This is a genomic window from Acidovorax sp. (assembly GCF_046339755.1).
Taxonomy (GTDB): domain Bacteria; phylum Pseudomonadota; class Gammaproteobacteria; order Burkholderiales; family Burkholderiaceae_C; genus Acidovorax.
Window position 1 is genome coordinate 1 of sequence record NZ_JBKDTZ010000313.1, and the last position, 42,891, is coordinate 42,891.

41 protein-coding genes and 1 pseudogene are annotated in these 42,891 nt (G+C 68.3%); 18 read left to right on the top strand and 24 right to left on the bottom strand.

Going from position 1 to position 42,891, the window contains the following annotated elements:
* Positions 1–314: pseudogene (locus tag ACK59X_RS27050) on the top strand (hypothetical protein); the annotation flags it as partial.
* Between the two features lie 5 nt (positions 315–319).
* On the opposite strand, the gene ACK59X_RS27055 reads toward ACK59X_RS27050, so the two are convergent.
* The 11 genes from ACK59X_RS27055 to ACK59X_RS27105 form a co-directional block, all read right to left on the bottom strand.
* Complete coding sequence (locus ACK59X_RS27055; protein WP_409961607.1) at positions 320–1,324, bottom strand: hypothetical protein; 1,005 nt, start codon at positions 1,322–1,324, stop codon at positions 320–322.
* A gap of 14 nt (positions 1,325–1,338) precedes the next feature.
* The gene (locus tag ACK59X_RS27060; RefSeq protein ID WP_409961608.1) at positions 1,339–2,016 is read right to left on the bottom strand and encodes a GntR family transcriptional regulator; all 678 of its coding nucleotides are present in this window, start codon (positions 2,014–2,016) and stop codon (positions 1,339–1,341) included.
* Positions 2,017–2,072: 56 nt separating this feature from the next.
* Positions 2,073–3,071, bottom strand: coding sequence for a TRAP transporter substrate-binding protein (locus ACK59X_RS27065; protein ID WP_409961609.1), 999 nt, complete (start codon positions 3,069–3,071; stop codon positions 2,073–2,075).
* A gap of 60 nt (positions 3,072–3,131) precedes the next feature.
* The gene (locus tag ACK59X_RS27070; RefSeq protein WP_409961610.1) at positions 3,132–4,397 is read right to left on the bottom strand and encodes a TRAP transporter large permease; all 1,266 of its coding nucleotides are present in this window, start codon (positions 4,395–4,397) and stop codon (positions 3,132–3,134) included.
* Between the two features lie 19 nt (positions 4,398–4,416).
* Positions 4,417–5,049, bottom strand: coding sequence for a TRAP transporter small permease (locus ACK59X_RS27075; RefSeq protein ID WP_409961611.1), 633 nt, complete (start codon positions 5,047–5,049; stop codon positions 4,417–4,419).
* A 125-nt stretch (positions 5,050–5,174) separates the two neighbouring features.
* Positions 5,175–6,488: an FAD-dependent oxidoreductase gene (locus tag ACK59X_RS27080; RefSeq protein WP_409961612.1), complete on the bottom strand. Its 1,314-nt coding sequence runs from the start codon at positions 6,486–6,488 to the stop codon at positions 5,175–5,177.
* Complete coding sequence (locus tag ACK59X_RS27085; RefSeq protein ID WP_409961613.1) at positions 6,485–6,748, bottom strand: (2Fe-2S)-binding protein; 264 nt, start codon at positions 6,746–6,748, stop codon at positions 6,485–6,487. The genes ACK59X_RS27080 and ACK59X_RS27085 overlap by 4 nt, the downstream gene beginning before the upstream one ends.
* Positions 6,745–7,863: an NAD(P)/FAD-dependent oxidoreductase gene (locus tag ACK59X_RS27090; protein WP_409961614.1), complete on the bottom strand. Its 1,119-nt coding sequence runs from the start codon at positions 7,861–7,863 to the stop codon at positions 6,745–6,747. Before ACK59X_RS27090 ends, ACK59X_RS27085 begins: the two co-directional genes overlap by 4 nt.
* Positions 7,864–7,868: 5 nt before the next feature.
* The gene (locus ACK59X_RS27095; protein ID WP_409961646.1) at positions 7,869–8,807 is read right to left on the bottom strand and encodes a 4-hydroxyproline epimerase; all 939 of its coding nucleotides are present in this window, start codon (positions 8,805–8,807) and stop codon (positions 7,869–7,871) included.
* 68 nt (positions 8,808–8,875) lie between these two features.
* Positions 8,876–10,015, bottom strand: coding sequence for a branched-chain amino acid ABC transporter substrate-binding protein (locus tag ACK59X_RS27100; protein WP_409961615.1), 1,140 nt, complete (start codon positions 10,013–10,015; stop codon positions 8,876–8,878).
* Between the two features lie 50 nt (positions 10,016–10,065).
* A complete protein-coding gene (locus ACK59X_RS27105) occupies positions 10,066–10,980 on the bottom strand; it encodes a dihydrodipicolinate synthase family protein (protein ID WP_409961616.1) in 915 nt (304 codons plus the stop codon).
* A gap of 483 nt (positions 10,981–11,463) precedes the next feature.
* Here ACK59X_RS27105 and alaS point away from each other — a divergent pair, with 483 nt between their 5' ends.
* Both alaS and ACK59X_RS27115 read left to right on the top strand, forming a co-directional pair.
* Positions 11,464–14,097, top strand: coding sequence for an alanine--tRNA ligase (gene alaS, locus ACK59X_RS27110; RefSeq protein ID WP_409961617.1), 2,634 nt, complete (start codon positions 11,464–11,466; stop codon positions 14,095–14,097).
* Between the two features lie 44 nt (positions 14,098–14,141).
* The gene (locus ACK59X_RS27115) at positions 14,142–15,113 is read left to right on the top strand and encodes a dienelactone hydrolase family protein (RefSeq protein ID WP_409961618.1); all 972 of its coding nucleotides are present in this window, start codon (positions 14,142–14,144) and stop codon (positions 15,111–15,113) included.
* A gap of 27 nt (positions 15,114–15,140) precedes the next feature.
* Here ACK59X_RS27115 and ACK59X_RS27120 read toward each other — a convergent pair whose 3' ends face one another.
* From ACK59X_RS27120 to ACK59X_RS27140, 5 genes are all read right to left on the bottom strand, one after another.
* Positions 15,141–16,187, bottom strand: coding sequence for a GGDEF domain-containing protein (locus ACK59X_RS27120; protein ID WP_409961619.1), 1,047 nt, complete (start codon positions 16,185–16,187; stop codon positions 15,141–15,143).
* Between the two features lie 36 nt (positions 16,188–16,223).
* Positions 16,224–17,033: a tRNA (guanosine(46)-N7)-methyltransferase TrmB gene (trmB, locus tag ACK59X_RS27125; protein ID WP_409961620.1), complete on the bottom strand. Its 810-nt coding sequence runs from the start codon at positions 17,031–17,033 to the stop codon at positions 16,224–16,226.
* Entirely contained in the window at positions 16,991–17,896 is a 906-nt protein-coding gene (gene gluQRS / locus ACK59X_RS27130) for a tRNA glutamyl-Q(34) synthetase GluQRS (protein WP_409961621.1), read from the bottom strand. The genes trmB and gluQRS overlap by 43 nt, the downstream gene beginning before the upstream one ends.
* On the bottom strand, positions 17,893–19,032 hold the full coding sequence (locus ACK59X_RS27135) for an NAD(P)/FAD-dependent oxidoreductase (protein WP_409961622.1): 1,140 nt from the start codon (positions 19,030–19,032) through the stop codon (positions 17,893–17,895). Before ACK59X_RS27135 ends, gluQRS begins: the two co-directional genes overlap by 4 nt.
* A 75-nt stretch (positions 19,033–19,107) precedes the next feature.
* Positions 19,108–20,046: a LysR family transcriptional regulator gene (locus tag ACK59X_RS27140; protein WP_409961623.1), complete on the bottom strand. Its 939-nt coding sequence runs from the start codon at positions 20,044–20,046 to the stop codon at positions 19,108–19,110.
* Positions 20,047–20,151: 105 nt separating this feature from the next.
* Here ACK59X_RS27140 and ACK59X_RS27145 point away from each other — a divergent pair, with 105 nt between their 5' ends.
* The 4 genes from ACK59X_RS27145 to ACK59X_RS27160 are packed head-to-tail and all read left to right on the top strand — an operon-like array spanning position 20,152 to position 22,885.
* Positions 20,152–20,853, top strand: coding sequence for a pirin family protein (locus ACK59X_RS27145; protein ID WP_409961624.1), 702 nt, complete (start codon positions 20,152–20,154; stop codon positions 20,851–20,853).
* Positions 20,854–20,908: 55 nt separating this feature from the next.
* Positions 20,909–21,322: a DoxX family protein gene (locus tag ACK59X_RS27150; protein WP_409961625.1), complete on the top strand. Its 414-nt coding sequence runs from the start codon at positions 20,909–20,911 to the stop codon at positions 21,320–21,322.
* Positions 21,323–21,373: 51 nt separating this feature from the next.
* A complete protein-coding gene (locus ACK59X_RS27155; RefSeq protein WP_409961626.1) occupies positions 21,374–21,928 on the top strand; it encodes a flavodoxin family protein in 555 nt (184 codons plus the stop codon).
* Between the two features lie 30 nt (positions 21,929–21,958).
* On the top strand, positions 21,959–22,885 hold the full coding sequence (locus ACK59X_RS27160) for a pirin family protein (protein WP_409961627.1): 927 nt from the start codon (positions 21,959–21,961) through the stop codon (positions 22,883–22,885).
* 12 nt (positions 22,886–22,897) lie between these two features.
* Here ACK59X_RS27160 and ACK59X_RS27165 read toward each other — a convergent pair whose 3' ends face one another.
* From ACK59X_RS27165 to ACK59X_RS27180, 4 genes are all read right to left on the bottom strand, one after another.
* Complete coding sequence (locus tag ACK59X_RS27165) at positions 22,898–23,644, bottom strand: sulfurtransferase (protein WP_409961628.1); 747 nt, start codon at positions 23,642–23,644, stop codon at positions 22,898–22,900.
* 118 nt (positions 23,645–23,762) lie between these two features.
* Positions 23,763–24,617, bottom strand: a complete 855-nt coding sequence (locus ACK59X_RS27170; protein ID WP_409961629.1) for a MinD/ParA family protein — start codon at positions 24,615–24,617, stop codon at positions 23,763–23,765.
* A 10-nt stretch (positions 24,618–24,627) separates the two neighbouring features.
* Entirely contained in the window at positions 24,628–25,395 is a 768-nt protein-coding gene (locus ACK59X_RS27175) for a GGDEF domain-containing protein (protein WP_409961630.1), read from the bottom strand.
* Positions 25,396–25,471: 76 nt separating this feature from the next.
* Positions 25,472–27,181 (bottom strand): SulP family inorganic anion transporter, encoded by a 1,710-nt coding sequence (locus tag ACK59X_RS27180; RefSeq protein WP_409961631.1) that lies wholly within the window; start codon positions 27,179–27,181, stop codon positions 25,472–25,474.
* Between the two features lie 128 nt (positions 27,182–27,309).
* Here ACK59X_RS27180 and ACK59X_RS27185 point away from each other — a divergent pair, with 128 nt between their 5' ends.
* From ACK59X_RS27185 to ACK59X_RS27195, 3 genes are all read left to right on the top strand, one after another.
* The gene (locus ACK59X_RS27185) at positions 27,310–27,768 is read left to right on the top strand and encodes a BON domain-containing protein (RefSeq protein WP_409961632.1); all 459 of its coding nucleotides are present in this window, start codon (positions 27,310–27,312) and stop codon (positions 27,766–27,768) included.
* 276 nt (positions 27,769–28,044) lie between these two features.
* Positions 28,045–29,274: a PLP-dependent transferase gene (locus ACK59X_RS27190; protein ID WP_409961633.1), complete on the top strand. Its 1,230-nt coding sequence runs from the start codon at positions 28,045–28,047 to the stop codon at positions 29,272–29,274.
* Positions 29,275–29,346: 72 nt separating this feature from the next.
* Positions 29,347–29,532: a hypothetical protein gene (locus ACK59X_RS27195; protein WP_409961634.1), complete on the top strand. Its 186-nt coding sequence runs from the start codon at positions 29,347–29,349 to the stop codon at positions 29,530–29,532.
* 66 nt (positions 29,533–29,598) lie between these two features.
* Here the strand turns inward: ACK59X_RS27195 and ACK59X_RS27200 are convergent, their stop codons facing one another.
* Positions 29,599–30,264, bottom strand: coding sequence for an arylesterase (locus tag ACK59X_RS27200; RefSeq protein WP_409961635.1), 666 nt, complete (start codon positions 30,262–30,264; stop codon positions 29,599–29,601).
* Between the two features lie 15 nt (positions 30,265–30,279).
* On the opposite strand from ACK59X_RS27200, the gene ACK59X_RS27205 reads away from it, so the two are divergent.
* The 4 genes from ACK59X_RS27205 to ACK59X_RS27220 all read left to right on the top strand — a co-directional run bounded on the left by ACK59X_RS27205 (position 30,280) and on the right by ACK59X_RS27220 (position 33,848).
* Positions 30,280–30,975 (top strand): ABC transporter ATP-binding protein, encoded by a 696-nt coding sequence (locus tag ACK59X_RS27205; protein WP_409961636.1) that lies wholly within the window; start codon positions 30,280–30,282, stop codon positions 30,973–30,975.
* 78 nt (positions 30,976–31,053) lie between these two features.
* On the top strand, positions 31,054–31,800 hold the full coding sequence (rlmB, locus tag ACK59X_RS27210; RefSeq protein WP_409961637.1) for a 23S rRNA (guanosine(2251)-2'-O)-methyltransferase RlmB: 747 nt from the start codon (positions 31,054–31,056) through the stop codon (positions 31,798–31,800).
* Between the two features lie 8 nt (positions 31,801–31,808).
* Positions 31,809–32,546: an SIR2 family NAD-dependent protein deacylase gene (locus ACK59X_RS27215; RefSeq protein ID WP_409961638.1), complete on the top strand. Its 738-nt coding sequence runs from the start codon at positions 31,809–31,811 to the stop codon at positions 32,544–32,546.
* Between the two features lie 135 nt (positions 32,547–32,681).
* A complete protein-coding gene (locus ACK59X_RS27220) occupies positions 32,682–33,848 on the top strand; it encodes an ABC transporter substrate-binding protein (protein ID WP_409961639.1) in 1,167 nt (388 codons plus the stop codon).
* Positions 33,849–33,864: 16 nt separating this feature from the next.
* On the opposite strand, the gene ACK59X_RS27225 is transcribed toward ACK59X_RS27220, so the two are convergent.
* A complete protein-coding gene (locus ACK59X_RS27225; protein WP_409961640.1) occupies positions 33,865–34,419 on the bottom strand; it encodes a hypothetical protein in 555 nt (184 codons plus the stop codon).
* A 564-nt stretch (positions 34,420–34,983) separates the two neighbouring features.
* Between ACK59X_RS27225 and ACK59X_RS27230 the strand changes: the two genes are divergently transcribed.
* From ACK59X_RS27230 to ACK59X_RS27245, 4 genes are read left to right on the top strand one after another with little or no spacing between them, the layout of a single operon-like run.
* Positions 34,984–36,843, top strand: a complete 1,860-nt coding sequence (locus ACK59X_RS27230; RefSeq protein ID WP_409961641.1) for a PAS domain S-box protein — start codon at positions 34,984–34,986, stop codon at positions 36,841–36,843.
* Positions 36,844–36,846: 3 nt separating this feature from the next.
* Positions 36,847–37,242, top strand: a complete 396-nt coding sequence (locus tag ACK59X_RS27235; protein ID WP_409961642.1) for a response regulator — start codon at positions 36,847–36,849, stop codon at positions 37,240–37,242.
* A gap of 25 nt (positions 37,243–37,267) precedes the next feature.
* Positions 37,268–40,930 (top strand): EAL domain-containing protein, encoded by a 3,663-nt coding sequence (locus ACK59X_RS27240; RefSeq protein WP_409961643.1) that lies wholly within the window; start codon positions 37,268–37,270, stop codon positions 40,928–40,930.
* A gap of 56 nt (positions 40,931–40,986) precedes the next feature.
* Positions 40,987–41,529 carry a TIGR02281 family clan AA aspartic protease gene (locus ACK59X_RS27245; RefSeq protein WP_409961644.1) on the top strand — a complete coding sequence of 181 codons (543 nt, stop codon included), beginning with the start codon at positions 40,987–40,989 and terminating at the stop codon, positions 41,527–41,529.
* A 31-nt stretch (positions 41,530–41,560) separates the two neighbouring features.
* Here ACK59X_RS27245 and mmsB read toward each other — a convergent pair whose 3' ends face one another.
* Entirely contained in the window at positions 41,561–42,448 is an 888-nt protein-coding gene (gene mmsB, locus ACK59X_RS27250; RefSeq protein WP_409961645.1) for a 3-hydroxyisobutyrate dehydrogenase, read from the bottom strand.
* 38 nt (positions 42,449–42,486) lie between these two features.
* Positions 42,487–42,879, bottom strand: a complete 393-nt coding sequence (locus ACK59X_RS27255) for a DUF488 domain-containing protein (protein WP_409961647.1) — start codon at positions 42,877–42,879, stop codon at positions 42,487–42,489.
* Between the last annotated feature and the right edge of the window lie 12 nt (positions 42,880–42,891).

Sequence of the window (42,891 nt, forward strand, 5' to 3'; positions counted from 1 at the left end):
CCCTTCGCCATGGCGGTGGACCGGATTTCGTGGCGCGGGGCGGGGATGGCACCTTCGCGGGAGCCGGCCGGCTCCTGGTGGACGGCGTGCGCGCCTGTCTGGAACGGGATGTGCGCTACAGCCGCCAGCCCGACCTGCCCGAAAGCGCCGAGCTGTCCCGGGATGCCACGGGCGAAGGCATCATGCTCGGTCCGGGCGCCCTGTTCCTGGTGGAGCCGCGTCCCACGGGGTGGCTGCGCTTCAATGTGGCTTTCTGTGCGGACGAACGGATGTGGCGCTTTCTGGAGCAGCGCATCGCGCTCGGCAGCCCGTAGGCGTCCTACGGGCTGACGCGGGCGGACAGGTGCGCCGCCATGGCCGGGCTCATGAACTGCACGGGGATCTCTGCAACCAGCGCCTCCGGATCGTCCAGCGCGAGAAAGCAGGCCTCGAACTCGCGCTGCAGGTCGAACTTGGGCGGCAGCATCAGCAGGCTCTTGGGCGCCAGCGCAAAGGCTGCCTGGCGCACGGCCGGCGTCAGCTCCCTGGCAGGGATTTTGGCAAACAGCTCGTGCACCTCGGGGCGCGGCAGGGGGCAGCCGGGTGCCAGCAGGGCCAGGTACATGGCCTCGGTGCGCAGCTCCTTGGGGATCTTGGCGATGCGGGTGTAGTCGTTCCACACCACGTCGCGCCACTCCTGCGCCGTCTGCGGCGTGGCCATGGAGGCCAGGCTGCGCCCCTGGCGCAGGCCGGCACGCACCGATTCCAGCGACAGGGGGGATTTCTTGAGCAGCTTCTTCAGCGCGGCGGGCAGGCTCTCCGGGTCGTCGGGGTTCCTGCCGTCGGACAGGTCGATGCGCAGCAGCTTGCTGCCCTTGGCCGGCTGGCCCCGCACGTCGATGCCATGGTCGTCGTTGACCAGCGCCTGGGCGATGAGCTGGCCATCCACGACCAACTGGCCATGGTTGTAGTGGCCGTACACCACTTCTTCCACGCGCAGATCGCCACCCACGCGGATGTAGGAGCCGCCACAGCTGGCCTGGCGCGCGCCGAGGGATCCGGTGACCAGCAGCAGGGGGCCGGTCTCGCCGTCGGCATTCACCAGCGCACCGCCAAGGCGCAGGTCACCCTGCACGCACAGCCCGGCAATGTCCTGCCCGGCCACGGGCAGCCCCGCAAGAGTGGCAGCGATGCCGCCCCCGTTCCAGCCCGCATTCCAGTCGAGCAGAAGGTCGCCGTCCAGCGCCAGGTCGCCTTGGTGCACCAGCACATGTTCCGTGGGCGGCAGCCAGGATGGGGCAGTGAACGCAGAGGGCAGGGTGTCGATGGTGCAGAGTGTGAACACAGGGGCCCAGGGGTCTATCGATCAATGATTCGGCGCGCGAACTGCTCCAGGTAGTCCATGAGCTGGTTGGCGCCGGCCACGGCATGGGCCTCGTCGCCGCTGGCGATGCCCTGGGCCAGGTGCATGTGGGCGCGTGCGCCCTCGGTCACGTCGCCCTCGTGCTGGTAGGCGTACCAGAAGCGGCGGCACTGCACGATGAGCGGCGCCACGGATTTGACGGCCGACTGGTTTTGGCTGGCCAGGTGCACGATCTTGTCGAGCTCGTGGTCGGCCAGCATGTAGCCGTCCAGGTGGCCGCGCTCCGCCTCGCGCACCATCTCCTCAGCGCAGCGCACGATGGCCTGGCGCTGGGGTGCGGTGGCACGGCGCGCTGCGCACGATGCGATCAACCGCTCCAGCACGCGGCGCGTCTGGATCACGTCCAGGTGGTCCGCCAGGTCGATGTTGGAGACCTGCAGCCCGCGGCGCGGCTGCTGCACGATGAGGCCGATGGACACCATGCGCAGCAGTGCCTCGCGCACCGGCGTGCGCCCGAGGCCCGTGCTCTCGGCGATCTCGGCCTCCACCACCGGGCTGCCGGGCTGCAGCTGCAGGGTGGCGATCATGGCCTCGATGGCTTCATACGCCACGTCCGCCGCGCGCCGCTTGGGGCCGGTGTCTTTGCGGGAAGAAGGGCTGCTGCTCAAGGTCATTGGGGAGTTCTGGTGGGGTGCGGCCCCTTGTGGGGCCGCCCTGGGCCGATCTTAAATCACAGCGTGGTCCCGGCCTTGCGCAGCTCCGCGATTTGCGGGGCCTTGGGCAGCCACAGCTTGTCGAACTCCTGGATGGTGGACTCGGGGTTGAAGGACGAAGCCGTCTTGAACGCGATGGAGGTGCCCTTGAACTTGTCGATCAGGCCGGCCTCGGTGGTCACGATGTCGTTGATCTGCGCATCGAGCGATTGGGCGGTGAGCTTTCTGACCAGTTCCTTGTCCTTGGCGTCCAGGCCTTGCCAGATGCGGCCCGAGACCAGCGGCGCGAAGGGCATGAACAGAGCGTTCATCTGCAACAGGGTCTTGGCCACCTTGTCGAAGCGCTGGTTCCACGAGAACTCGATGTCCGCCTCCAGCCCGTCCACCTGGCCGTTGCTCATGGCGTCGAACACCTGGGGTGTCGGGATGGGGGTGGGCGCGGCGCCCAGCATCTGGTAGAAATCTCGGTACACGGGCGTGGGGTTGATGCGCAGCTTCATGCCCTTGAGGTCGGTCGGCACGGAAATGTCCTTGGTGGACAACACCGAACGCATGCAGGTGATGCCCCAGCCCAGGCCGATGGTGCCGGTCTCGCGCGGCAGCACTTCCAGCAGCTTGGTGGCGGCCGGGTGCTTGACCAGCTTGGCCACGCTGGGCGTGGAGCGCACCAGGTAGGGTGCGTTGATGGCAGCAATGCTGGCCACGCGCGAGCCCAGTTCGGCCGCCTGGATCCAGCCCATGTCCAGCGCGCCCGACTGCAGCTGCTGCATCATGGCCGCCTCGTTGCCGAGCTGGCCCGAGTGGAACACGGTGACGCTCAGGCGGCCTTCGCTCTCCTTCTTGAGCGCCTCTCCGAACTGCAGCGCGGCGCGGTTCCACGAGTGGCCGGCCGGGGTGATCAGGCCCAGGCGGAATTCCTTGGCGCCCGCGCCCTGTGCGAACGCGAGCGGGGCAGCAACGGAGGCGGCAGCGGCCACGGCATGGCGCTGGATGAATTGGCGGCGGGTAGTGGTCATGGTGAACTCTCCTTGGTCTGGGAAGGGGGACAGGCAGGAACGGGACGGGGGAAGCGGGGCCTACTTGAGCAGCCCCAGCGAGAGGCTGGGGAACAGCGACAGCAGCACCAGCGCCACGCAGCTGATGAGGAAGAAGGGCAGCGTGACGATGAACATCTTTCCGGGCTTCGCCCCGGTCACGGCCGAGGCGACGAAGAAGCTCAGGCCCACGGGCGGCGTCATCAGCCCCAGCACCAGGTTGACCACCACCACCACGCCGAAGTGGCGCGGGTCGATGTGGTAGACCTCGGTGGCAATCGGCAGCAGGATGGGCACGGTCATGATGAGCCCGGGAATGCCGTCGATCACCGTGCCGATGACGAGCAGGATCACATTGGCCAACAGCAGGAAGGTGACCGGGTCGTGTGCCACGGTCTGTATCCACGCCGCCACCATCTGCGGCACCTTGCCGTAGATCAGCAGCCACGAGAACACGGCGGCCGCCGCCACCAGGAACAGCACGATGGCCGAGTAGATGGCCGAGCGCAGCAGCAGGGCCGGGATGGCGTTGAAGCGGAACTCCTTGGTGACGTAGCGGCCCACCAGCGCCGAGGCCAGGGCGCCCACGGCTGCCGCCTCGGTCGGGTTGGCGATGCCGCCCAGGATGGAGCCCACGATGACGATCGGGATCAAGAGCGTGGGGCTGGCCTGCACGATGGTGCGCGCGCGCTGGGCCAGCGTGCGCTTTTCGCTGCGCGGGTAGTCGTAGATGAAGCCCATGAGGGCGATCACGATGAAGAACAGCACGGTGAGCAGCACCCCGGGCAGAAGGCCGGCGATCAGCATGTCGCCCACGGCCACCTGGGCCAGCACGCTGAACACCACGAACATGACCGAGGGCGGGAGGATGGGCCCAAGCATGCCGCCGTAGACCGTGAGGCCGGCCGCGAAGGTCTTGTCGTAGCCCTGCTTTTCCATCTCGGGCACCATGACCTGCGACATGATGGCCACCTGCGCCGTGGCCGAGCCGATGATGGACGAGACCAGCATGTTGGCCAGGATGTTGACGTAGGCCAGGCCGCCCTTGACCGAGCCGATGAAGGCCATGGACAGGTCCACCAGCCGGCGCGTGATGCCGCCGCTGTTCATGATCTCGCCGATCAGGATGAACAGAGGGATGGCGATCAGTCCATAGCTGTCCACCCCGGCGAACATCTGCATGGGAAACGACTGGAACAGCACCGTGCCGCCGGTGGCGAGGATGTAGACGATGCCCGAAAGGCACAGGCACACGCCGATGGGCACGCCCACCAGCAGCGCGATGGTGAAGAAGAGGGTGGTGATCATGGTGTGGCCTCGCGGTCGCTCAGTTCACGGCATCGGCGTTGACCACGTCGAAGCCCGGGTGGGTGCGCCGCTCCGCGGCCCCCATGTCTTCGAGCAGGTTGGCCAGCGCATGCACGCTGAAGGTGGCCGAGAAGACCGGCAGGATCAGCTGCAGCACCCAGGTGGGCCAGTTCAGGGTCTGCGTGCGCTCGGTGTACAGAAAATTGAAGCTCTCGGCCGCGTACTCCTTGGCGTCAAAGCCATGGCGTGCGATGCCGACCGGGTCCATCCACTGCCAGCACATCCAGAGCATGGCTACGCCGAAAGCCGTCACGCCCAGGGTGGCCACCGACTTGGCGACCCGTGCGCCGCGCGCGCCCAACTGGTCGGTGAGCATGGTCACGGCAAAGTCCATGCGCAACCGCGTCATGACCGAGGCGCCCACGAAGGTCAGCCAGACCACCGTGTACACCGCGGCCTCGTCGACCCAGTAGAGGGGCATGCCGCTGTAGCGGGTCACCACATTGAGCAGGATCAGCAGCACCAGCAATGCCATCAAGGCGGTCAATGCATGGCGATCCATGCGCAGCAGCCAACCGGAGAAATCCAGCACCCAGCGGATGGGTGCCTTGGGACGAGAGGGCGGGGCAATTGTGCTGGGAGCGGTGGCCATGGCGTCGGGTTGTTGTGGGTGCTTGTGAACAGGAGACCGGAACTGGTGCGATAAATATCTTGCTGATATATGTAAAAGCAAAATGGATGCCGGGCTTGAGGTGCCAGCGCCCCTCAAGGGCCGCGTCAGCCCGGTGGGTCGCCAGGTGCCGCGGCGAGCGTGGCGATGCGTGCCGGCGCCAGCAGATGGCGCGGCGGCGCTGGCGTCCAGCCGAAGAGCTGCTGCGTGGCGGCCCCGCAGATGCGGCCCTGGCAGGCACCCATGCCGCAGCGCGTGTGCAGCTTGGCGTCGATCCAGCCGCTGCGCCCGGCCAGCTCGGCATGGGGCACGTCTTCGCAGCGGCAGACCAGCGTGTCCGGCCGGGCCAGTTGGTTGAGCGATGGGTTCAACGTGAACGAGCGCTGCAGCGCGTGGGCAAAACCCTCCCAGCGCTGCAGCCTGGCCTGCAGTGCATGCACCGGCGTGGCGCTGCCCGCTGCGGCATGCCCCGCGATGGCGCCCTGCGCCAGTGCACGCTCGCTGCCGCCAAAGCCTGTGCACTCCCCTGCGGCGTAGACGCCGGCAACGCTGGTGCGCATCTGTGCATCGACCCGCAGGCCCAGGCCATTGCTGAGCGCGCTGCCCAGGGCACAACCCAGCATCTGCGCAAGGTGTGTGTTGGGCACCAGGCCAAAGCCGCAGGCCAGCCGATCGCAGGCGATGGTTTCCTCGCCCGACGGCGTCTGCAGGCGCACGGACTGCACCTGGCCATCACCCTGGGCTTGGAGCACATGGCTACCTGCGCGCAGTTGCGGCTGCAGCAGCGTGAGCGCCTGCACGGCCTTGGTGGGCCAGCGCGGCAGTTGCGCAGCAAAGCCCGCCAGCGCGCGCCAGCCGGCCTGCTCGGCCACGCGCACCACCTGCGCGCCCGCCTTGGCGGCTGTGGCGGCCGCTGCCAGCAGCAGCGGGCCCGTGCCCGCGACCACGATGCGCTGGCCCTGCACCGGCAACCCGGCCTTGACCAGGGCCTGCAGGCCGCCCGCGCCTGGCACGCCCGGCAGCGTCCAGCCCGGAAAGGGCAGCAGCAGCTCGCGCGCGCCGGTGCACAGGATGAGGCGCTGGCTGCGCTGGGCCCAGCCGCGCTCGGCGTCTTCGAGCAGCAGGGAGGGGGCATCACCGGCCGTGGGCGCATCGCCCAGGCCCACCACGCGCGTGCCGCGCAGCAGGGTGATGTTGGCGTGCCGGGCTAGCGCCTCGCGGTGCTGGCGCGCCAGTGGGGGCAATTGCGCGCCGGGACCATCGCGCCAGATCTGGCCGCCGGCCTCGGGGTTGTCGTCCACCATCGTGATGGCTGCGCCACTGGGGGCTGCGGCCAGTGCCGCCGCCATGCCTGCTGGGCCTGCGCCGATGATGAGGATGTCGCAGCGCGCGGGCGCCTGGGGTGGGGTGAGAGCGTTCATGGCCTGGGAGCACCGGTATCGGTATGGACTTGCATGCCCTCGGTGCACACGGTCTGGCAGGCCAGGCGCACGCGGCCATCGATGCGCACCCGGCACTCATGGCACACGCCCATGCCGCACAGCGGGGCACGCGGCTGGCCTGTGACGGAGGTGCGCGTGCGACCGGGCGGCACCTGGGCCAGTGCAGCGGCCACACTGGTGCCAGGGGCTACCTGCAGGCGCACGCCATCGGCATGGATTTGGATGGTTGGGGCGTTCATGCCGCGAGGCTCCGGGCGAAGCGATCCGGTGAATACGGTGCCGGGTCCAGCGGCGGCGTGGCGCCCGTGATCTGCGCGGCCAGCAACCGGGCAGTGGCCGGTGCCGTGGTCACGCCCAGGCCTTCGTGGCCCACGGCCAGCCACAGGTCGCTGTGCTGCGGGTGGCGGCCGATGATCGGCAGGCCATCGGGCGTGGCAGCGCGAAAGCCGGTCCATGTGCGGAGGGCATTGAGTTCGGCCAGCCCCGGCACATACTCCAGCGCGCGCTGCAGCATGCGCGCCAGCACCGCGTTGTCGATGGCCGGGTCGGTGGTGTCGAACTGGCGCGACGAGCCGATGAGCAGTTGCCCCGTGGGCCGCGGCTGCAGGTTGAAGGCCACCGAGGTGCCGTCGCTCTGGTGCGCATTGGTGATGTAGCCCAGCTCCACCAGCTGGTGCCGCACCGTGCCCGGGTAGCGGTCGGTGATGGCCAGGTGCCCCTTCTTGGGGCGGATGGGCAGGCCCGGGCACAGCTCGATGGCATGGATGCCCGCGGCCAGCAGCACCGCGCCGCCTTCGCGCACGCTGCCATCGGCCAAGTGCACGCGCCGGCCATCGATGCGCTGCACCTGTGCCTGTTCGAGAGTGATAGGCCGGGCCGCATGCGCCAGCAGCCACTGTGCGGCATTGGGGGCATAGACCACGCTGTCGCCACCCACCTTGAGCGCGCCGTGCAGGCCGGGGCGCAGCGCCGGTTCCAGCCGCGCCAGCGTGGCGGCATCCAGCAGCTCGCAGTCGATGCCGTGCGCGCGCAGGCCCTCGGCCTTGGCTTCTGCACCGGCCATTTCCTCGGCATTGGCTGCGATCCAGAGCGTGCCGCAGTTGGAATACGCGCAGCCGGGCAGATCGGCGTTCATGCGCGGGCCCCAGTCATGCCACTGGTCCAGCGAGGCCTGGCTCAGCGCCAGCTCCGCCGCGTTGTCGTCCATCACCACCAGGTGCCCCATGCCGGCCTGCGTGGCGCCGCCCCGGCGCGCATCGAGCACCAGGACCGACAGGCCTTCGTTGGCCAGCAGGTGGGCGCAAGCGGCACCCACCATGCCGGCGCCGATGACGATCACATCCACAGCTGGCATGGGGTTCAGAGGCGGATGCCCCAGGCGAAGGGGTCGTCCTGCGCGATCAGCAGCGTGGCCTCGGCGCTCATGTGGGCGCTGCCGCGCAGCGTCGGGATGATGCGGCCCGGCGAAGCGTCGGCCTGGTAGCTGGCCTCGAAGCTGCTGCCGATGATGCTCGCCTGGCGCCACACCTGGCCGGGCGCGAGCTTGCCATCGGCCGCCAGGCAGGCCAGCTTGGCGCTGGTGCCGGTGCCGCAGGGCGAGCGGTCGTAGGCACCGCCCGGGCAGAGCACGAAGTTGCGGCTGTCGGCCACCTCGTCGTCGGCGAACAGCTCGATGTGGTCGATCTCGCCACCGTTGTCGCCGCGGATGCCCTGGTCCTTCAGGGCCTGCTGGATGGCGCAGGTGTAGTCGGTCAGCGCCTGCAGGTTGTCGCTGGCCACGCGCTGGCCGTGCCCGCTCATCAGAAAGAACCAGTTTCCGCCCCAGGCCACATCGCCCGTGACGCTGCCGATGCCCGGCACCGTGAGCGACAACCCCTGGTGCAGCCGGTAGGCCGGCACGTTGCGCACGCTGACCGAGCCATCCTCATGCAGCGTGGTGGTCACCGTGCCCACGGGTGTCTCGATGCCGTGCTCACCAGGCTGGATGCGGCCCAGGTAGGCCAGCGAGGCCACCAGGCCGATGGTGCCGTGGCCGCACATGCCCAGGTAGCCGGTGTTGTTGAAGAAGACCACGCCCGCCGCATTGGCCGGGTCCTGCGGGGTGCAGAGCAGGGCCCCCACGATCACGTCGTTGCCGCGCGGCTCCAGCACCGTGGCGGCGCGCCAGGCATCGTGCTGGCTGGCCAGCAGCGCGCGGCGCTCGGCCATGCTGCCCGTGCCCAGGTCGGGAAAGCCGCCGACCACGAGGCGCGTGGGTTCACCTCCGGTGTGGGAGTCGAGGATCTGGATGCGTTGCATGGCGGGTTTGGGGGTCATGGTCAGTCGATGGGGTTGGATGCGGGGATCGTAGCGATCCCCGCGCGGTGTCAATAGCTGGCGAGGGGGACGGGCGCTGCGTTCTTGAAGGTCAGCACGGTGATCGGCGCCTGCTTGAGGTTGCCCTTGTCGTCGTAGGCATAGGTGCCGGCCACGCCCTGGTGGCTCAACTGGCCCATTTGCGCGCCGACCTTGGCGGGGTCGGTGGACTGGGCCTTCTGCATGGCCTCGGCGATGAACATCACCTGGTCGTAGTACGAGGCCGCGTAGGCGTCGGCATCCTGCTTGAAGCGCGCCTTGTACTTGGCCTTGAAGGCCGGGCCGGCGGCCACCTTGTCGAGCATGGTGCCGCCCTGTGCGCAGACCACCGTGTCGTTGACCGCCTCGCCGCCGAGCTTGCCGACCTCGGGGCTGCACAGGGTGTCGCCGCCCAGCAGCTTGGCGGTCAGGCCCAGCTGCTTCATCTGGCGCGCCATGGGGGCGGCCTGCGGTGCATAGCCGCCGAAGAAGATGGCCTCGGGCTGCTTGCCCTTGAGGCTGGTGAGGATGGACAGAAAGTCCGTGGACTTGTCGGTGGTGAACTCCTGGCCCACCACGGTCAGGCCCTGCTTCTTGGCTTCCTTGCTGAACTGCTCGGCCACGCCCTGGCCGAAGGCGGTGCGGTCGTCGATCACCGCCACCTGCTTGACCTTGAGCTCCTTGGCCGCGTACACGGCCATGTTGGAGCCGATCTGGGTGTCGCTGGCAATGATGCGGAACAGGTTCTTGTAGCCGTTCTCGGTCACCTTGGGGTTGGTGCCCACGGTGGAGACCATGGCCCCGCCTTCGTTGTACACGCGCGAGGCCGGGATGGCCACGCCCGAGCAGTACGGGCCCATGACGAACTTCACGCCGCTGTCCACCAGCTTCTGCGCCACGCTCACCCCGGTGCGGGCATCGCACTGGTCGTCCTCGGACACCAGCTCGAACTTGAGGGTCTTGCCCCCCACCACGATCTTCTTGGCATTGAGTTCCTCGACGGCCAGGCGCACGCCGTTCTCATTGTCCTTGCCCGCGAACGCATTGGGGCCGGACAGCGGGCCGCTGTGGCCGATCTTGACGACCTGCTCCTGCGCGGATGCCGGTGCAACGAGCAGCGCGGCAGCCGCTAGCGCCACGGGGGCCATGAATCCAGACGATGTACGTGCCATGGGAAGCCTTTGCATGAAGAAGAAAGTGGAAGGGGCGGGTCAACCGGGGCTCAGGCGACCGACTGGTATTCGGTGGGGCGCGTCTCCAGCGCCTTCCTGACGATGCGCTCGACGAAGGCGCGCTCCTCGCCGATCAGAGGCAGGCGCGGGCGGCGCATGTGCTCGGTGCCCACGCCCACCAGCACGTCGATGAGCTTGAGGTTCTGCACCAGCTTGGTGGATACATCCAAGTGCAGCATGGGGGTCATCCACTGGTAGAGCTTGAGCGCTTCGGCAAAGCGGCCGGCCTTCATCAGGTCGTACAGCGCCACGGTCTCGCGCGGGAAGGCGCAGCCCACGCCGGCCAGCAGGCCGTCGCAGCCCAGCGCCAGGCCTTCGTAGGCCAGGTCGTCCACCCCGAGGAAGAGCTGGTAGCGGTCGCCCACGGTGTTGCGCAGGTCGGTGATGCGGCGGATGTTGTCCGTGCTCTCCTTGATGGCGGCGATCCACTCGCAGTCGGCCAGCTCCAGCATGTGCTCGGGCTTCAGGTCCACGCGGTAGGCCACGGGGTTGTTGTAGACCATGAGGGGCTTCTGCGCCACCTTGGCCATGGCGCGCACATTGGCCATGGCTTCGCGCGCATCGGCCACGTAGATCACCGAGGGCATGACCATGTAGCCGGCCACGCCCAGCTTGTTGCCGCCGTCGATGTAGCGCAGCGCCTCGCGGGTGCTGGTTTCCGACACATTGGCCAGCACGGGGATGCGGCCGTCGGCGGCTTCGAGCGCGATCTTGGCGACCTGCAGCTTTTCTTCCAGCGACAGCGTGCTGGCCTCGCCCAGCGAGCCGCAGGTCACCAGGCCATGGATGCCGTTGCGGATCTGGAAGTCGATGTGGCGCGCCGTGCCTTCGGCATCGATGCTCTCGTCGGCGTGGAACTTGGTGGTGACGGCAGGGAAGATGCCTTGCCAGCGGGGATTGGTCATGGGGGGCTCCTTAAAGAGGGGGAAGAACGGAAAAAAGGGGGGGAAGGTGCTGGGAGAGGGGGTGCTTGGCTTAGTCGTCTATTTAAATATATTAATAAAATATTTAAAATATCTTGTCAGGGTATTTAGCAGCTTGCGTGCCAGCCAAGTTTGCGCTTGGAGGTGCAAAAAGGCCTTAAAACACGGGAAGCCCGGGGGCGTGCGCCCCATTGCGGGGCAACCGGCACCATGCTGAAGCGCTGCGAGATGGAGCGGGGTGTGCCGTTGCAGGGGCGGCGGATCCAGGCCCGATTGCCGGGGGCGAAATGCCGCCGCAAGCTGCGCTGGCGCGCCCGCGCGACAGTGGCGTGCGGTGTCTCTGGGCCCGGCGGGCCGTTACACCCCGCGGTCTCGATAGAATCGTGGGTTCTCCCCATAAACCGGGTGGCCGCGCCGCGTGCGCGAGGCCCCTCACTGACCCAGGCCTGTTGCCCTTTTTCGCACATGACCAACCACACCACGCCATCGTTCTCGGTTGCCGACATCCGCAAGTCCTTCCTGGACTTCTTTGCCTCCAAGGGCCACACCATCGTGGCCTCGAGCTCGCTGGTGCCCGGCAACGACCCCACGTTGATGTTCACCAACTCGGGCATGGTGCAGTTCAAGGACGTGTTCCTGGGCACGGACAAGCGCCCCTACAACCGCGCGGTGTCGGTGCAGGCCTGCCTGCGCGCCGGCGGCAAGCACAACGACCTGGAGAACGTGGGCTACACCGCGCGCCACCACACCTTCTTCGAGATGCTGGGCAACTGGAGCTTCGGCGACTACTTCAAGCGCGAGTCGCTCAAGTGGGCCTGGGAGCTGCTGACCACCGTCTACAAGCTGCCGCCTGAACGCCTGCTGGCCACTGTGTACCAGGAGGACGACGAGGCCTACGACATCTGGACCAAGGAAATCGGCCTGCCGCCCGAGCGCGTGATCCGCATCGGCGACAACAAGGGCGGCCGCTACAAGTCCGACAACTTCTGGATGATGGCCGACACCGGCCCCTGCGGCCCCTGCAGCGAGATCTTCTACGACCACGGCGACCACATCCCCGGCGGCCCCCCAGGCAGCCCCGATGAAGACGGCGACCGCTTCATCGAGATCTGGAACAACGTGTTCATGCAGTTCGACATGGCCGAGGACGGTTCGGTCACGCCGCTGCCCGCCCCTTGCGTGGATACCGGCATGGGCCTGGAGCGCCTGGCCGCCATCCTGCAGCACGTGCACAGCAACTACGAGATCGACCTGTTCGACGCGCTGATCAAGGCTGCCGGGCGCGAGACCGGCGTGGCCGACCTCAACAACAAGAGCCTGCGCGTGATCGCCGACCACATCCGCGCCACCGCCTTCCTGGTGAGCGACGGCGTGATCCCCAGCAACGACGGCCGCGGCTACGTGCAGCGCCGCATCGTGCGCCGCGCCATCCGCCACGGCTACAAGCTGGGCAAGAAGACCCCGTTCTTCCACAAGCTGGTGGCCGAACTGGTGCGCGTGATGGGCGATGCCTACCCCAAGCTGCGCGAGCAGGAGCAGCGCATCACCGAGGTGCTCAAGGCCGAGGAAGAACGCTTCTTCGAGACCCTGGCCAACGGCATGGAAATCCTCGATTCGGCGCTGGCCGGTGGCGCCAAGGTGCTGCCCGGCGACGTGGCCTTCAAGCTGCACGACACCTATGGCTTCCCGCTGGACCTGACCAACGACGTGTGCCGCGAGCGCGATGTCGAAGTGGACGAGGCCGGCTTCAAGGTCGCCATGGAAAAGCAGAAGGCCCAGGCCCGCGCTGCCGGCAAGTTCAAGATGGACAAGGCCCTGGACTACACCGGCGAGGTGAACCGCTTCACGGGCTACGAGCAACTGGCCGAAACCGCCAAGATCACCGCCATCTATGTGGACGGCACCAGCACCGCTGCCCTCAAGGCCGGCCAGGATGGCGTGGTGGTGCTCGACACCACCCCCTTCTATGCCGAAAGCGGCGGCCAGGTGGGCGACCAGGGTGTCATCACCAGCGGCTCGGCCCGCTTTGCGGTGGGCGACACGCTCAAGGTCAAGGCCGACGTGTATGGCCACCACGGCACCCTGGAAGAGGGCACGCTGAACGTGGGCGACACCGTGCAGGCCGAGGTCAACACGGCCCTGCGCGCCGCCACGGTGCGCAACCACTCGGCCACCCACCTGATGCACAAGGCCCTGCGCGAAGTGCTGGGCAGCCACGTGCAGCAAAAGGGCAGCCTGGTGAACGCCGAGCGCACGCGCTTCGACTTTGCCCACAACGCCCCCGTGACCGACGCCCAGGTGCGCGAGATCGAACGCCTGGTGAACGAAGAAGTGCTGGCCAACGTGCCCACCCAGGCCCGCGTGATGGACATTGAGTCGGCCCAGAAGACCGGCGCCATGATGCTTTTTGGCGAGAAGTACGGCGTGACCGTGCGCGTGCTCGACATCGGCACCAGCCGCGAGCTGTGCGGTGGCACGCATGTGCAGCGCACGGGCGACATCGGCCTGTTCAAGGTGGTGGCCGAAGGTGGCGTGGCCGCCGGCGTGCGCCGCATCGAGGCGGTGACCGGCACCAACGCGCTGGCCTACCTGCAGCAGCTCGAAGACACCGTGACCCAGGCGGCCGGCAGCTTCAAGACCCCGGTGGCCGAACTCAACAGCCGCATCGGCCAGACCCTGGACAGCGTCAAGGCTCTGGAAAAGGAAATCGCCGCGCTCAAGGGCAAGCTGGCATCGAGCCAGGGCGACGAGCTGGTGAACCAGGCCGTGGACATCAACGGCATCAAGGTGCTGGCAGCGGCCTTGCCCGGTGCCGATGCCAAGACCCTGCGCGACACCATGGACAAGCTCAAGGACAAGCTCAAGACCGCTGCCATCGTGCTGGCCGCCGTGGACGGCGACAAGGTGCAGATCGCTGCCGGCGTCACGGCCGACAGCGTGGGCAAGGTCAAGGCCGGCGAGCTGGTCAACTTCGTGGCCCAGCAGGTCGGCGGCAAGGGCGGCGGCAAGCCCGACATGGCCATGGCCGGCGGCACCAACGCAGCTGGCGTGCCGGCTGCGCTGGCCAGCGTCGAAGCCTGGGTGCGCGAACGCGCCTGAGGCCACGGGCCCGGGCCAGGCACGGAGGAAAGCAGGCACATCGGATGGGCCGTACCGTGCTGACCACCATTGCAGCATCGCACGCCTGGCGTGCGGGCGCATGGGGGCTTCTGGGCCTTTTGTGGCTGGCGTCGGCGCGGGCGCAAGTGCCAGCGCAGGCACCGATGCAGGTGCCGGACGCTGTCGAGCGCGTGCAGTTCGAGGTGCCTGCCGGTGATTCAGGCAGCAAGGTGACCCTGCAGGCCTGGTGGTACCGCCCACCGGCTGCGCTGGCCCCGGCAACGGGCAAGGACGGCGCCAAGCCCCTTTTACCTGCCGTGCTGCTGCTGCACGGCTGCGGCGGCATGCTCAACCGGCGCGGCCAGCCGGCCGAACGCATGCGCGAGTATGCAACCCTGCTCAACGAGCAGGGCTGGCATGCGCTGGCGGTGGATTCACTGACACCGCGCGGCGAAAAAGAGCTGTGCACCCAGCGCATCGGCACGCGCAAGATCAACCAGAACGACCGGCGGCGCGATGCCCTGGCCGCCCTGCAGTGGCTCGCTGCCCAGCCGGGCGTGGATGGGCAGCGTCTGGCGCTGCTGGGCTGGTCGCACGGCGGCAGTGCCGTGCTGGCCGCGAGCAACCTGCGCCATGCCGACGTGGCCGCCGCCAAGGTGCTGCCGCGCCTCTCGGTGGCCTTCTACCCGGGCTGTGGCTCCGACCTGCGCGGTGGCTACCGGCCGGCAACCGACACGCTGATGCTGGTGGGCAAGGCGGACGACTGGACTCCCGCCGCACCGTGCCAGGCCTTGGCCGCACGGCGTGGCGATACCCCGGGCAGCCGCGAGGTGCGGGTCGTGGCCTATGAGGGCGCCTACCACGGCTTCGATGGCACCGTGCCCCTGCGCCTGCGCACCGATGTGCCCAACGGGGTCTACCCTGGGCAGGGCGTGCATGTGGGCGGCCACCCGGTGGCGCGCGAGCAATCGCGCAAGGAGCTGCTGGCGGCGCTGAACAAGGCGTTTGGCCGCTGAAGGCCGGCCGCAGGCCAGCCTTCAGGGTCAGAACAATTCGACGTCGTCGTTGGCAACCTTGGCCGCCAGGTGCCCGCCGGCCACCAGGTCTTCGTAGAAACAGACCTGGTTGCGGCCATGCTCCTTGGCATAGTAGAGCGCCTGGTCGGCCTGACCCAGGATCTCGACCGGTGAGCCGCGCGCGGTGCCGACGAAGCCCAGGCTCACCGTCACCCGGCCCACCTGCGGAAAGTCGTACTCCTGCACGGTCTCGCGGACGCGGTTGAACACCTTGTGCGCACGCGCCAGCGTGATGTTGCGCAGCAGCACCACGAACTCTTCGCCGCCGAAGCGGAAGATCCGGTCGTGCGAGCGGAACGAGCTGCGCAGGATGTTGGCGATCAGGATCAGCACCTCGTCGCCATAAAGGTGGCCAAAGCGGTCGTTGACCAGCTTGAAGTGGTCGATGTCCACCACGGCCAGCCAGTTCTGCGCGGGCTCGCTTTCGGCGGCCACTTCTTCATTGACCAGTGCTTCCGCGCTCTGGGGGCGGTTGCTGCTCAGGCCGCTGGCGGCATTGCGCGAGAACTGCTCATCGAAGGTCTTGCGGTTGAACAGGCCGGTCAGCGCGTCGCGCTCGCTGTAGTCCAGCAGGTTCTGGTAGTTCTGGTAGACCAGAAACACGCCCTTGATCACCTCGAGCTTGTGGGCCGAGAAGGGGCGCGACTGCGTGATCTCCAGGCAGGTGCTGACCTTTTCGTGCATCCACACAGGCAGCCAGAGCGTGTGGCGCCCGGGCCGGTGCGCCAGGGCGCTGTCGCCCTGGCTCTTCACGCACTCGCACAGCTCGGGGTACTGCTCCAGCAGCTCGCGCCGCGCGTCGGCAGCGGCCTCGGAATCGGTGGACACCAGCTGCCCTTCCTCTACCCAGGTGCGCGGGCGCACGTGTGCCACGCCCTTGTCGGTGAACAGCTCCAGCGCCCGGACCGCCTTGATGCCGCTGAGCTTTTGCAGGGTGGAGAGCACCGACACCTCCAGCCGCAGATGGTCGCGGTGGCCGGTCATTTCAACCAGGTGTTGCAGGATGGGCTTCATAGGCGGGGTGGTGGCGGTCCGGTGGGTGGGGCGGCGCTAGGAGCGCCGCACGAACACGAGGTCCCAGACGCCATGCCCGAGGCGCAGTCCGCGCTTCTCGAACTTGGTCAGCGGGCGGTAGTCCGGCTGCGGCGCAAAACCGCTGGCGCTGTTGGCCAGCAGGGGCTCGGCGCCCAGCACTTCCAGCATCTGCTGGGCGTAGGGGTCCCAGTCGGTGGCGCAGTGCAGGTAGCCGCCGGGCTTGAGCCGGGCGGCGAGCTTGGCCACCAGCGGCGGCTGGATCAGCCGGCGCTTGTTGTGTTTGGTCTTGTGCCAGGGGTCGGGAAAGAAGATGTGCACGCCATCGAGGCTGGCCAGTGCCAGCATGTGGTCGATGACTTCCACGGCATCGTGCTGCAGGATGCGGATGTTGCCGATCTCCTGCTCGCCGATGCGCTTGAGCAGGGCGCCCACGCCGGGCTCGTGCACTTCGCAGCACAGAAAATTGTCGTCAGGGCGCACGCGCGCGATGTGGGCCGTGGCTTCGCCCATGCCGAAGCCGATCTCCAGGATCAGCGGGGCGGTGCGGCCAAAGGCGGCGGGTGCGTCGAGCGCGGCGGAGGTGTAGGGCAGCACGAAGCGCGGGCCCAGGTCCTCGAAGGCCTTGGCCTGGCCCGTGGTGGTGCGGCCGGCACGGCGCACGAAGCTCTTGATGGTCTTGGGGTGGGTCACACCGGCGGGAACGGCGCCGTCGCCGGGTTGCCGCGGCGCCTTGGCCGCGGGGGCCGCGTTGTCAGCGGCAGGGGAAATGGATGGCAGTTCGGTCACGATGGGCCATTGTAGTTTCTGAACCACGCTGCAGCCCATTGCGCCAGCGCATCCCCGGTGCAAGTGTTGTGCGGATGTGCCAGTGCCGGCAGCCCCAGGGCCCGTGCAGCCTGCTCCAGTGCCCGCAGGGGGTTGCCGAGGTCCAGGGCCTGGGCGCCATTCTGCTTGGACAGCTTCTCGCCGTTCTCACCGCGGACCAGAGGGGTATGCAGGTACTGCGGCGTGGGCACGCCGAGCGCGCGCTGCAGCAGGATCTGGCGCGGCGTGTTGTCGGCTAGGTCTTCGCCGCGCACGATGTGGGTGATGCCCTGGGCGGCGTCATCGACCACCACGGCCAGCTGGTAGGCCCACAGGCCATCGGCGCGGCGCAGCACGAAGTCGCCGATGTCGCTGGCCACATCCTGCTGCTGGGCGCCCAGGCGCCGGTCGGTCCAGTCCGTCGGCGGCAGGCCCGCCGGCACGCGAAAGCGCCAGGAGCGGCCGGTGCGCCCGTGCAGGCCATTGCGGCAGGTGCCGGGATAGGGCAGGGCGGCATGGCGCTCGCGCGCATGGCCGAGCGCCAGCTGGGCCTCCTCGATGTCCTTGCGCGAGCAGGCGCAGGGGTAGGCATGGCCTTGCGCGATCAGGCGCTCCAGCGCCTGCTGGTAGGCGGCGCCGCGCGCGGACTGCCACAGCGGCGGTTCGTCGGGCACCAGCCCGCAGGCGGCCAGCTGCCGCAGGATGAACGCGTCCGCGCCCGGGATGCAGCGCGGGGTGTCCACATCTTCGATGCGCACCAGCCAGCGGCCGCCCGCGGCACGGGCATCGAGCCAGCTGGCCAGGGCGGCGACGAGCGAGCCGGCGTGCAGCGGCCCGGTGGGAGAGGGCGCGAACCGTCCAGTGTAGGCCGCGCTTGGCGTCATGCCACGGCCAGGGCCAGCTCCAGCCCGGACACGAAGGCATCTTCCAGGCGGTGGCCCAGGCACCAGTCGCCACAGGCGCCCAGGCCCAGCTGCGCGTCCCACAGGTGGCTGCGGCCCAGGGGGTGCGTTGTCTGTGCGTAGCGCCAGCGGCGCGTGTCGGCATGGGCCGGCTCGGCGCGGATGCCGGTCACCTCGGCAAAGGCCTTGATCAGCTTGGCCTGCACGCGTTCGGCATCGTCTTCGAGGTGCTCGGCCGACCAGGCCGGGCTGGCCTGCACGGTCCAGCGCTCCACGCTGGGGCGGCCGGGCTTGGAGGATTCGCGCGCCAGCCAGGCAATGCGGTGGTGCGTGCTGCGTGCGGCATTCCACTGCGGGCCCAGCGTGGTCAGGCCCGGGCGCACGGCCTGCGGGTAGGCCAGCATCAGGGTCCAGCACGGGGCGATGGCCACGCTGGACAGGGCCTCGGACAGGCTGCTGTCGATGGCCGAGGTGGACAGCAGGGCCTGCGCCGGTGTGGCGGGCTGGGCCAGCAGCACGGCGTCGAAGCCGGCGTACACATGCTGGCCGCCGTCGGGGCCTTCGGTGCGCAGTTGCCAGCCGCTGGTGTTCAGGGCGTCGTGCTCGATGCGCGTGACGCGGGTGTGGGTGATCAGCCGGCCGGCCTGGGCCAGCGGCTCGGCCCAGGCCGCGACCAGCGATTGCATGCCGGGGCTGGCGACCCAGTGGGCCTCGCGCGTGGGCAGGCCGGCGGCGGTCACGCGGCCGGCGGCGTCCAGCACGCGCACGGAATTGGCGCTCCAGCGCTTGCACAGGCCGGGCACGGTGTCGATGGCGCGTGCAAAGCGCGCATCGCGCACGGTGAAGTACTGCACGCCGGCATCGAAGCCGCCGAAGGGCGAGTCGATGGTGGTCGTGCGTCCGCCCGCGGCGGAGGATTTTTCGAAGACGGTGACCTGGTGGCCGACCTGCACCAGGGTGCGGGCGCAGGCAATGCCGGCCATGCCGGCACCGATGATGGCGAAATGGCGGGGGGCCTTGGCGCTACCGGCCGTTGCGCGTGGTGAGGCCGGTGCCGCAGCCGTTGCAGCTGCAGGGCGTCGGGGCCGTTTGGCAGGGCGGGAAACAGGTTTGCTCATGGGAGGCCTTTCGGGAACGGTTGGCTGAAAAACTCCGACATGGACCACTCTACACGCGTGGCGTGGTGCCGCGCATCAGAAATGATGGTGGTTTTCCAGCAGAGCGCGCCGCGTGGCGGGGCTTTGCAGCTGGTTCAGCCACCACTGCAGCGCGCGGCCCGGCGCGGTGAAACCCGGGCCGCCCCAGGCATAGTTCACGCGCACCAGGCGTTCAGGCCGGGCCACCTTGCGTGCCACCAGGCGCCCGGCCTCCAGGTAGGGCCGCACCATGGGCTCGGGCAGAAAGCCGCCACCCAGGCCGCGCAACTGGGCGCGGATCTTGGCCTGCATGGTGTCCACCGTGAACACGTCCTGCCCGCCCAGCAGGCCCATGGTGGCGCCGCCGCGCAGGGCCGAGTCGGCCACGGCGACGGCGCGGTGCTGCAGCAAGGTGGCATCGGTGATCGGCTCGGGCTCCTTGGCCAGGGGGTGGTGCGGCGCCACCACGAAGATGAACAGCATGTCGCCCAGCGGCGCCTGCTGCAGCCCGGCCACGCTGGAGCCGGCAATCGTGACGCCGATGGCCAGGTCCGCCCGGCCCGAGGTCAGGGCCTCCAGCGTGCCGGTCATGATGCCGTCGCGCAGCTTCAGGCGCGTGGGCGGCGCCATGGCGTAGAACGCATCCACCAGCTCCATCATGGTGTGCGGTGAAATCGCGCCATCGACCGACAGCGTGAGCTGCGGCTCCCAGCCCGTGGCCACGCGGCGCACGCGGTGCGAGACGGCGTCGATCTCCTGCAGCAGGCGCGCGCCCTCGCGCAGCAGTTCGGCGCCCGCTTCGGTGGGGCGTGCCTGGCGCGCGCTGCGGTCGAACAGCAGCACGTCCAGCGCATCCTCGATCTGGCGCACGCGGTAGGTCAGGGCGCTGGGCACCAGGCCGAGCTGGCGCGCTGCGGCGGCAAAGCTGCCGGCCTCGGCGATCACCTGCAGCATGGCCAGGCTGTCGGGGGTCAGCACATCGCGTGGGTTTTGCATGGTGGCACCATGGTAATTCAATTTTTTTGAATCATGCCATCAATATGCCAGCCCCTGGCGCGCAGGGCGCAGGCCTACAGTCGAGTCTTGAAAGGGGCACACACCATGCTGACTGTTCGCAAATCCCAAGACCGAGGCCACGCCGACCATGGCTGGCTGCAGTCCTACCACAGCTTCTCGTTCGCGGGCTACCACGACCCCGAGCACATGGGCTTCGGCAACCTGCGTGTCATCAATGAGGACCGTATCGCACCGGGCATGGGCTTCGGCACCCATGGCCACCGCGACATGGAGATCATCAGCTACGTGCTGTCGGGCGAACTGGCCCACAAGGACAGCATGGGCAACATCAAGGGCATTCCGCCCGGCGACGTGCAGCGCATGAGCGCCGGCACCGGCGTGCAGCACAGCGAGTTCAACCACGCCCAGGGCCAGACCACGCATTTCCTGCAGATCTGGCTGCTGCCCGATGTGCAGGGCATTGCTCCGGGCTACGAACAAAAGACCTTTACCGATGCCGAAAAGCGCGGCACGCTGCGGCGTGTGGCATCGCCCGATGGTGCCGAGGGCTCCGTCAAGGTGAACGCCGACGCCACGCTCTATGCGGGCCTGTTCGACGGGGCCGAGTCGGCGCACCTGGCGCTCGACCCCGCACGCAAGGCCTATGTGCACCTGGTGCGCGGCAGCCTCAAGGCCAATGGCCAGGCGCTGTCGGCCGGGGATGCCGCGCTGATCGAGCGGGAGACGGCCCTGGCGCTGAGCGATGGTCAGGACGCCGAAGTGCTGGTGTTCGATCTGGCCCCTTGACCCCCTGCCACCGTCCATTCACCATCATTTCCACCCGTCACTGAAAGAGTCCACCATGTTCAATTCCCTGCAAAACCCACTGGCCCTGGCCTCGCGCCTGCTGCTGGCCGCCCTGTTCCTGCCCGCCGGCATCGGCAAGCTCACCGGCTTTGCCGGCACCGTGGGCTACATCAGCTCCGTGGGCCTGCCCATGCCCACCGTGGCGGCCGCCATTGCCGCTGCCGTGGAGGTGCTGGGCAGCCTGGCGCTGATCTTCGGCTTCGGCACGCGCTTTGCCGCCCTGGCGCTGGCGGTCTTCACGCTGGTGGCGAGCTTCTTCTTCCACGCCTACTGGTCGCTGCCGGCCGACAAACAGATGATGCAGCAGCTGATGTTCTTCAAGAACGTGGGCGTCGTGGGCGGCCTGCTGGCCCTGGCGGCCTTCGGTGCCGGCGGCTGGAGCCTGGACGCGCGCCGGTCTTCCCGCTGAGGTCACCATCCTGCGGCATGATGGCGGTTTCAGTTTGCAAGGAATCACCGCATGCCGCTGATCGCTGTCGTCTACCACTCGGGTTATGGCCATACCCAGCGCATGGCCCAGGCCGTGGCCCATGGCGCGGGGGCCGAGCTGATCGCCATCGATGCGGATGGCAACCTGCCCGAAGGCGGCTGGGAGGCCCTGGCCGCCGCCGCTGCCATCATCTTCGGCTCCCCTACCTCCCGGGCCGGGCCGCGCTGGCAGGTCACGCGCTTGGCCGACGCCTCGTCCAAGCCCTGGTTCAGCCAGGCCTGGAAGGACAAGCTCTTCGCCGGCTTCACCAACAGCGCGGCGACCAATGGCGACAAGCAGGTCACGCTCGACTACCTGTTCCATCTGGCCATGCAGCATGGTGGCCTGTGGGTGGGGGCGGGCGTGCTGCCTTCCAACTCCAAGGCCGCCACGCGCAATGACGTGAACTGGCTCGGTGCCTACAGCGGCGCCATGGCGCAGTCGCCATCGGATGCATCGGCCGGCGAGATGGCGCCGGGAGACCTGGACACCGGGCGCTTTCTCGGCCAGCGCGTGGCCGGGTTGGCATCCCGATTCAAGGATTGACGAATTACACGCACGCAGGAGCTTCCCACGATGACCTCAGATACCTCTCCCGAAACCGGCCGCAACAGCAGTGTGCTGCGCCTGTCCGGCCACCCCAAGGACCTGGGCGGCGGCTTCACTGTACGGCGCCTGCTGCCGGCCGTGCAGTGCCGCTCGGTCGGGCCTTTCATCTTCTTCGACCATTTCGGCCCGGTGACCGTGGAGCCGGGGGCCGCGCACGATGTGCGCCCCCATCCCCACATCGGCCTGGCGACGGTGACCTACCTGTTCTCCGGCGCCATCATGCACCGCGACAGCCTGGGCTACGTGCAGCAGATCGAGCCCGGCGCCATCAACTGGATGACGGCCGGCAACGGCATCGTGCACTCCGAGCGCCGGCCCGAGTCGCTGGCGGACCAGCCTTATGTCAACCATGGCATCCAGCTGTGGGCGGCACTGCCGGTGGCGGCCGAGGAGGTCGATGCCTCCTTCGTGCACACGCCGGCCGCTGCCATTCCCGAGGTGCGGGTGGGCGATGCGGTGGTGCGTGTGCTCATCGGCACGGCCTTTGGCCAGACCTCGCCGGTGGCCACCTATGCGCCCACCTTGTACCTGGACGTGCAACTGCCCGCCGGTGGCGTGCTGGAGCTGCCGGCCCTGGCGCCGGAAATGGCGCTGTACCCGGTGGACGCCGAGTTGCTGCTCGATGGCGAGCCGCTGCCAGACCACACCCTGGCGGTGCTGCCCGCAGGGGCGGCAGCGCCCGTGCGGCTGCAGGCAGGCGACCGTGCGGTGCGCCTGATGGTCATCGGCGGCGATGCGCTCGACGGCCCGCGCCACATGTGGTGGAACTTCGTCTCCAGCCGCAAGGAGCGCATCGTCCAGGCGGCAGGCGATTGGGAGGCCGGGCGCATGAAGGTGGTGCCCGGCGAGACCGAGTTCATCCCCTTGCCGGAGCACCGCTTCCGCGCGGACTGAGCAAAGGGCCGGTCAGGCCTTTTCTGGCGTGTCGGTCGACAGGTCGGCTGCCAGCACCCGGCGCTCGTCGAAGACGAAGCAGCCGCCGTGGTAGTGGGCTCCATCGGTTTCCTCGAAGTACTTGAGGATGCCGCCTTCGAGCTGGTAGACGTGATTGAGCCCTTCCTCGCGCATGAGGATGGCCGCCTTCTCGCAGCGGATGCCGCCGGTGCAAAAGCTCACCACCGTCTTGTCCGCCAGTTCGGCCTTGTGGGCGCGCAGGGCGGGCGGAAACTCGGTGAACTTGTCGATGCGCCAGTCGATGGCCTTGTCGAAGGTGCCCTCGTCCACCTCGAAGGCATTGCGGGTGTCGAGCGTGACCACCTCGCGACCTTCGTCGTCATGGCCCTGGGCCAGCCAGCGGTGCAGCGTGGCTGGCGTGACGGCCGGAGCCCGGCCGGCACTGGGCTGGATGGTGGGGTGGTCCATGCGGATGATCTCGCGCTTGACCTTGACCAGCATCTTGCGAAACGGCACCGTGTTCGACCAGCTTTCCTTGGGCGCCAGGTCGGCAAAGCGCGCGTCGGTGCGCATGGCGTCGACAAAACCGCGCACGGCCTCGGCCGTGCCCGCCAGGAAGAAGTTGATGCCTTCCCCGGCCAGCAGGATGGTGCCCTTGAGTTGTGCCGCCATGGCACGCTCGTGCAGCAGGTCGCGCAGCGCCTGCGTATCGGGCAGGGGCACGAACTTGTAGCAGGAGATATTGAGGACGTCGTTCACGGCGATGGCCAGGGGTTCACACGCAATAGGGAAGGGGGATCGGTCCGCCAGGCACCGTTCTCCTGGCGGGCGCGCACCAATGGTCGCGCGGTGGCGCGGCGGTTGCCCGCCGCACCGTTCAGACCGTGGGTACCAGCAGCGTGGTCTCGATCTTGTTGGCCAGCTGGGCAATGGCCAGCGACGCCGGGCAGCCCGGCGTGTTGAGCAGCAGCAGCTGGCGGCGCATCACGGCCTCGCGCACGGACGGGTCGGCCGGAATGTCGCCCATGTGGATCAGCCGCACGCCGCGGCCGGTCTCGGTGCTGACGAAGCGGTCCAGCACCTGCTGCAGCTGGCCGGCAATGGCCCGGCCGTCGCCCGGGCGGGCCGCCTGGTTGATCACCATGCGCACATGCTGGCGCTTTTGCTGCATGGCCAGCACCTTGATGGCGGCGTAGGCGTCGGTCAGCGAGGTCGGTTCGGGCGTGGCCACGATCAGCACCTCGGAGGCCAGCGAGATCGAGAACAGCACCACGTCGGAAATACCGGCGCCGGTGTCCAGCAGGATCACGTCGTAATTGGGCGCCAGTGCCTGGATCACGTTCAGGAACTGGTTGCGCACCTCGGGCGTGAGGCGCGAATACTCCACCATGCCCGAGCCGGCCAGCAGCACCGAGAAGCCGCCAGGCGCCTGGATCACGGCGTCTTCGAGCAGCGCCTTGCCGGTGAACACATCGTGCAGGGTGATCTTGGGGTGCAGGTTGAGCACCACGTCCAGGTTGGCCAGGCCCAGGTCGGCGTCGAGCACCAGCACGCGCTGGCCGCGCCGCGTGAGCGCCGCTGCGAGGTTGGCCGAGACGAAGGTCTTACCCACGCCGCCCTTGCCGCTGGTGATGGCGATGATGCGCGCACCGGTGGCCGCCGCGCCGGGTGGGCGGCCGGGCGAGGGTGGGGCGTCGGACGAGGTGGGTGGGGGGGACAGCGCGTCGCTCATCTTCTAACTTTCAGTTGGCGCTGCCTGTTGGGTCCAGCGGGGGCAGGTCGCCCCAGCCCGAGGGCGTGTACAAGGGGCCGAACAACAGGCTCTTTTCTTCGGCACTGACGGTACTGTCGGGTTGCTCTTCGATGCTCACCCGGTTGCGGCCCGACGACTTGGCCTGGTAGAGCTGGTGGTCGGCGCGGTCGGTCCACAGCAGGGTGGTCGAGCGGATCCACTGCAGGGCGAAGGCCCCGCCGATGCTGACCGTGACATTGAGCTCCACGGAGGGCGAAATCCTGACGGGCGTATTGGCCACGGCGCGGCGGATGCGTTCTGCCACCACCTTGCCAAACGCCGCCTGGCAGGCCGGCAGCACCACGGCGAACTCTTCACCGCCATAGCGCGCCAGGGTGTCCATGGGGCGCACGCAGGCGCTCAGGGTGCGTGCCACCGACTGCAGCACCACGTCACCTGCCAGGTGGCCATGGGTGTCGTTGACCGCCTTGAAATGGTCGATGTCCAGCATCAGCAGCAGGGCGGCTTCGCCCGAGCGCGTCACGCGGTCGATCTCGCGCTCGAGCACGGCCCGAAAATGCCGACGGTTGGCCAGCCCGGTGAGGGGGTCCTTGAGCGAAAGCTCGCACAGGCCGTCGATCAGGCCCTGGAGGTAGCGGGACGGCGCTTCGCGTTGCAGCGAAGCTTCGCTGCCCGAAGCCTGCGCCACGAGCGCGTGGGCGATGTCCAGGCGCAGATCGCGCAGGTCTACGAGATGGGAGGCCGCAGAGTCAGACACAAATGGATTAGGCAGAGTTCATTGAGTGTAGCAGCGGATAGGGATTTTAGATGGTTATCGATAGTGCGTAAGGGTTTCATCCCGCCTGGAGGCTAGCCCCCTGGGCCAGCGGCTCGGCGGGGATCTGCTGCAGTGCCAGCAGAGCCTCCGCATCGGTGCGGTACATGCGCAGGCCGGGGCCGTCCTCCAGCAGGCCGGCGCGGCGCAGCACCTGCTCCACGGGCAGCTTCATGCCGCTCACATGCAGCGTGCCGCCGCGGGCCTGCATCGCGGCCCGCAGCGCGGCGAAGGTTTCCACGCCGGTGATGTCGATGCGGTTGATGGGCAGGGCCATGAGGCACAGCTCCGTGATCTCCGGGTGGGAGACCAAGTGGTCGGTCACGTAGCGGTCCAGCGCGCTGGCCGAGCCGAAATCCAGTTCCGCGTCCATGCGCAGCGCCAGCAGGCGGGGCGCCAGCGGCGGCAGCTGCCACAGGTGGCGGTCGCGCAGGCTGCCGTCGGGATGCAGGCCCACCTCGATGATGCGCGGGTGCAGGCGCTGGTACAGAAAGTGGCTCAGGTTCATCACCAGCCCGACCAGCACGCCCCAGTACATGCGCGGCGCGGTGGCCAGGGTCAGCGCAAAGGTCACGCCGGCCATCATGGCCTCGACGCGCGAGATGCGCCACAGGCGCAGCAGGGTGGCGGGCTTGATGAGGCTGGTCACGGCCGTGATCACCACGGCGGCCAGCACCGATTGCGGCACATGGTAGAGCGCCGGCGTGAGCCACAGCAGGACCACCAGCACCAGGGCGATGGCGAACACCGTCGCCCAGCCCGTGCGCGCTCCGGCATACAGGTTGATGGCCGAGCGCGAGAACGAGGCGCTGGTGGCAAAGCTGCCGCACAGCCCGCTGCTGATCTTGGCCAGGCCCTGGCCGATCAGGTCCTGGTTCTCGTTCCAGCGCTCGCCCGAGCGCTGGCTCTCCACCTTGGCGCTGGAGGCGGTTTCGAGAAAGCTCACCAGCGTGACCACCAGCACCGGCATCACCAGGGCGGAAAACTGCGACCAGGACAGCAGGCCGGGCCAGTACAGCGAGGGCAGCCCCTCGGGCAGGGTGCCCACCACGTTGCCGCCGCCGTCGGCATAGCCGAGCGCCCAGCTCAGCGCCCCGGCCGCGCCCACGACCACGATGGCGGCCGGAAAGTTCGGGCGCCAGCGCCGGGCCAGCACCAGCAGCGCCAGGCTGCCCACGCCGAAGGCCGCAGCCACCAGGTCGAAATGCCCCAGCGACGGGGTGGCCCACAGGGCGCCGAGGTCCGAGCGCAGGCCCGTGAAGGCGCGCAGCTGCGAGGCTAGGATCAGCAGGGCGGCGGCCTGGGTGAAGCCGCTGAGCACCGGCGAGGTCACCAGGTTCAGCAGCCAGCCGAAGCGTGCCACCCCCATCACCAGCTGCAGCAGGCCCGACAGCAGGGCCATCCAGGCCGCCAGGGCCACCCACTGCGCGCTGCCCGGCTCGGCCAGCCCGGTCAGGGAGGCGCCGATCAACAGGCTGGTGAGCGCAGTGGGACCCACGCCCAGCCGGGTGGAGGAACTGAACAGCACCGCCACCAGGGCCGGAATCAGGGAGGCATAGATGCCGGTGACCAGCGGCATGCCGGCCAGCGCGGCATAGGCCACGCCCTGGGGCACCAGCATCAGCCCCACGGTCATGCCGGCGGAAAACTCGCCCTTGAGCAGGTGGCGGTCGGGGCGGGGCCAGGCGAGGAAAGGAAACCAGCGGGACAGTGCGTGCATGGAAGGCATGGCCCCGATTGTCGCCCGCTCCGCAGGCCTGCCTTGCGTCCTACAGCCACTTCGGAGCTCTCCGACCCGTTGTGCGAGCTCCGCCGCCTAAAGTACCAACCATGTTCCCAACCGCAAGGAGTTTTTCCATGAACACCGCACAGACTGCACAGCGTTCCACCCACCGCATCGCCAGCGTGCTGGCCGTCAGCGCCCTGGCGCTGGGCTTGGCTGCTTGCAGCAAGACCGAAGACGCCACCGTGGGCCAGCGCTTGGATTCGGCCGTGGGCCGCACCGAGCAGGCCGCCACCGACGCCCGCATCAAGGCCGAGGCCGCCATGCAGAGCGCTGGCAACAAGATGGAGCAAGGCTCGCAGACCGCGATGGAAAAGATCGATGACGCGACCATCACCGCCCAGGTGTCCGCCGGCCTGGCCAAGGACCCTGACCTGAGCGCCATCAAGATCAACGTGGACACCGTGAACGGTTCCGTGACGCTCAACGGCCCGGCCACCACCCCGGCTGCCAAGGAGCGTGCAGAAACGATTGCCAGCGCCGTCAAGGGCGTGACCTCGGTCAACAACCAGTTGACCGTGACACCGAGCTAAGGTACGGCCGCACCGGTTGGCGCCCAGTCCCCAAGCTTCCTGGGGATGGCACGCGCACTGATCCGGGATGGACGTTGGATGCCGGTTGGCAGCAAAGCAGTGCTGCCGTCACATTGCGAGGACCGGCCATCCGACAACCGCCCGTACAGGTGATGCGTGGGACGCAAGCCTTCCGTGGCCAGGCCCTGGCCTTTGCCTGCCTCTTCAGTGGGGCCACCGCAAAGGAGTCGCGCCGCGCAAGGGCATGCCCTTGTGCGGCGCGCTACCATTGGCCGCATGCACGATTCCGCTTCCGACATCGCTTCCCGCCTGGTCCACCACGATTACATCCCACCCCCAGGCTTTGAGGCCCCGCAGACGCCGGTCTACAAGGCCTCGACCGTGATCTTCCCCAACGTGGCCGCCATGCGCAGCCGCGAGTGGAAGGACAAGAGCGGCTACACCTACGGCCTGCACGGCACGCCCACCACCTTCATCCTCGAAGAACGCCTGTGCGCCCTGGAAGGCGGCCTGCAATGCCTGCTGGTTCCGAGCGGGCTGGCGGCCATCGCCAATGTGGCGCTGGCCCTGCTCAAGCCCGGCGATGAATTGCTGATCCCCGACAACGTCTATGGCCCAAGCAAGGACCTGATCCACGGCGAGCTGCGCCGCTTCGGCATCACGCACGCGGTCTACGACCCGCTCGATCCGGCCGATCTGGCGGCTCGCATCACGCCCGCCACGCGCCTGGTGTGGCTCGAAGCCGCCGGCTCGGTCACGATGGAGTTCCCCGACCTGTGCGAGCAGGTGCGCATCTGCCGCGCGCGCGGTGTGACCACGGCGCTGGACAACACCTGGGGTGCGGGCCTGGCTTTTGCGCCGTTCGACCTGCTGGGGGATGGCACCCTGGGCGTGGATATTTCCGCGCATGCGCTCACCAAGTACCCCAGCGGCGGCGGTGATGTGCTCATGGGCAGCATCGTCACGCGTGATGAGGCCCTGCACATGAAGCTCAAGCTCACCCACATGCGCCTGGGTCTGGGCGTGGGCGGCAACGATGCCGAGGCGGTGCTGCGCTCGCTGCCCAGCATCGCCCTGCGCTACCGGGCGCACGACCAGGCCGCGCGCAGCCTGGCGCTGTGGCTGCAGCAGCAGCCGGCCATTGCCCAGGTGCTGCACCCGGCGCTGCCGGAATCGCCCGGCCACCTGCATTGGAAGACGCTGTGCGGCGCAGCCTATAGCGGCGCAGGCGGCGCGGCGGGCCTTTTCAGCGTGATGATCGACGCGCGCCACACCCAGGACCAGGTCGACGCCTTCTGCGACGGGTTGCGCCTGTTCAAGCTGGGCTACAGCTGGGGCGGGCCCATGAGCCTGGTCGTGCCCTACGACCTGGCGCGCATGCGTGGCCGGCCCACGGCGCACCTGAAGTCCGGCACGCTGGTGCGCTTTTCCATCGGCCTGGAGGCGGTGGAAGATCTGCGCCAGGATTTGCTGCAGTCCCTTCAGCGGGCCTTTGCCGCCGCTTGACGGTCGCGGGGGTATGTCGGCAAACGCAGGCCTAGCTGTTACAGTGGGTCTCCACTTCAGGAAGCAAACACCTTGGCAACACCCAACTACGGATACGAAAAACGCCAGCGCGAGCTCGCCAAAAAACAGAAGAAAGAAGAGAAGCTGCGTGCCAAATCCCAGCGCAGGCCGGACGACCCGCAGGGTGACCAGCCCGCAGGCGAAAGCGGCGATGGAGCCCAGGGCACTGACCAGCCCTCGGGCGCGCAAGGCGGCTGATCCCCTGGCCTGCGCGTTCTGGGCTGCCGCAGCGCACCCGTTGCAGGCAGGCCCGCAGAGCGGCGCTCAGCGCAGCAGCTTCTTCAGCTCTGGCCACACATTGGCCAGCATCTGCGGGTGCGCCTCTGCGCGCGGATGGATGCGGTCGGCCTGGAACAGGCGGGTAGGGTCCGGGCCATCGGCCACGCCCTTGAGGAAAAACGGCACCACGGCCACCTTTTTGGCCTGGGCCACGGTGGTGAACAGGCCGGCAAACCGGTTCGCGTAGTCGGTGCCATAGTTGGGCGGCACCTGCATGCCCACCAGCAAGACCTTGGCCCCGGCCTTCTGTGCCGCATCGGTCATGGCGACCAGATTCTCTTCGGTATTCTTCAGCGGCAGGCCGCGCAGCGCGTCGTTCCCACCGAGCTCGATCACCACCACGGCCGGCTTGTGCTGGGTGAGCAGGGCGGCCAGGCGCGAGCGCCCGCCCGAAGTGGTCTCGCCGCTCACACTGGCATTGACCACGCGGCGCTCGATCTTTTCCTCCTGCAGCCGCTTTTCCAGCAGGGCCACCCAGCCGGCGCCGCGCGCCAGGCCGTACTCGGCGCTCAGCGAGTCGCCCAGCACCAGGATGGCTGGCGCGGAAGCTGCTGGTGCCTGGGCCCAGGCGGCGGGCGCGCAAATCCCTGCCAAACCCAGGATGCCTGCCGAGAGGATAAAGTGGCGCCGATACTGCAGATCTCGAATCAAAGCGAAGAACCTTTCATGTCCGAAACTTCCCCATCGCCCGTGACCCCCATTATTGCCGTCGAACACGTCTTCAAGTCGGTCACGGATTCGACCGGTACGCTGGACATTCTGCGGGATATCGATTTCCGCCTGGCGCCAAGGGAAACAGCGGCCATCGTGGGCGTCTCGGGCTCGGGCAAGAGCACGCTCTTGTCCATCATCGCAGGGCTCGACACGCCGACGCGCGGCACGGTGCGCCTGGACGGCCAGGACCTCTTTGCCATCGACGAGGACGAGCGCGCCGCGCTGCGTGCGCAGAAGGTCGGCTTCGTGTTCCAGAGCTTCCAGCTCATGGGCAACCTCACCGCGCTGGAGAACGTGATGCTGCCGTTGGAGCTGGCCAACCGGCGCGATGCGCGCAAGGCCGCCGCCGACATGCTGGCGCGCGTGGGCCTGGGCCAGCGCCTTGGCCACTACCCCAAGGTGCTGTCGGGCGGTGAGCAGCAGCGCGTGGCCCTGGCACGGGCCTTCGTCGTGCACCCGGCCGTGCTGCTGGCCGACGAGCCCACGGGCAGCCTGGACTTTGCGACCGGCGAGACCATCATGCAGCTCATGTTCGAGCTCAACCGCGAGCAGGGCACCACGCTGGTTCTCGTCACCCACGACCGCGGCATCGCCGCGCGCTGCGAGCGGCGCATCACCATCGATGCGGGCCAGGTCAAGGAAGATTGACCCCCGGAGGGCCGTTTGGCCGGCGGGGCGCCACCGATGGCCGGCAGGGGACATGGTCGTCCAGCCGATAATCGGGGCATGTCCTCCCCCAAAGTCCTTTTCGGCTTCCATGCCGTGGGCGTGCGCCTGAAGACGGCGCCGCAGTCCATCATCGAGATCTACTACGAAGCCACGCGGCGCGATGCGCGCATGCGCCAATTCCTGGACCGCGCGCGCGAAGCCGGTGCCCGCCTGATCGAGGCCGACAGCGTGCGCATCGCCAAGCTGGCCGGCAGCCATGGCCACCAGGGCGTGGCGGCGCGGGTGGAACCCGTGGCCCAGGTCACCTCGCTCGACGAACTGCTGGAGAACCTGGAAGCGGCTGGCGTCGAGAACCCGCTGCTGCTGGTGCTTGACGGCGTGACCGACCCGCACAATCTGGGTGCCTGCCTGCGCGTCGCCGACGGCGCGGGCGCGCACGCTGTCATCGCCCCCAAGGACCACGACGTGGGAATCAACGCCACCGTGGCAAAGGTGGCAAGCGGTGCGGCCGAGACCATGCCGTACTTCATGGTCACCAACCTGGCACGCACCCTGGGCGAGCTCAAGGAACGCAACATCTGGTGCATCGGCACCAGTGACGACGCGACCAAGACCGTCTACCAGGTGGATCTGAAAGGCCCCGTGGCCCTGGTGCTGGGCGCCGAGGGCGATGGCATGCGCCAGCTCACGCGCAAGACCTGCGACGAGCTGGTCAGCATCCCCATGAAAGGGGCGGTGGAAAGCCTCAACGTTTCGGTGGCCAGCGGCGTCTGCCTCTACGAGGCCCTGCGCCAGAGGACCTGAGCCCCGCCATGCAGGAAGACCGCCTGGACACCGTGCGCACCTGGGTGCGCGAGGCGCGCCACATCGCCGTGCTCACCGGCGCCGGCGTCAGCGCCGAATCGGGTGTGCCCACCTTCCGCGATGCGCAGACCGGCTACTGGGCCCAGTTCCGCGCCGAAGACATGGCCACCGAGGCAGGTTTTCGTGCCCACCCGGAGCGGGTGTGGGACTGGTACCAGCACCGGCGCCAGCTCATGGACGGTGTGCAGCCCAATGCCGGGCATCTGGCGCTGGCTGCCTTCCAGGCCGCCCACCCGGACCGGCTCACGCTGATCACCCAGAACGTGGACGGCCTGCACCAGCGCGCGGGCAGCACGGGTGTGCTGTGCCTGCATGGCGACCTGTTTGCAAACCGCTGGCTCGACACGCCACGCAACTGCTGCCATATCGACGATGCGGTGGCCGGCAGGCCCCCGACCTGCGAGCGCTGCGGCAACCAGGTGCGCCCCGGCGTGGTCTGGTTTGGCGAAATGCTGCCCTTGGCTGTGTTCGAGGCTGCGGAGCGGGCGGCGAATGCGTGCGATCTGATGCTGGTGGTCGGCACGGCAGGGGCCGTCTACCCGGCTGCGGGCCTGGCCCACCTGGCCCGCTCTGCCGGGGCCCGGGTGGCGGTGCTCAACCCGAACCCGAGCGAGCTCGACGGCACCGCCGATGCCGTGCTGCGCGGCACCTCGGCCGCCTTGCTGCCGCAGCTCCTGGGCGCCTGATCGCTCCCGGCGCGTTTTAGGAGCATGCCCCAAAATTGTGCGCTTTGCGCGACAGCTTGTCGCACACCGGACAAGTGGCGGCCTCTGGTCCCTGTAGCCTGCGCCACTTTGCAAATCTCCGGGCACCTTCACACCATGAGCCGTCGTCACTTTCTCTTGCGCGCCACCCAGATGGCTGCGGCCACCAGCCTGCCCGCGTGGGCTTCGTCGGCCATGGCGGCCGAAGAGGCCCTGTCTTCCAAGCACATCAACCTGGGCTGCTCCATCGCCCTGACCGGCCCCCTGGGCCAGGCCGGTATCGAGCAGGTGGCCGGCATGAAGGCCGCGTTTGCCGAAGTGAACCAGGCCGGCGGCGTGCATGGCCGCGAGATCCGCATGGACGCCAAGGACGATGCCTATGTCGCCGCCCGCACGCTGCAGAACGTGACGCAGATGCTCGATGCGCAGTCCGTCTTCGCGCTGATCTCGCCCCTGGGCACGGCCAACACCGCCGCCATCCTGCCGCTGATCGAAGGCAAGGGCATCCCCACCGTGGGGCCCATCACGGGCGCGCCCTCGCTGCGTTCGCCCGAGCAGCGCAACGTGTTCTTCGTGCGCCCGAGCTACCGTGACGAAACCCAGCGCCTGGTCAAGCAGGTGGTGGAGATGGGCCTCAAGCGCATTTCCGTGGTCTACCTGGACAACCCCTTCGGCAAGGAAGTGCTGAAAGACATGTCGCGCGCCCTCGACGAGATCAAGGTCGAGCGTGCTGGCGAATTCGCCTTGGCTGTGGACGGCAAGAACGGTGCCGAGCTGGCCGACAAGGTGGCTGCAGAGCGCCCGGGCGCCGTGCTGCTGGCCACCACCGGTACGGCCAACACGGCCTTCGTGCTGCCCTTTCGCGCCAAGGCGGCCGGCGTGCCGCTGGCCGGCCTGTCGGTCACGGTGATCTCGTCGGAACTGCCCAAGCTGGCCGCCGCCACGCGCGGCATGGCCCTGGTGCAGGTGTTCCCCGACGCCAATTCGCAGAAGTCGGTGGTGGTGCGGAAGTTCCAGAGCACCATGAAGGCCACGAGCGGCAAGCCCGAGTTCATGAACAGCGGCAGTGCCCTGGAAGGCTGGGTCAATGCCCAGATCATGATCGAGGGCCTGAAGAACGCCGGCAAGGACCTCACGCGCGACCGGCTGCGCACCGGCCTGGCCGGCATCCGCTCGCTGTCTTTCGGCGACTTCAACGTGGGCTTTGGCGGCAAGGCCCCGTATGTGGGCTCGGACTCGATCTACCTGGCCATCTACGCCGAGAACGCACGCCGCCTGAGCTGAGCGGGTACTGCGCAGGCTACTTTCCATTCGGCGAGGCGGCCAGGGCCTTCAACGTGGCCCATGCTTCGGTGAGCCGCGCGGAATTGCTGCATGCATCGACGAAGTAGCGGCCCGAGGCATCGCTGGATACGAACAGCAGATAGCGCTCTGCGGTGTCCATGGGGAGTCGGGCGCTGGTTTTCTGTCTGTGCAAGGCAAACGCTGCGGGCGCCCGCCCGCGCAGGGTGCGCTGCACCCGCACGGCGTAGCGGGTGGCCGCGACGCTGCCGGGGTCCGAGGCGTCTTCGTACAGGTCCTGGGCCTTCACCACCCGGGCGTGCACCACCGCCATGGCCTCACGGCTTCCTGCACCGCCGTGGGTACGCGCCCGTCCATGCACACAGCGTGGCGCAGAGGGGCTTGGGGACCACGGGTTGGCGCCCTCCTGGGCCACCACCAGCCAGTGCGCGGGCCAGCCCGGGATCGGGTTGTCGGGGTTGCGCGACCAGGCATAGCCGTCTTGCTGCGCCCAGAGCTTGTGCAGCGGCGGCACACTCACCGGGTTGCCACCCGCGTTGATGGTCAGGCCCACAGGGCCTACCGACGCATGCCAGGTCTCTCCCCAGGGGCGGGCTGGGGCTGCAGGCGGCCCCAAGGCGCGAGCAGGGGGCGCAGGCGGTCGAATGGCAGCAAGATGGTCATTCCGAATGGATGTGGGACCTGCCGGGCGTTGGCGAGCAGGCGCTCAAAGGCTTCGGCCTGCGCCGCCGTCGGCCCCGCTTTGGAGTCGTGCACGCGCAGGGCAAATCCCTCGCCCAGGTGGGCCATGGCGATTTTCGCCTCCCAGACCTTGGACTGGCCTCCGGTGGACAGGGAAAGGCGCCGCCTGCAGCTGGCGTGTGAACAGGCGCATGGGGACCTCCGTACTGGATGGGGATGGGCGCCAATGTAGCCGCACTGGCAAGGACGCTGGAAGGCCCGTTCCCGCAGTACCGGAAAGGGCTACTGGCCGTGCCGCCGGGGCATGCCGCCGGCCCTGGCCGGGACATATGGGGCTTGGCGTTTGTCTGGTGCATGCCTAAGATGCTCGACAGGGGAGGCGGGAGCCGGGCGGGCGTGTGAGCGACGGCGATGCCCCACCACGACGAGGGGCGGTATGGCATCTGATTTTTCCGGGGCCCACTGGGAGCAGAACCCCGACGCGCTGCTGGTCATCGCGCCGGACGGCACTGTGCTGCACTGGAACCCCGCGGCCGAAGCCACCTTCGGCTACACCGAGGCTGAGGCCCGGGGTCGCCGCCTCACGCAATTGATCGTGCCGCCGGACCAGGTGCAGGATGAGGAGTCCATCTGTGCCAAGGCCCTGCAGCAGGGGCTGGCCGTGCACGAGTCGGTGCGCCAGCGCAAGGATGGTTCGCTGGTCCATGTGAATGTTTCCACCCGGGCGGTGTTCGGCACCGATGGCCGGCTGCGCTACTTCCTGTCGAGCAAGAAGGACGTCACCCAGCTCAAGGTGCTGCGCGATGCCAAGCTGGTCGAGGCGCGCTTTCGTGACCTGCTCGAGTCCACACCCGATGCCATCGTGATGGTGAACGCCACCGGGCGCATCGTGCTCGTGAACTCCCAGGCCGAAAGGGTGTTCGGCTACCCCCGGGGCCAGTTGCTGGGGCAGGCCATCGAGGTGCTATTGCCGCAGCGCTACCGCAGTGCCCACCTGGGGCACCGCAGCGGCTTCTTCGTCCAGCCGCGCACCCGCACCATGGGGGCGGGCCTGGAACTGTACGGTGTGCGCAGCGATGGCAGCGAGTTTCCGGTGGAAATCAGCCTCAGTCCGCTGGAAACGGAAGAGGGCACCATGGTGATGAGCGCCATCCGCGACATCACCGCGCGCAAGAAGGCCGACCAGAAGTTCCGCGACCTGCTCGAGTCGGCGCCCGATGCGATGGTGATCGTGGACGGGAATGGGCGCATCGTGCTGGTCAACTCCCAGGCGGTGAAGCTGTTCGGTTGGGCGCGCGAGGAACTGCTGGGCCAGCAGATCGAGCTCCTGGTGCCCGTGCGCCACCGTGGCCAGCATCCGCAGCACCGCGGCGGCTTCTTCACCGAGCCGCGCACCCGCTCCATGGGCGCGGGCCTGGACCTGTACGGGCTGCGCAAGGATGGCACGGAGTTTCCGGTCGAGATCAGCCTGAGCCCGCTGGAGACCGAGGAGGGCCTGTTCGTCTCCAGCGCCATCCGTGACGTGACCGAGCGCAAGCGCTTCGAGCAGGCGCTGCGCGACAAGAACCTTGAGCTGGAGAACGCCGCGCTTGTGAAGGACCGCTTCCTGGCCAGCATGTCGCACGAGCTGCGCACGCCGCTCAATGCCATCATCGGCTTCACGGGCACCCTGCTCATGCGCCTGCCGGGCCCCCTCAACACCGAGCAGGAAAAGCAGCTGCGCATAGTGCAGACCGGTGCGCGCCACCTGCTGTCGCTGATCAATGACCTGCTGGACGTTGCCAAGCTGGGCGACGGCAAGCACAGCCTGCAGCTGGAGACGACCGATTGCCGTTCAGTGGTGGAGGAGGTGGCTGCCACCCTGGGCCCCGATGCGCAGCGCAAGGGCCTGGCCTTCGTGGTGAGCATGCCCGGGCAGGCGGTGCTGGCGCACACCGACAGGCGTGCGCTGACTCAGGTGGCAATCAACCTGGTGGGCAATGCCATCAAGTTCACGGACCGAGGGCGTGTGCTGGTGCAGCTCGATGCCCCGGACCCGGCGAGCCCGCGGCTGAGCCTGCGCGTGCAGGACACGGGTCCCGGCATCCCGCTTGCGGACCAGGCACGGCTGTTCGAGCCGTTCTCCCGGGTGGAAGGCGCAGAGCGGCGCCAGGAGGGCTCGGGCCTGGGCCTGCACCTGAGCCGCAGGCTCGCACAGGCACTGGGCGGCGACATCATCCTGCACAGCCAGCCGGGCGAGGGCAGCACCTTCATCCTTGATCTGCCGGGGGCGCTGCCCTCCGGAATGGAGAGTTGACCCATGGTCGCCCGCATTCTGGTCATCGAAGACGACGAAGCCAGCCGCATGCTGGTGACCTACCTGCTGGAGGCCGATGGCTACCATGTCTACAGTGCGCCCGATGGCCGCGCAGGCGTGCGCGCCGCGCTGGAGCACGGGCCCGACCTGATCCTGTCGGATCTGCAGATGCCGGTCATGGACGGTTATGAGGTGGCCCGGCTGCTGCATGCCGACCCCGCCTGGCGCAGGGCCCCGCTGGTCGCCGTGACCGCCTTTTCCATGCCCGGCGACCGGGAGAAGGCGCTGGAGGTCGGCTTCCAGGACCATATCTCCAAACCCATCGACCCGGAGCGCTTCGTGCGCCAGGTCGAGGCCTATCTCGCGCCGGCATCGCGGGCGGTACGCCCGCCGCGGTGATCAACAAGCAAGGAGGGCGGCAGCCATGGCAAAGATCCTAGTCGTGGACGACCAGGCCCCCAACCGGGCCCTGATCGTCACCCGCGTCCGCCACAGTGGCCATGAGGCCCAGGAGGCCGTGGACGGTGCGGATGCGCTGGAGCTGGTGCGCGCCGAGCGGCCGGCGCTGGTGATCTCGGACATCCTCATGCCGACCATGGATGGCTACGAGTTCGTGCGCCAGCTGCGGGCCGACCCCGCACTGGCGGCCACCCGCGTCATCTTCTACAGCGCCCACTACCAGGGGGAGGAGGCGCGCAACCTGGCTCTGGCCGGAGGCGTCTCGGAGGTGCTGGTCAAGCCCTGCGAGCCGCAGGACATTCTGCGCGCCATCGAGCGCACGCTGGCCCAGGCGGCGCAAGGCTCCGATGGCGCGAACCACGTGGCTGAGCCGGCCTTCCGCTCCCAGCACCTGCGCCTGGTGACCGACAAGCTGCGCGGCAACGTGGTCGAGCTGGAGGCCACCAACCGCCGCCTGGCCGCGCTCACCGAGCTCAACCTGCAGCTGGCCTCCGAGCGCGATCCAGCCAGGCTGCTCAACAAGGTCTGCACCGGCGCCCGCGAACTCATCGGTGCGCAATACGCCGTGCTGTGCGCCGTGCGCAAGCCGGGCCACACCTCGCTGGTGTGCACCAGCGGCATCGATCCGGTGCTGGCACGTTCGCTGCCGGCGCCCGATGCTTCATCGGGCCTGCTCGGGCGGCTGCAGATGGAGCGACGCTCGCAGCGGCTGCTCAACCCGGGCGGTGATCCCACCATGGCGGGCCTGCCGTCGGGCTACCCACCGCTGTACTGCGCGCTGGAGGCGCCGGTCGCCTCGCTGGCATCGTCCTACGGCTGGATCTGCCTGGCCAACAAGGAGGGGGCCGACCACTTCAGTGCCGAGGACGAGCGCATCCTCTCTATCCTGGCGGCGCAGGTCGGGCGCATCTATGAGAACGGCAGCCTCTACCTGGAGGTGCAGCGCCATGCCGAGCAACTGCACATCGAGGTGATCGAGCGCCGGCGGGCCCTGGAGGAACTGCGTGCCAGCGAGGCCAGGTTGCACCGGGCGCAGGTGCTGGCCAAGATCACCCACATCATCAGCGGCCCGGGCGGGCAGTTCGAGAGCTGGCCCGCCACGCTGGCGCAGATGCTGCGGCGCGACCCGAACACCATGCCGGCGTCTGCCCGGGAATGGATCGGCATGGTGTACGCCGACGACCGTGCACGGGTGCGCAGCATGGCCTTGCAGGCGGTGCGCGAAGGCGTGCGCATGGACTTCACCTACCGCCTGTGGCGCGCCGATGGGGCACTCTTGCACCTGCGCCAGGTGATGGAGCCGCTGCCCGGCGAGGGTGCCGCTCCCGAAGGCCTGCGCTGGTTCAACACCATCCAGGATGTCACGGCGCAAAAGCGCGCCGAAGAAGCACTGCGCGAGAGCGACCGGCGCTTCAACGAGCTGCTCGACAAGGTCGAGATGGCCTCGCTCATGCTCGACCGCAACGGCTGCATCACCTACTGCAACGACTGCCTGTTGCGCCTGTCGGGCTGGGAGCGCGGCGAGATCTTCGGCCGCAACTGGTTCGAGCTGTTCCTGCCGCCGGGCATGGACGGCATGCAGCGGGTGTTCGAGGACATGCTGGCCGATCACCCGGCCACCTGGCATTTCGAGCAGGAAATTCTCACACGGTCCGGCGTGCGCCGGCTGGTGTACTGGAACAACACCGTGCTGCGCTCGGTCGATGGCGAGGCCATCGGCATCGCCTGCCTGGGCGAGGACATCACCGAGCGGCGCGAGGCCGAGCACAAGATCAAGCGCCTGAACCGCGTCTACGCCGTGCTCAGCGGCATCAGCACGCTGCTGGTGCGCATGCGCAGCCGCCAGGAGCTGTTTGCCCAGTCCTGCGACATCGCGGTGCGGCACGGGCAGTTCCGCATGGCCTGGATCGGCCGGGTCGACCGCGCGGCGCAGCAGGTCATCCCGATGGCGATCTCGGGCACCACGCCGGACTTCTTCGACGACATCGCGGGCCGGCTGTCGTATGCCGACCAGCCATCGGGCACCGACAGCCTGACGGCCTCGGTGGTGCGCGAACGGCGTGCCCTGGTCTGCGAACGCATCGAAGGCGACCCCCGCGTGCTGCTGCCCGCCAAGCTCAAGGCGCTGTCGGTCGCCTCCATGGCCGTGCTGCCCCTGCTGGTGGCCGACGAGGTGGTGGGCGTGATGGCGCTGTTCTCCGACGAGGCCAGCTTCTTCGATGCCACCGAGATGAAGCTGTTGGGCGAGCTGGCCGGTGACATCAGCTTTGCGCTCGACCACCTTGAAAAATCCGACCGCCTGAACTACCTGGCCTACTACGACGATATCACCACCTTGCCCAACCGCACGCTGTTCCTGGACCGTGTGAACCAGCACAGGCGTGCGCGCGACGGCCACAGGCCGCATGCCTCGCCCTTCCTGGGGGTGGCGCTGATCGACGTGAACCGGTTTCGCATCGTCAACGACACGCTCGGGCGATCCCTCGGGGACGAATTGCTCAAGCTGGTGGCGCAGCGCCTGCAGCGGCATGCCGGTGCGATGGACATGCTGGCGCGCATCGGCGCCAACAGCTTCGGCGTGGCCGTGTGCGATGCGCGAGACGCCAGTGCGGTGGCCGTGGCCGTGGACCACCTGGTGCGGGCCTGCTTCGACGAGCCCTTCCAACTGGGCACGCAGGAGCTGCGCATCACCGCCAAGGCGGGCGTGGCCCTGTTCCCCCTGGATGGCGGCGATGCCGAGGAACTGCTGCGCAATGCCGAGGCCGCGCTCAAGAAGGCCAAGGCATCGGCCGACGCACTGCTGTTCTACACCTCGGAGATGAACCTGCGCGTGGCCGAGGCGCTGAGCCTGGAGAACCACCTGCGCGAAGCGCTGGAGCGCGGCGAGTTCGTGCTGCACTACCAGCCCAAGCTGCACCTGGCCAGTGGCGAGGTGACCGGTGCCGAAGCCCTGATCCGCTGGAACGACCCGCGCCGCGGCCTGGTGCCGCCCGGGCAGTTCATCCCCATCCTCGAAGAGACCGGCCTGATCTACGACGTGGGCCGCTGGGCCCTGGGCCAGGCCCTGGCCGATAACCTGCGCTGGCGTGCAGCAGGTCTGGCGCCGATACGGGTGGCCGTGAACGTCTCGTTCCTGCAACTGCGCCACCGTGCCTTCATCGAGCAGGTGCGCTCGGCCGTGGCGCACGACACAGAGGCCTCAGCCGGCCTGGAGCTGGAGATCACCGAAAGCATGGTGATGGACGACGTGGAGCACAGCACCGCAAGCCTGCATGCCATCCGCGAGATGGGCATCACCGTGGCCATGGACGATTTCGGCACCGGCTTTTCGTCGCTGAGCTACCTGGCGCGCCTGCCGCTCGACACGCTCAAGATCGACCGCTCCTTCATCCAGCACATCGCCGCAGGCGCCAAGGGCAGTGCGCTGGTGTCCACCATCATCAACCTGGGCCACTCGCTGGGGCTCAAGGTGGTGGCCGAAGGGGTAGAGACCGAGGAGCAGTCCGGCCTGCTGGCCTTGCTCGGCTGCGACGAGATCCAGGGTTTTCTCTACAGCCGGCCCGTGCCGGCGGACGTTTTCGAACAGCTGTTCCTGCGCCGCCTGCAGCCCGACGCGCCTGCCCTATGATTTGGGGCTCAGCAATTGCATGCCAGGTCCCGAGGGCCTGGCATATATGACGGCCCATGGGCGAAGAACACGACCACCAGCGACCACCCCCCGCAGACGAACACACGCGCCGCGTGCTGCGCACGAACACCTTGGCCATCCTCGCCTTCTGGCTGGTGGTCATGGGGCTTCTGTATTTCGGCATGAAGCAGTTCATGGCGCCACGCGGCGCCACGGTCACGTCCACCGGCTCGCTGGTGATACCGCGCCACAGCGACGGCCACTTCCGCGTGGCGGGCACGGTCAATGGCGTACCGGTGAACTTCATGGTGGACACCGGCGCCAGCCTGATCGCGGTGACCGACGCCGTGGCAAAGAAGGCCGGCCTCACCGAAGGCGTGCCCACCACCTTCCGCACGGCCAATGGCGAGCGCCAGGGACGGGTATCGCCGTCCCAATCGGTCACCGTGCGCAACCTCGAAGTCGCAGGCCTGCGCGTGGGCACGGGCTACACCGGCGAGAGCGAGGACGATGCACTGCTCGGTCAGAACTTCCTGCGCCAGTTCGACGTGGAGATCAAGCGTGACAGCATGGTGCTGAACCCCCGCGGCGGCAATTGAGCTGCCACCGCGTACGGGGCCAAATGGGGCTTCAGCCCTTCTTCTGAACAGACTTGATGATGCTCGAGAAGTCGAGCGCGCCATGGCCGGCCAGGCTGTGCGCGGCATACAGGTTGCGCGCAAGGCCGCCCAGGGGCGTCGCGGCCTTCACTGCGGCGGCATTCTCCTGCGCCAGGCCCAGGTCCTTGAGCATCAGGTCGGTGCCGAAGCCGCCGGCGTAGCCCTTGCTCGCGGGTGCGGTCTCCATCACGCCGGGCATGGGGTTGTACTTTTCCAGCGCCCAGTTGCCGCCAGAACTGCGGCGCATGATCTCGGACAGCACCTTGGGGTCCAGCCCGTTGGCCACGCCCAGGGCGATGGCTTCGCTGGTGCCGGCCATGAGAATGCCGAGCAGCATGTTGTTGCAGATCTTGGCCGTCTGGCCAGCACCCACACCGCCCGCATGGAAGATGTTGGCGCCCATTTTCTCGAGCACCGGGCGCGCACGCTCCAGGTCGGCCGCCTCGCCACCGACCATGAAGGTCAGCGTGCCGGCAATCGCGCCGCCCGTGCCGCCCGATACCGGAGCATCGATGAAGGCCACACCCTTGGCCTTGGCGGCCTCGGCCACCTTGCGCGAGGTGGCGGCAGCGATGGTGGAGCAGTCGATCACCAGCGTGCCGGCCGGCAGCTGGGCCAGCAGTTCGCCCTGGCCCAGGAACAGGCTGTCCACATGCTGGCTGGCGGGCAGCATGCTGATGATCACCTCGGCGCCCTGCACGGCGGCGTGGGCATCGGTTGCGATGGCCACGCCATCGGCCGCGAGCTTGTCGCGCGCAGTTTGCGACAGGTCGAACGCGCGCACCTCGTGGCCGGCCTTGTGCAGGTTCACGGCCATGGGGCCGCCCATGTTTCCGAGGCCGATGAATGCGATCTTCATGGTGCTATCTCCTTGGTGTCGTTGTGATGGTGAAAGTATCAGTCTGTGGCGATGGCTGCATCCCGGCTGGCCAGTTCTTCGCGCAGAACGGAGCGGTGGCAGCGGGCCTCGTTCTCGCAGTAGCAGCCGAGCGACATCGCACCGCTGTGCGAAAGCGTGGCCAGAAGGTCCAGCGTGCGGCTGGCCTCCGGCTGGGCCAGCTCCTTGCGGAACAGTTTGGTGAACACCTGCCATTCCTTGTCGGTCTGCGCTTGCTGGCCCTGGGCCATGAGTTCGGCGCTGGGCGAGAGCAGGGGGTACCACACGTCATACCAGTCCTGGCTGGCGAACTCGGCCGTGGGCACGCCGCGCGGCGGCCTGCGCACGGTGCCGATGCGGGTGCCTTCACCGGGGGCACGCGTCGTCCCGAGGCGGACGAAGCGAAAGGGCATGGCGGCGTCTTC

Coding starts and splice junctions, on each gene's coding strand:
- ACK59X_RS27060 (WP_409961608.1), bottom strand. CDS start 2,016: ATGACCTTGAGCAGCAGCCCTTCTTCCCGCAAAGACACCGGCCCCAAG.
- ACK59X_RS27065 (WP_409961609.1), bottom strand. CDS start 3,071: ATGACCACTACCCGCCGCCAATTCATCCAGCGCCATGCCGTGGCCGCT.
- ACK59X_RS27070 (WP_409961610.1), bottom strand. CDS start 4,397: ATGATCACCACCCTCTTCTTCACCATCGCGCTGCTGGTGGGCGTGCCC.
- ACK59X_RS27075 (WP_409961611.1), bottom strand. CDS start 5,049: ATGGCCACCGCTCCCAGCACAATTGCCCCGCCCTCTCGTCCCAAGGCA.
- ACK59X_RS27080 (WP_409961612.1), bottom strand. CDS start 6,488: ATGAACGCTCTCACCCCACCCCAGGCGCCCGCGCGCTGCGACATCCTC.
- ACK59X_RS27085 (WP_409961613.1), bottom strand. CDS start 6,748: ATGAACGCCCCAACCATCCAAATCCATGCCGATGGCGTGCGCCTGCAG.
- ACK59X_RS27090 (WP_409961614.1), bottom strand. CDS start 7,863: ATGCCAGCTGTGGATGTGATCGTCATCGGCGCCGGCATGGTGGGTGCC.
- ACK59X_RS27095 (WP_409961646.1), bottom strand. CDS start 8,807: ATGCAACGCATCCAGATCCTCGACTCCCACACCGGAGGTGAACCCACG.
- ACK59X_RS27100 (WP_409961615.1), bottom strand. CDS start 10,015: ATGGCACGTACATCGTCTGGATTCATGGCCCCCGTGGCGCTAGCGGCT.
- ACK59X_RS27105 (WP_409961616.1), bottom strand. CDS start 10,980: ATGACCAATCCCCGCTGGCAAGGCATCTTCCCTGCCGTCACCACCAAG.
- alaS (WP_409961617.1), top strand. CDS start 11,464: ATGACCAACCACACCACGCCATCGTTCTCGGTTGCCGACATCCGCAAG.
- ACK59X_RS27115 (WP_409961618.1), top strand. CDS start 14,142: ATGGGCCGTACCGTGCTGACCACCATTGCAGCATCGCACGCCTGGCGT.
- ACK59X_RS27120 (WP_409961619.1), bottom strand. CDS start 16,187: ATGAAGCCCATCCTGCAACACCTGGTTGAAATGACCGGCCACCGCGAC.
- trmB (WP_409961620.1), bottom strand. CDS start 17,033: ATGGGCTGCAGCGTGGTTCAGAAACTACAATGGCCCATCGTGACCGAA.
- gluQRS (WP_409961621.1), bottom strand. CDS start 17,896: ATGACGCCAAGCGCGGCCTACACTGGACGGTTCGCGCCCTCTCCCACC.
- ACK59X_RS27135 (WP_409961622.1), bottom strand. CDS start 19,032: ATGAGCAAACCTGTTTCCCGCCCTGCCAAACGGCCCCGACGCCCTGCA.
- ACK59X_RS27140 (WP_409961623.1), bottom strand. CDS start 20,046: ATGCAAAACCCACGCGATGTGCTGACCCCCGACAGCCTGGCCATGCTG.
- ACK59X_RS27145 (WP_409961624.1), top strand. CDS start 20,152: ATGCTGACTGTTCGCAAATCCCAAGACCGAGGCCACGCCGACCATGGC.
- ACK59X_RS27150 (WP_409961625.1), top strand. CDS start 20,909: ATGTTCAATTCCCTGCAAAACCCACTGGCCCTGGCCTCGCGCCTGCTG.
- ACK59X_RS27155 (WP_409961626.1), top strand. CDS start 21,374: ATGCCGCTGATCGCTGTCGTCTACCACTCGGGTTATGGCCATACCCAG.
- ACK59X_RS27160 (WP_409961627.1), top strand. CDS start 21,959: ATGACCTCAGATACCTCTCCCGAAACCGGCCGCAACAGCAGTGTGCTG.
- ACK59X_RS27170 (WP_409961629.1), bottom strand. CDS start 24,617: ATGAGCGACGCGCTGTCCCCCCCACCCACCTCGTCCGACGCCCCACCC.
- ACK59X_RS27180 (WP_409961631.1), bottom strand. CDS start 27,181: ATGCCTTCCATGCACGCACTGTCCCGCTGGTTTCCTTTCCTCGCCTGG.
- ACK59X_RS27185 (WP_409961632.1), top strand. CDS start 27,310: ATGAACACCGCACAGACTGCACAGCGTTCCACCCACCGCATCGCCAGC.
- ACK59X_RS27190 (WP_409961633.1), top strand. CDS start 28,045: ATGCACGATTCCGCTTCCGACATCGCTTCCCGCCTGGTCCACCACGAT.
- ACK59X_RS27205 (WP_409961636.1), top strand. CDS start 30,280: ATGTCCGAAACTTCCCCATCGCCCGTGACCCCCATTATTGCCGTCGAA.
- rlmB (WP_409961637.1), top strand. CDS start 31,054: ATGTCCTCCCCCAAAGTCCTTTTCGGCTTCCATGCCGTGGGCGTGCGC.
- ACK59X_RS27215 (WP_409961638.1), top strand. CDS start 31,809: ATGCAGGAAGACCGCCTGGACACCGTGCGCACCTGGGTGCGCGAGGCG.
- ACK59X_RS27220 (WP_409961639.1), top strand. CDS start 32,682: ATGAGCCGTCGTCACTTTCTCTTGCGCGCCACCCAGATGGCTGCGGCC.
- ACK59X_RS27230 (WP_409961641.1), top strand. CDS start 34,984: ATGGCATCTGATTTTTCCGGGGCCCACTGGGAGCAGAACCCCGACGCG.
- ACK59X_RS27235 (WP_409961642.1), top strand. CDS start 36,847: ATGGTCGCCCGCATTCTGGTCATCGAAGACGACGAAGCCAGCCGCATG.
- ACK59X_RS27240 (WP_409961643.1), top strand. CDS start 37,268: ATGGCAAAGATCCTAGTCGTGGACGACCAGGCCCCCAACCGGGCCCTG.
- ACK59X_RS27245 (WP_409961644.1), top strand. CDS start 40,987: ATGGGCGAAGAACACGACCACCAGCGACCACCCCCCGCAGACGAACAC.
- mmsB (WP_409961645.1), bottom strand. CDS start 42,448: ATGAAGATCGCATTCATCGGCCTCGGAAACATGGGCGGCCCCATGGCC.
- ACK59X_RS27255 (WP_409961647.1), bottom strand. CDS start 42,879: ATGCCCTTTCGCTTCGTCCGCCTCGGGACGACGCGTGCCCCCGGTGAA.